The sequence below is a fragment of the Bartonella sp. CL266QHHD genome, from assembly GCF_042195355.1.
Classification (GTDB): Bacteria; Pseudomonadota; Alphaproteobacteria; order Rhizobiales; family Rhizobiaceae; genus Bartonella.
Genome location: NZ_JBHIOD010000033.1, coordinates 230685 through 282942, shown reverse-complemented (window position 1 = coordinate 282942; position 52258 = coordinate 230685). Strand labels below are relative to the sequence as shown.

At 36.7% G+C, this 52258-nt stretch carries 27 protein-coding genes, 3 tRNA genes and 3 pseudogenes (1 of these 33 running past the window's edge); 15 read left to right on the top strand and 18 right to left on the bottom strand.

The features are described 5' to 3' along the window. The 6 genes and pseudogenes from ACFIK7_RS03740 to ACFIK7_RS03715 form a co-directional block, all read right to left on the bottom strand. Positions 1 to 3849: pseudogene (locus ACFIK7_RS03740) on the bottom strand (hypothetical protein); the annotation flags it as partial. A 171-nt stretch (positions 3850 to 4020) separates the two neighbouring features. Next, positions 4021 to 5043 (bottom strand): annotated as a pseudogene (locus tag ACFIK7_RS09830) (hypothetical protein); the annotation flags it as partial. Positions 5044 to 6576: 1533 nt separating this feature from the next. Next, positions 6577 to 6834, bottom strand: a pseudogene (locus tag ACFIK7_RS03730) (hypothetical protein); the annotation flags it as partial. 401 nt (positions 6835 to 7235) lie between these two features. After that, on the bottom strand, positions 7236 to 13118 hold the full coding sequence (locus ACFIK7_RS03725) for a YadA-like family protein (protein WP_375662954.1): 5883 nt from the start codon (positions 13116 to 13118) through the stop codon (positions 7236 to 7238). A gap of 620 nt (positions 13119 to 13738) precedes the next feature. Further along, on the bottom strand, positions 13739 to 19486 hold the full coding sequence (locus tag ACFIK7_RS03720) for a Vomp family autotransporter (protein WP_375662953.1): 5748 nt from the start codon (positions 19484 to 19486) through the stop codon (positions 13739 to 13741). A gap of 995 nt (positions 19487 to 20481) precedes the next feature. Continuing rightward, positions 20482 to 20988, bottom strand: coding sequence for a helix-turn-helix domain-containing protein (locus ACFIK7_RS03715; RefSeq protein ID WP_273790298.1), 507 nt, complete (start codon positions 20986 to 20988; stop codon positions 20482 to 20484). A gap of 147 nt (positions 20989 to 21135) precedes the next feature. Between ACFIK7_RS03715 and ACFIK7_RS03710 the strand changes: the two genes are divergently transcribed. The 3 genes from ACFIK7_RS03710 (at position 21136) to ACFIK7_RS03700 (ending at position 22201) form a co-directional block, all read left to right on the top strand. After that, entirely contained in the window at positions 21136 to 21378 is a 243-nt protein-coding gene (locus ACFIK7_RS03710) for a hypothetical protein (RefSeq protein WP_375662952.1), read from the top strand. Between the two features lie 104 nt (positions 21379 to 21482). Beyond that, a complete protein-coding gene (locus tag ACFIK7_RS03705) occupies positions 21483 to 21929 on the top strand; it encodes a hypothetical protein (RefSeq protein WP_375630477.1) in 447 nt (148 codons plus the stop codon). A 2-nt stretch (positions 21930 to 21931) separates the two neighbouring features. Then, positions 21932 to 22201, top strand: coding sequence for a hypothetical protein (locus tag ACFIK7_RS03700; protein WP_012754562.1), 270 nt, complete (start codon positions 21932 to 21934; stop codon positions 22199 to 22201). Positions 22202 to 22520: 319 nt separating this feature from the next. Here ACFIK7_RS03700 and ACFIK7_RS03695 read toward each other — a convergent pair whose 3' ends face one another. The 3 genes from ACFIK7_RS03695 to ACFIK7_RS03685 all read right to left on the bottom strand — a co-directional run bounded on the left by ACFIK7_RS03695 (position 22521) and on the right by ACFIK7_RS03685 (position 24982). Next, the gene (locus ACFIK7_RS03695) at positions 22521 to 23732 is read right to left on the bottom strand and encodes an MFS transporter (RefSeq protein ID WP_273790295.1); all 1212 of its coding nucleotides are present in this window, start codon (positions 23730 to 23732) and stop codon (positions 22521 to 22523) included. A 594-nt stretch (positions 23733 to 24326) separates the two neighbouring features. After that, entirely contained in the window at positions 24327 to 24560 is a 234-nt protein-coding gene (locus ACFIK7_RS03690; RefSeq protein ID WP_375662957.1) for a hypothetical protein, read from the bottom strand. Positions 24561 to 24592: 32 nt separating this feature from the next. Further along, a complete protein-coding gene (locus tag ACFIK7_RS03685; RefSeq protein WP_375662951.1) occupies positions 24593 to 24982 on the bottom strand; it encodes a dTMP kinase in 390 nt (129 codons plus the stop codon). Positions 24983 to 26073: 1091 nt separating this feature from the next. Here ACFIK7_RS03685 and ACFIK7_RS03680 point away from each other — a divergent pair. The 5 genes from ACFIK7_RS03680 (at position 26074) to ACFIK7_RS03660 (ending at position 31619) form a co-directional block, all read left to right on the top strand. Beyond that, positions 26074 to 27264 carry a hypothetical protein gene (locus ACFIK7_RS03680; RefSeq protein WP_375637347.1) on the top strand — a complete coding sequence of 397 codons (1191 nt, stop codon included), beginning with the start codon at positions 26074 to 26076 and terminating at the stop codon, positions 27262 to 27264. Further along, positions 27261 to 28466 carry an ATP-grasp domain-containing protein gene (locus ACFIK7_RS03675; protein ID WP_375642972.1) on the top strand — a complete coding sequence of 402 codons (1206 nt, stop codon included), beginning with the start codon at positions 27261 to 27263 and terminating at the stop codon, positions 28464 to 28466. The genes ACFIK7_RS03680 and ACFIK7_RS03675 overlap by 4 nt, the downstream gene beginning before the upstream one ends. A 165-nt stretch (positions 28467 to 28631) precedes the next feature. Next, positions 28632 to 28838, top strand: a complete 207-nt coding sequence (locus tag ACFIK7_RS03670) for a YqcI/YcgG family protein (RefSeq protein WP_375630481.1) — start codon at positions 28632 to 28634, stop codon at positions 28836 to 28838. A 1298-nt stretch (positions 28839 to 30136) separates the two neighbouring features. Further along, a complete protein-coding gene (locus tag ACFIK7_RS03665) occupies positions 30137 to 30406 on the top strand; it encodes a hypothetical protein (RefSeq protein ID WP_375637178.1) in 270 nt (89 codons plus the stop codon). After that, the gene (locus ACFIK7_RS03660) at positions 30399 to 31619 is read left to right on the top strand and encodes an MFS transporter (protein WP_375637179.1); all 1221 of its coding nucleotides are present in this window, start codon (positions 30399 to 30401) and stop codon (positions 31617 to 31619) included. Before ACFIK7_RS03665 ends, ACFIK7_RS03660 begins: the two co-directional genes overlap by 8 nt. 473 nt (positions 31620 to 32092) lie before the next feature. On the opposite strand, the gene ACFIK7_RS03655 is transcribed toward ACFIK7_RS03660, so the two are convergent. From ACFIK7_RS03655 to rplU, 4 genes are all read right to left on the bottom strand, one after another. Further along, positions 32093 to 32182, bottom strand: a tRNA-Ser gene (locus ACFIK7_RS03655). Between the two features lie 1543 nt (positions 32183 to 33725). Continuing rightward, positions 33726 to 36257, bottom strand: a complete 2532-nt coding sequence (gene ptsP / locus ACFIK7_RS03650) for a phosphoenolpyruvate--protein phosphotransferase (RefSeq protein WP_375637182.1) — start codon at positions 36255 to 36257, stop codon at positions 33726 to 33728. A gap of 1406 nt (positions 36258 to 37663) precedes the next feature. After that, positions 37664 to 37933 (bottom strand): 50S ribosomal protein L27, encoded by a 270-nt coding sequence (gene rpmA / locus ACFIK7_RS03645; RefSeq protein WP_100130483.1) that lies wholly within the window; start codon positions 37931 to 37933, stop codon positions 37664 to 37666. A 12-nt stretch (positions 37934 to 37945) separates the two neighbouring features. After that, entirely contained in the window at positions 37946 to 38425 is a 480-nt protein-coding gene (rplU, locus tag ACFIK7_RS03640; protein WP_375662950.1) for a 50S ribosomal protein L21, read from the bottom strand. Positions 38426 to 38711: 286 nt separating this feature from the next. Between rplU and ACFIK7_RS03635 the strand changes: the two genes are divergently transcribed. Then, a tRNA-Ser gene (locus tag ACFIK7_RS03635) sits at positions 38712 to 38801 on the top strand. A gap of 340 nt (positions 38802 to 39141) precedes the next feature. Here ACFIK7_RS03635 and pgi read toward each other — a convergent pair. The 3 genes from pgi to ACFIK7_RS03620 all read right to left on the bottom strand — a co-directional run bounded on the left by pgi (position 39142) and on the right by ACFIK7_RS03620 (position 45267). Continuing rightward, entirely contained in the window at positions 39142 to 40806 is a 1665-nt protein-coding gene (gene pgi / locus ACFIK7_RS03630) for a glucose-6-phosphate isomerase (RefSeq protein ID WP_273790288.1), read from the bottom strand. Between the two features lie 190 nt (positions 40807 to 40996). Then, positions 40997 to 44131 carry an efflux RND transporter permease subunit gene (locus ACFIK7_RS03625; RefSeq protein WP_375662949.1) on the bottom strand — a complete coding sequence of 1045 codons (3135 nt, stop codon included), beginning with the start codon at positions 44129 to 44131 and terminating at the stop codon, positions 40997 to 40999. Beyond that, positions 44128 to 45267: an efflux RND transporter periplasmic adaptor subunit gene (locus ACFIK7_RS03620; protein ID WP_375630490.1), complete on the bottom strand. Its 1140-nt coding sequence runs from the start codon at positions 45265 to 45267 to the stop codon at positions 44128 to 44130. Before ACFIK7_RS03620 ends, ACFIK7_RS03625 begins: the two co-directional genes overlap by 4 nt. A gap of 355 nt (positions 45268 to 45622) precedes the next feature. On the opposite strand from ACFIK7_RS03620, the gene ACFIK7_RS03615 reads away from it, so the two are divergent. Next, positions 45623 to 45699, top strand: a tRNA-Arg gene (locus ACFIK7_RS03615). Between the two features lie 364 nt (positions 45700 to 46063). Here the strand turns inward: ACFIK7_RS03615 and ACFIK7_RS03610 are convergent. After that, complete coding sequence (locus ACFIK7_RS03610) at positions 46064 to 46345, bottom strand: hypothetical protein (protein ID WP_375662948.1); 282 nt, start codon at positions 46343 to 46345, stop codon at positions 46064 to 46066. Positions 46346 to 46453: 108 nt separating this feature from the next. Between ACFIK7_RS03610 and ACFIK7_RS03605 the strand changes: the two genes are divergently transcribed. From ACFIK7_RS03605 to ACFIK7_RS03595, 3 genes are all read left to right on the top strand, one after another. Next, complete coding sequence (locus ACFIK7_RS03605) at positions 46454 to 48127, top strand: formate--tetrahydrofolate ligase (RefSeq protein ID WP_375642979.1); 1674 nt, start codon at positions 46454 to 46456, stop codon at positions 48125 to 48127. A gap of 187 nt (positions 48128 to 48314) precedes the next feature. Continuing rightward, positions 48315 to 48548 (top strand): 30S ribosomal protein S21, encoded by a 234-nt coding sequence (gene rpsU, locus ACFIK7_RS03600; RefSeq protein ID WP_012754552.1) that lies wholly within the window; start codon positions 48315 to 48317, stop codon positions 48546 to 48548. A gap of 1606 nt (positions 48549 to 50154) precedes the next feature. Next, positions 50155 to 50715 (top strand): SH3 domain-containing protein, encoded by a 561-nt coding sequence (locus ACFIK7_RS03595; RefSeq protein WP_375612838.1) that lies wholly within the window; start codon positions 50155 to 50157, stop codon positions 50713 to 50715. A gap of 46 nt (positions 50716 to 50761) precedes the next feature. Here ACFIK7_RS03595 and irrA read toward each other — a convergent pair whose 3' ends face one another. Then, positions 50762 to 51274, bottom strand: a complete 513-nt coding sequence (gene irrA, locus ACFIK7_RS03590) for an iron response transcriptional regulator IrrA (RefSeq protein ID WP_375662947.1) — start codon at positions 51272 to 51274, stop codon at positions 50762 to 50764. A 232-nt stretch (positions 51275 to 51506) separates the two neighbouring features. Between irrA and fabA the strand changes: the two genes are divergently transcribed. Next, the gene (fabA, locus tag ACFIK7_RS03585) at positions 51507 to 52016 is read left to right on the top strand and encodes a 3-hydroxyacyl-[acyl-carrier-protein] dehydratase FabA (protein WP_273722474.1); all 510 of its coding nucleotides are present in this window, start codon (positions 51507 to 51509) and stop codon (positions 52014 to 52016) included. 57 nt (positions 52017 to 52073) lie between these two features. Further along, positions 52074 to 52258 carry the beginning of a beta-ketoacyl-ACP synthase I gene (fabB, locus tag ACFIK7_RS03580; protein WP_375630494.1) on the top strand. The gene runs 1036 nt beyond the window's last position, so 185 of the gene's 1221 nt are visible here — the first part of the coding sequence; it begins with the start codon at positions 52074 to 52076; the stop codon falls past the right edge of the window.

Sequence of the window (52258 nt, the reverse complement as noted above, 5' to 3'; positions counted from 1 at the left end):
GAAGTAACGTAGGTTGGATACTGCTAAACCAACGGCGGCTGCTTGCCTTGCCTCTTTCCGTACGCTCTTAATATCATAACTTAAAATATTAAACTTCATATCTGTATATCGGTCAGACCGATCAACAGCATCATCAATGGCATTAATAACAATATTATCCACCCGACTATCCGTATATTTTTTTGCATCATCGAGAACAATTTTCATCTGTTGCTGAGTGTAATCATGCAGTTGACCACCATTCACAGCTTCTTTCGAGTCCTTCTCAATACGGCCATCCGCAACATTATCAATTAAAACAGGTTCACTGGAATCTCCACCCTCTAAAGTGATCCTATTGGTTTTGTTTCCTTCTCCATCTTTATCATAGTTAACTGCGCCATCAGAAAGATTATTAACCGTGTTCTCAATATTATCAACTCTGTCTTCAATATTGAAAACCGTTTCACCAATATTCGTAACCGTAGTGGAAATATTGTCGACTCTGTTTTCAATATGCTTAATATCTTTTTCAACGCCAGTGATACGTTCGTTGGTCTCCCAAAGCTGTCCGCCATTGACTGCATCTTTTGACCCTTCTACAATTTTACCATCTGCTACATTGATAATCTTACTTGGTTGACCATCATGGCTAGCGTCATAAGCTTTTTTCTGCTCATTCCAATTTAAACCATTGGACGAGACATTGTTTTCAACATTTTGAATGCGGTCGTTTATCTTAGACATACTCTCACTCACGCCGTCAAAAGCACTGGCAACGTTATGATAATTCTTCTTTTCACCAGAGCTACCGTCAGCCTTGAATTGTGCTATCTTGAAAGTAGGAGCAGTCCATTCTCCATTATTATAGCCAGCGCCACCACCAAAATACGCAGCCAATTGGTTGCTCATAAGATAAAGTTGCGAACCATTTATAGCATCGGTTGAATTTTCAGTAATATCTCCATTGGCAAGAAACTTAATTTTGCTATTGGTTCTTCCCTCTCCATGCTGTGCTACAAATGCCTGCTCATCACCGTTCCACAACAAGGCGTCCCCTTTAACTTCTTGAGTAATATTCGTGATTTTTTCATTGACATCGTTTACCACATTCGTCAGATGCGTATTCACACTCTTCACATTTGCATCAAGACCTGTCAAAGCTGAGCCAACATCATGATAATTGGCTTTTGCCACCTGACCATCTTCAACAATAACAGATAAACTATATTTTGGTCCTTTAAAGGCACCATTTTCGAATGAGGCATCACCACCAAAATAATTTGCTATATCTCCAGATATTTTATTAATTTGATTCCCATTGATTGCATCATGCGATCCTTGCGCAATTATGCCATCTTTAACATTATGGAGAGCAACAGGGTCTTGGTTATCTACCCCACCTAAAGTTACGCTACCATAATTAATGGCACCATTTTCTTTATCGTAGAGAACTGCAGCAGCTCTTGTGAGATTAATATCATTAGAAATCATCTCTATACTTTTATCAAGCTGGGCTTTGTTAACAGCTTCATCACTCCACTCTGCAGCTTTTACACCGGAAATTGTACGAGCATCACCAGATTCGTTTGCAACATTGATTTCTATACCACCTGTTGACTCACCAATGGTGATAGCACCTTCATTCTCTTCCTGCTTAACGAGGCTATTTTTTGTCGCATTCGTAATCTGATTTTGAATATTCGTGATAGAAGCATCAACAGCATTAAAAGTAGATTCAAAACCATTATGTGGCTTACCCTGAATAGTGTAAGTGGGAGACTTACCGTTAGATACATCTGCACCACCACCAAAATATTGAGATGTATTTTGAGAAATTTTTTCTAGATTATTCGTAACAGTGGTAACATTCTGATTAGTAACAAAAAGTTGTGAACCATTTACCGCATCGGTTGAATTAGCAGAAATGTCTCCATTGGCAAGAAACTTAATTTTGCTATTGGTTCTTCCCTCTCAAAGCTGTGCTACAATTGCCTGCTCATCACCGTTCCACAACAAGGCGTCCCCTTTAACTTCTTGAGTAATATTCGTGATTTTTTCATTAACATCGTTTACCACATTCGTCAGATGCGTATTCACACTCTTCACATTTGCATCAAGACCTGTCAAAGCTGACCCAACGTCATAATAGTTGGCTTTTGCCATCTGACCATCTGTATCAATAACAGATAAACTATATTTTGGTCCTTTAAAGGTACCATTCTTGAATGACGCACCACCACCAAAATAATTTGCTATATCTCCAGATATTTTATTAATTTGGTTCCCATTGATTGCATCATGCGATCCTTGCGCAATTATGCCATCTTTAACATTATGAAGAGCAACAGGGTCTTGGTTATCTACCCCACCTAAAGTTACGCTACCATAATTAATGGCACCGTTTTCTTTATCGTAGAGAACTGCAGCAGCACTTGTGAGATTAATATCATTAGAAATCATCTCTATACTTTTATCAAGCTGGGCTTTGTTAACAGCTTCATTAGCATTTACAGCTGCCTTCACACCAGAAATCGTCCTATCGTTGCCTGCATTATTTGCAACATTGATTTCTATACCACCTGTTGCCTTACCTATGGTGATAGTACCTTCATTCTCTTCTTGTTTAACGAGGCTGTTTTTTGTCGCATTTGTAATCTGATTTTGAATATTCGTGATAGAAGCATCAACAGCATTAAAAGTAGATTCAAAACCATTGTGTGGCTTACCCTGAATAGTGTAAGTGGGAGCCTTACCGTTAGATACATCTGCACCACCACCAAAATATTGAGATGTATTTTGAGAAATTTTTGCTAGATTATTCGTAACAGTGGTAACATTCTGATTAGTAACAAAAAGTTGTGAACCATTTACCGCATCGGTTGAATTAGCAGAAATGTCTCCATTGGCAAGAAATTTAATTTTGCTATTTTCTTTGTCTGCTCCATGCTGTGCTACAAATGCCTGCTCATTATTACTCCACAACAGAGAATCTTTAGAGACACCATCAATTTTCTGAGTAAACTCATTGGCTACATGTGTTAAGCGGCTATTCACATTGTTGATATTGTCATCAAGCCCTGTCAAAGCATCACCAACATTATTATGGTCCTTAGTTATTGCTACACCATCTTCAGAAATTTGCGATAAATGATAGTGCGGACCAAACAAAATACCTTCGCTAAATTCCGCATCACCACCAAAAATGACTGCTACATCTCGGGATATTTTTTCAATCTGGCTACCATTAATTGCATCATGCGATCCTTGCGCAATCATGCCATCTTTAACATTATGGAGAGCAACCGGTGCCGTAGTCTTATCACCACCTAAAGACACACTATTATAATTAACGGCTCCATCTGCTTTTTTATCGTAGAGAACTGCAAAAGCACCCACTTTCTGAATATTGAACACCTCTTCACCAAGATCAGTAACCGTAGCTGATATGTTAGTAACCTTATCGTTAATATGGATAATATCCTTTTCAGCACCTGCAACACGATCATTCGTCTTCCAAAGCTGACTACCATTGATTGCATCATGCGAATTTTCAATAATTTTCCCATCTTTAACATTACGGAGAGCAACCGGTGCTGTAGTCTTATCACCACCTAAAGACACACTATTATAATTAACGGCTCCATCTGCTTTTTTATCGTAGAGAACTGCAAAAGCACCCACTTTCTGAATATTGAACACCTCTTCACCAAGATCAGTAACCGTAGCTGATATGTTAGTAACCTTATCGTTAATATGGATAATATCCTTTTCAGCACCTGCAACACGATCATTCGTCTTCCAAAGCTGACTACCATTGATTGCATCATGCGAATTTTCAATAATTTTCCCATCTTTAACATTACGGAGAGCAACCGGTGCTGTAGTCTTATCACCACCTAAAGACACACTATTATAATTAACGGCTCCATCTGCTTTTTTATCGTAGAGAACTGCAAAAGCACCCACTTTCTGAATATTGAACACCTCTTCACCAAGATCAGTAACCGTAGCTGATATGTTAGTAACCTTATCGTTAATATGGATAATATCCTTTTCAGCACCTGCAACACGATCATTCGTCTTCCAAAGCTGACTACCATTGATTGCATCATGCGAATTTTCAATAATTTTCCCATCTTTAACATTACGGAGAGCAACCGGTGCTGTAGTCTTATCACCACCTAAAGACACACTATTATAATTAACGGCTCCATCTGCTTTTTTATCGTAGAGAACTGCAAAAGCACTTCCCTCTTCAATGTTATTAATACTGTTACTAATATCTGCTATACGCCCATCCAGTTGTTCTTTATTAACAGCGTCATTAGCATTTACAGCTGCCTTCACACCGGAAATTATCCTATTTTCACCAGATTTGTTTGCAACATTGATTTCAGTGCCACCTGTTGACTCACCAATGGTGATAGCACTTTCATTTTCCTCCTGCTTAACGAGGCTGTTTTTTGCCACATTCGCAATCTGATTTTGTATATTCGTGATAGAAGTATCAACAGCATTAAAAGTAGATTCAAAACCATTATGTGGTTTGCCCTGAATAGTGTAACTGGGCGCCTTACCGTTAAATACATCCGCTCCACCACCAAAATATTGTGATATATTATGAGTTACACCTTCAACTGTATTCTCAATCTTCCCTAACTGCGCAAAATTCACTGCATCCTCAGGTTCTTCCCCAGCTGCCACTCCTGTAATCTTTTTATTACCAGCATCAATACCATCCACAGTTATACCAGCCCCATTAGCAAACAGAATGCCATCATCACTTATAGAGCTTCTTCCAGCGGTAACTCGTTCCACTTTAATATTCTCAGCTAGATCAAATTTTACATTATTGTCTTCCTCACCTTTTATAATCGTAAGGTTGCCACTTGCCGCTGACAAATCTACAGTATCTTTTATACCAACGGCTTTAGCATTTTCACCCCCAACAGACAAACTCCAACCTTGATCTACGTATTTTTGTAATGATTTTAACTGCGCAACATTCACAGCATCAGTATTATAAGTACCAGCTGCCACCCCCTCAAGCTGGCGCGCCATCTTCTCTTTATCATTACCAATAGTCGCTATACCTGCATTACCTACCCATACATGACTATCATCACCTGATAAACCTTTAGTGAAAGGATCATAACCGGCCATGCCAAAACCTGAGACAGTCCCAGAACCGTCCCCAAGAATAACCTTTCCATACGCCCGCGTTTCAGGCCCAGACCCTATAGCAACAGTTTCATCACCATCAGCCCTCACTCGTAAAGAATAAGCATTTACGAATGCATCTCTATTATCATCTTGGTTATTATATCCGGCATCTATCGCGATATTACCTAGTCCTAAAGCGTGCGCTGTAGAGTCTATAGCTACACTTTTCCCCTTTTCCGTATATTCCTCTGGATCTAAAATAACAGCGCCACCCACTGTAAAGATATTTTGCGCATCTTTCCATACAGACCTTCCGTCGACTGTTAAAACATTTATGGTAGAATTATCCCCCCCCATACCACTTGTATAATCATTATAAGCAGAAAGAGTACTTTGCGGATAAACCACGGCAGCATTCTTCACATTTTCAAGAGATGCTTTTGTTAAATCGAGATTTGCTGAAAAAACAGGAGAAGCATTCGATAAAAACAATGCCACCGCAGTTCCTAACGAAGCTACTTTAAACAATGATGATCGATGATGTGAACGAGAAAAACTCAAATCACGCAGATTTTGTGTAGTATATAATTTTTTCATAATACCCCCTTCATAATAATAGATTAAAAACACAAAAAAGGTATGCTCTAGAACTCTAAAGCTTTCTTATTTCCTTTGCGTGTTCCTGCTTTTACAGCGTGTTTTAGGTCATAAATAAAATTAAGACATAAGCTGTTGTTTCTACAGCGTCTTTAGAAGGGTAATTAGGGGAAGGTTCGTGAAAATCAATTTGAGGAAGGTAAAAAAATACTTAATATTAGAATAGATTTCATTTTTCTACCAAAGGTTGTGTGTCGTTTTTAGCTTTGATCTCTTTGAAAGAGGTATAATTTTTGTTGTGCCTATTGATCATCCGCTAGGCATCAGTTTATTTTTCGTAAATAAGATTTTTTATTTCATTAGAGGATTTATGAAAGCTTTTTACTAAAATGCCCCATCTATATCCTTACTAATGGTAATGTGTCTCGTTGCTGTATCCTGTTTTACAAAAATACTCACTGCTACTTGTTCTTTTATTCCCTTCAGTTGTGAAAAATTCATTGCACTATCTAGCACCCATATCTTTAGCTGCCTCACCAGAAATAGACAGTTTCCACCCTTTTTTTCTTACGACTTCTTCTAAATCTTGCAACTGTCTCAGGTTCACTGCATCGGCAGATTTGCTATCAGCTGCTACGCCTATAATTTGTCGCGTTATGTTCTTACTAGGAACACCAATACTTACTGAAACTTTCGTACTTTTCCATTGAGATTAGGTGTTTTTAGCCAGTCCTTGCAGAACAGACGTATCCCCAAAACGCCAGCAGCTCTACCAGACACAGAGTTGTTCCCGATAGCTCTCCCATCAACCATCACTTTCTTTAGAATAGGAACCTAAAGCGATACTTCCACCCCCTTTTGCTTTTGAATAGAAGCCCATAGAAATAGCTTATTGAGCAAATGCATATGCACGGAGTGACCAAGAGCAATCGAACCATATTCTAAAGCTTTAGAAACAGCTCCTACTACTGTTGAATAATCACTCTTCGAAAGAGTATAATCATTTTCCCCGTGTTCGCTCTTCTTATTATATTCACCACCTACTGCGACACTGCTTTTCTCTAAAGCATGAGCCATATTGCCTACAGCAACGCTCCATTCTTTTTCCGTTTGCGCTCCACTACCCTAAAGCAATACTTGTGTTTGGAGTACATTGCATATCCTGTAGATCGTTGCATTATAAAGCATACGTTTAAAACTATACGAAAATAAAAGCTAAAACTGTCTTCTTTTAATAAAGGGTATATTCGTATTTACATTGCTTGAAGCATTTTAATAAATCAAAATAATAGCAATCAATTTTTTGAATCTTTACCACTAAGCTCTTTTATTCTCAACAAAAGTTGTAATAAGCTTTTTATATTCGGATTTTATATAATTACGGGAGTTTTATACATTTAGAATAGCTTTAGAGAGTTCTGGAAGAAAGTAAAAAATTTGCCCTTTTCTTAAATAAGAAAAAGGCAAATCAATTTTATGGATTTAGTCGTTTATTAGTTGAGTATCACATTAACCCCTGTACTTATACCCCAGTGACCTCCAGAAGTGGTAATTGACAAGTTGGAACCAATATCACCGTTCTCTGAAGTATAACCTGCACCAAAAGCAAAAGCAGATTGACTACGCCATAAACCACTACCAAATGCGATTGTTAATTTTCCAGGAATATCACTATAGCGTAAACCAGCTACTGCTAAACCAACAGCTGCTGCTTGTCTTGCCTCTTTTCGAACATCCTCAACAGCATAACTTAATGTCGAAAACTTCATATCCGTATACGAATTAGCCTCACTAACTCCATCTTTTACAAGATGAGAAACTTTCTCATCCGTATACTTATTGGCACTTTCAAGCACAAAATCCATCTTATCTTTTAATTGACCGCCATTAACCGCTTCTTTCGAATCCTTTTCAATCTTTCCATCGGCTACATTGGCTATTAATACTGGAGAACTGTCATCTCCACCAACTAAGCTAACTTTATTGGCCTTTTTGCCCGTTTTTTCATCTTTATCGTATTGTACAGATCCCTCCGTAACTTTATTTTCAATATCCTTGACCTGATCTGTAATCATCTGCTGAGTTTCCCAAAGCTGTCCTCCATTCACAGCTTCTTTTGAATCTCTGTCTACCTTGCCATCCTCTACATTGATAATCTTACTTGGACTCTTAACACCCTGAGCATCAACATGAGATGCATCATAGCTTCCTTTTTCTTCATTCCAATTCAGACTATTCGAAGAGGTACCCTTTTCAACTTCTTTTATACGATCATTGATAGTGCTCATGCTGTCATTAACAACATCAAATGCTTCAGAGACATTATTACGCTCCTCTTTATCACCTTTCGTACCATCCTTATTAAAGACCTGAACAGTGAATTTTGGTCCTTGCCAGTTTCCTTCCTTATCATAACCAGCTCCTCCACCAAAATATGAGGCAAATGTCTGTTGAAGTGTATAAATCTGACCACCATTAATCGCATCCGTCGAATCTTCTGATATCTTTCCTTTCGCAAGGAACGTGATCTTGCTGTTTTCCTTGTTACCTTCTTTCTCATGCTGTGCTACAAACGCACCTGCATCATCACTCCACAACAACGCATTTTGCTCAATGTTGTCTGAAATCTCATTATGAAGATTCTTGAAAACCTTATTTACACCGGCAAACGCGGCTGCAATGCTATCATAATTCTCCTCTTCAAAGCTTCCATCTTCTTGGAAAGTCATTATCTTGAAACCTGGAAGCGCCCAGCCATCACCATCATACTTAGCATCACCACCAAAATACTTTGCTAGCGACTGATTCAGATCATAAATCTGTCCGCCATTAACCGCATCACTCGAGCCTGATACTATAGAGCCAGCCGCAAGTGATGTGATCTTGCTTGCTTTTCTGTCATCACCTTTCCCATGCAGAGCGACAAAAGCTTTGTCACCATCGCTCCAAGATAAAGAATCTTGTGCAACTCCCTCTGAGACCTCCTTAATGCGAGCGTTCACATTCTTGATATTGTCATCAAGTCCTTTAAAGGCAGAACCAACATCGGTATGCGGTTTATCTGTTACTTCGCCACCTTTATCAATACTGGATAAATTATAAGTTGGCCCTTTAAAAGCACCACCCTTAAATTCAGCATCTCCACCCAACAATTTTGCTATATCCATTGAAAGAATGTGAACCTGTCCTCCATTGATAACATCCGTTGAGTTTTCCGCAATCGATCCGGCGGCTACATTATGGAGCGCAACAGGTGTAGCATCCTTCCCTTTCCCAAAAGTTACATTTGTATAATCAGTTTGATTATCTGTTGTTTTATCGTAAAGAACAACAGAAGAACTATCAGACAGAAGGGTATCAGAAAGATCCTTCAAACCTTTATCAAATTGTTCTTTGTTCACAGCTTCATTGGCTTTTTCTGCTGCCTTCACACCAGAAAGGGTTCGATCCTTACCACTCTTGTTTGCGATATTGATTTCACTACCTTCTACTCCTTTACCAATGTTGATAACATCTTCATTTTTCGTAACAAGCAAATTACTGATTACATCGCTGATCGCAGTTTGAACCTTTGTGAAAAGTTTACCCACACCTGAAAATGCATCTGATACATTCTTATAGCTTGATTCAGCTTCAGTGCCATCATCATTGATAATTTTGAGCTTAAAATCAGGAACTTTCAATTCCCCATCCTTATATTCAGCGTCATCAGAAAAATATTTTGCAACCTTATCGCCCAGTGAATAAAGTTGAGAACCATTTACGGCATCCATCGATTCTTTCGTAATATCTCCTACAGCAAGCGATGTGATTTTACTTGCCTTTCTGTCATCACCTTCCCCATGCAGGGCAACAAAAGCTTTGTCAGCATCGCTCCAAGATAAAGAATCTTGTGCAACTCCTTCTGAGACTTCCTTAATGCGAGCATTCACATTCTTGATATTGTCATCAAGTCCTTTAAAGGCAGAACCAACATCGGTATGCGGTTTATCTGTTACAACACCTTTTTCATCAATATTCGATAATTTATACTCTGGTACTTTAAAGTTTTTGCCATCAAAGGATACATCTCCACCTAAAATTTTTGATAAATCCTCAGTGATTGCATGAAGCTGATCGCCATTAATCGCATCACTCGAAGCTGATATTATAGAACCAGCGGCAAGTGATGTGATCTTGCTGTTTTCCTTTTCTCCATCTTTTTCCCCATGCTTGGCTACAAAGGATTGTTCTTTACCATCCCACAACAGAGCATCGCCTTGGACAGATTCTTTGATATTCGTGACTTTGTCATTAAAATCATTAACGATGTTCTGCACATTCTTATTCACACTCTGGAAATTCTTATCAATTCCGTCAAAGGCTTCCGCTACATTATTGTAGGTTTTTTCTTCAACTTCAATTTCATTGCTCTCTAAGTTGAAAACTTTGAGTTTGAAGGTTGGTTTGTTCAATACGCCATTCTCATACGTAGCATCGCCGCCAAAATATTCTGCAACTTTGTTGCCCAGTGCATAAAGCTGGGAACCTGTTATAGTTTCGTGCGAATCTTTCTCTACCTTACCATCAGCGACATTAACAATCTTGCTCGCATCCTTCTCACCATGAGCAGCATTGTAGGCACCATCATCACCTACACTGCCATCCCAATTTAAACTATTCGAAGAGAGGTCATTTTCAAATTCCTTTATACGAGCATTCACATTCTTGATATTATCATCAAGTCCTTTAAAGGCAGAACCAACATCGGTATGAGATTTATCTGTTACTTCACCTTTTTTATCAATACTCGATAATTTATACCCTGGTACTTTAAAGTTTTTTCCATCAAAGGATACATCTCCTCCTAAAATTTTTGATAAATCCCCAGTAATTGTATGAAGCTGACCACCATTAACGGCATCTGTCGAATTTGTGCTAAGATCTCCACCCGCAAGACCTGTTATTTTTTTACCTGCAGCATCAATACCATCCGCTATTACTTTGGGGCCATTTTCAATAGTTAAGCCCGTTTTATCTAAAGTGACGTCTTTTAATTTTACACTGTTCAATGTGACATCTTGTGCCAAATCAAATGTTATTTTTTTGTCTTTACTGTCTGTTGTATCACTATTTTTAATCTCAAAGTTTTTGCTTCCAGAAACCAAATTTAATATATCACCCGGCTGAAAGCTTGAAACAACCTTATCATTAAGAGAAAGTGTCCACCCTTGTGCTACAAATTCCCTTAATTTTTTCAGCTGCGCAATGTTGACGGCATCAGTGTCTGCATAACCCGCTGCCACACCTGTAAGCTGTCGTGTTATCTTATTCGGAGTATCACCAATACTAAAAGCTCCTTGAGTGCTCTTCCATATCACACCATCATCCGTTGACTGGCTCCCTATGGAAGGATCATAGCCAACTGTGGACACCGAGTTACGAGAAACAGATTTATAACCCACAGCAACACCACCCTCAGGAAGTACTTGTACATTTGATCCTAATGCCATACTATTTTTAGCTGTTGCAGCTGAAAGTCCACCTAATGCAATACTATTTTCACCAGATGCATTTGCAAAACCACCTAATGCGATACTATTTTCACCAGATACATTTGCAGAACCACCTAATGCAATACCATTATCGGCAGTTGCACTTGAAAGCTTACCTATAGCAATACTTTCTTGCCCACCTTTTCCCTCACTGGCAGCAATTGTAATGCTCTCCGTTTCGGCATGCCATTTAAAAACACTATCATCGGCAGCTTTTTTAATCTCATTGTGAAGATTTACATAAGACTTACCCACACCTTCAAAGGCTTTTGCTACATTTGGAAAACTTTCTTCTTCAATCTCATTCGTCTCAGGATTTAAAGTTTTAATTTTGAACTCTGGATTATCCCATTGACCATTCGTAAATTTAACACCACCGCCTAAATATCCAGCTATATGGGTAGCTACAACATTCAACTGACTACCATTTACCGCCTCTTGTGAATCTGCACTAAGATCACCAGATGTAACACCCGTTACCTTTTTATTTCCAGCATCAATACCACCGGTGGTTATTTTCGGACCATCAGTAACTACTAAGCCCGTGGCATCGAAGGTATTTGTACCTGCCTTTACGCTCTCCAGTGTGATGTCCTTTGCTAAATCAAATTTTACTTTATTGTCATCTTCGCCCTTTGTAATATTTAGGTTGCTACTTCCAGCGGAAAAATCTACCGCGCTATCCATAAGAACAGTTGTAGCATTTTTATCTCCAACAGAGAATTTCCAACCATTTTGTCTTACAACTTGTTCTAAGTCCTGCAACTGTCTAAGGTTCACTGCATCGGTAACATTAGAACCAGCTGCTACGCCTGTAATTTGTCTGGTTATACCCTTACTATAATCACCAACACTAACTGAGCCCCGCGTACTTTTCCATTGTGTCTCGTTCTTTGTTGCGGGACCCTGCAACAAAGGAGTGTAGCCAAACTCACCAGCAGCCCTATCGGATATAGAATCGCTTCCTAGAGCAACCCCCCCTGCCACCTTCACCTGCGTTTTAAAGCCTAAAGCTGTACCGGACTCCTCCTCTACCCGTACAAAACGACCAACAGCAACCGCATCATTCTTTAGTGCCACTATATCTGCACCAACAGCAACGGATCCACCTCTATGGATCTCCGATTTAGAACCTATGACAACAGATGCCGCTAGCTTTTGGTCTCCTTCAGCTAATACCGCCTTCGCTTTATAACCAATAACAACACTGTCCGTGGTCTTCGCATCAACGCCTTCACCAAAAATGACATTACTTTCCGATACATCACTCTGTACTTCTCCACTACGTGTCATGCTTGCAATGGGATCTTTTCGCGAGAAATCAGATGCATCAATAGTCACTGTATCCTGTCCACTTTGAGTGAAAGATCGAGTTACAGAGCTACTGTCCATAAAAAACTGTGGATCGACGATAAAGTTCTTATATTGGTCTTCTGAAATTAATGTGTTTTTTGATAACTTATTGCCATCGATTTTTAAAGTATTCGCAATAGAATTATCATCACCTACCCCAGTAAGGGTTAAATTTTTGTAGCCGCTTAAAGCATTAACTTGTGATGTCAGTGCTGTATTCAACGTTCTTATATAATTATTTTTTGATCCATTGAAAGAACCTAAATTACTTCTAGATTCATCGTAAACAGAGATAACACTTTGTGGATATATCCCAGTAGTGTTCCTTATGTTTGCAGAAATTTCTTCTCCTGAATCAAGATCATTCGAAAAAACAGGGGAAATACTGGCTAAAAGTGCCGCTATTGAAGTCAAGGATAGGACTTTAATAAAAGGAAAACGAGAAAATTTTAAATTGCTCCCTGCTAATTTTGTATATAATTTTTTCATAATGAACTCCCCAATGAAAGAAATAACTATAAACACAAAAAAGACACATTTAAACGCTATGAAGTTCCCTAAAATTGGTTTTTCTAAACGTATTCAAAAATTTAGTACCTGACTGAAAAGATAGAGAAGTTGTGTTTTTAGGTTTTATGGTTAATGTGTTTTGCTCTTTTACATTTCCTAAGAAAGTAAAATTTTTTTTGTGGTGATTGGTTTTTTTAACTTCTAAGCTTATTGGTTGTTTTTTGCAAGGGGTAGAATTAATTTAGTGTATTGTTTTATAACTTCTTCCAGTAAAGTTGAAATACATTTGAATGTGTACTTTTATCTTAGTAGAAAGCTTTTTAATAGATTTGTAGAGAGCAAAAGGTTTTTTTCTATCTGTAGAGTGCTACAGATTTTTCAGATTTAAAAATTAAAGAAGAAAATAATGAACTTATAATTTATGAAAAACTTATTATCTTATTGTTGAAAGTGTATAGGTTTTTTCTGTTTTTTAAACCTGTATTTGTCGTTATAGCGCTTATCAATTTATATATTATGATTTTTACATACGTAACAACAATTCACCCCTGCCTCATGAGACAGGGGTGAAAAGGAATTTTCATGTATTTTGTTTATTATCAGTTCAATGTCATATTGAATCCCGCACCTACACCCCAGTGACCTCCAGAAGTTGTTGCGGATATGTTAGAGCGGTATTTTCCATTTTCTGAGGTGTAACCTGCACCAAAGGCAAATGCAGATTGACTACGCCATAAACCAGTACCAAATCCAACGCTTAATTTTCCAGGTGTATCATTGTAGCGTAAGTTAGACACCGCAAGACCAATAGCCGCTGCTTGTCTTGCCTCTTTTTTCACACTCTCAATACTGTAGTTTAAAACGTTAAACTTCATATCTGTATATTGTTTAGACTGATCAACAGCATCATCAATCGCATCAATCACAATATTATTAACCCGTTGATCTGTGTAGTGCTTGGATTCATCAAGAATAATCTTCATCTGTTCTTTAGTATAGTCATGGAGTTGACCACCATTTACAGCTTCTTTTGATCCCTTCTCAATTTTACCATCAGCTACATTATCAATCAAAACAGGTTCACTGGCATCACCACCCGCTAATGTGATTTTATTGGTCTTTTTGCCGTTTTCATCTCTGTCATAACGAACAGCGTCCTCTTCAATACCGTCAACTCTATTATTGATGTTATCAACTTTGGTATCAATATTGAGAACTACATCACCAATATCAGCAATCGTATTTGAAATATTATCAACTCTGTTGGTAAGATGCTTCACATCTTTTTCAACACCAGTGACACGTTCATTAGTTTCCCAAAGTTGTCCACCATTAACCGCATCTTTCGAACCTTTTACAATTTTACCATCAGCTACATTGATAATTTTATTCGGCTTACCATCACGATTAGCATCATAGGCTTTTTCTTTATCATTCCACTTTAAAGCATCTGTATCGACCTTGTTGATGACATCATCAATACGGTTGTTAATATTTGACATCCCATTATTAATATCACCAAAAGCATCAGCGACATTATGGTGCTCTTTCTCAACAGTCGTACCATCAGCATTGACTTGAACAATCTTAAAAGTAGGATTTGTCCATTTGCCATTCTCATATTTAGCACCGCCACCGAAATAATTAGCAAGCTGGTTATTCATGGAATAAAGTTGGTTGCCCGTAATGGCATCTGTTGAACCTTGAGCAATCTCACCATCCAAAAGATACTTCAATTTGCTCTTTGTTTTCTGCCCATCTTTTTCATGACGTGCCACAAATGCTTCTTCTTCATCATCCCACAGTAAAGCATCTTTAGAGAAATCTTCAATTTTCTGATTAAACTCATTGGATACATTCGTTAAGCGTTGATTCACATCTTGAACATTTTTATCAAGACCTGTTAAAGCTGAACCAACGTCATAAAAGTTAGCCTTCCCTACCTCACCACCTACAATAGCCGATAAAGTATATTTCAGCCCTTCAAAAGCACCGTTAACAAACTTTGCACCACCGCCAAAAAACTTTGCAATATCTGCTGATATTTTATTAATCTGACTACCATTGATTGCATCGTGGGAATTTTCAGAAAGGCTACCTTTTTTGACGTTATGAAGAGCAACTGGCTCGTTATTCTTATTGCCACCCAAAGTTACACTACCGTAATTAACACTATCATCGCCATTCTTATCGTAGAGAACCGCAGCTGCAGTTGCTGTCTCAATATCTTTCGTAATATCCTTTATGCTTTTATCAAGTTGGTCTTTGTTAACAGCTTCATCGCCATTTTCTGCCTCCCGCACGCCAGAAATTTTACGTCCTGAACCACCAACACCTGCAATATTGATCTCAGTACCAGCGGTATCCTTACCAATAGTAATAACACCTGATGCACCTCCATCTTGCTTAACAAGACTATTTTTTATCACATCAGAAATCTTATCATCAATTTTATGGATAGAAATATTTACACCCGTAAACGCATCTGTAACATTATCATATGCCGTTCCATCAATAAGGAAAGTTGGTTCTATACCGGAAAGTACATCTGTACTGCCACCAAAATATTTCGATGTATTTTCAGCAACCTTGAAGAGCTGTGAACCATTTACTGCTTCTTTTGATGCTTGAGAGATTTCTCCATCTTTTATACCGAAAAGTGTTCTCTCTTGATTATCTTTATTTGCAATACTTATTTTTGTACCACCGGTTTCTTTACCAACAGTAATAAGACCGTCTTCTCCCTCCTGCTTCACAAGGCTATTTTTTGTTATATCAGAGATTTGATTGTGAATATTTGTGAAAGTATTGTTCACACCTTCAAAAGCATCAGCAACGTTTTGATAAGGCTTCTTAGAGACGGCACCATTATCGCCGATATGATAAACTTGGAAAGTAGGAGCATGCCATTCTCCATTTTCATCATATCCAGCGCCACCACCAAAATATTTAGCAACATCATTAAACCCACTGATCAAATTTGCATTAACAATCCTGATATTTGTATCAAGCCCTGACAAAGCCGATCCAACATCATTATGTTCTTTCTGTTTTACTGTACCATCTGCTTCAATAGTAGTTAAATTATATCTCGGTTTAACAAAAGCACCGTTAATAAATTTTGCATTACCACCAAAATAATTTGCAATATCTCCAGCTATTGTATTAATCTGACTACCATTTACGGCTTCCATGGAGTCTTTGGAAATTTCACCATTTTTCACACCCGTAATGGTTCGACCTCCATCAGTACCTGTGATATTAATTCTCGTACCGCCTTTTTCTTTACCAATGGTAATAAGCTTTTCGCCCTCATCCCATTTAACAAGATTATTACTTGTTACATTGTTAATCTGACTATAAATATCTGTGATAGAGCTATCGATATCTTTAAAAGCATCAGTTACATTACTATGTTTTGTATTCTGAACCATAAAAGTTGGTTTTATACCATCAATCACATTTGTCTCACCACCAAAATATTCTGATATATTCGCAGCATAATTGAAAAGCTGATGGCCATTTATTGCTTCTGTTGAATCGGAACTGACCTTTCCAACTGCAACACCAGAAATAATTCGATCCTTGCCTTCAGAGTTCGCAACTTTGATTTCAATACCTTCTTTTTCGGCACCAATGGTAATTAAATTTTTACTTTTACTCCATTTAACAAGACTATTGTCTTCTATCTCAAACTTCATTTTATATAATTGTGAAAGATTAACAGCATCATGCTCATCGCTACCATCTGCGACTCCTTTAATTTGTGTCTTTGCAGCATTAATGCCACCCTTGGTCATGTTTGGACCATCCTTGATCATGAAACCGGCATTACTCATTCTGCTATCCCCTGTTTCTACACGACCAACTTTAATATATTCGCTTAAATCAAAGGATACTTGATTGTCTTCACTTTTGACAATTTTTATATTTGTGTTCTCACTCTCATTATTATCATCGTCTTTCTGCTTAACTGCAACAAAATTCACCGTACTACCAGCTTTAACATCTGTAGCTCCCTCACCATTGACAGAAAGCTTCCAGCCTGTTGCCATCCCTGCTGTAAAGTCTTTTAACTGCTTATAACTTACTGCATCGGCATCATCTTCCCCTGCCGCTACTCCTGTAATCTTTTTATCACCAGCATCAATACCATTCGTAGTTATGCTTGGTCCCCCATCAACAAACCCAAAGCCATTATCGCTCATAATGCTGTTGCCTGTCGTGACACTCGTGAGATTAAGAGTATCATTCAAAGTAAATGTAACTCTATTATTATTGTCTTTTGCAATTTTGATATTTTTGCTTCCATCCTCACTCGCACCCGCAACAAGATCTACTTTACTCCCAGCTTTAACATCTGTAGCATTGTTCCCATCAACAGAAAGTTTCCAGCCATTTTCTGCAAGTATTTTTACTTCTTTCAACTGTTCATAATTTACAGCATCAGTATCGTCTTCTGCCTTAGCTACTTTTGTAATCTTTTTATTGCCAGCATCAATACCATTAACAGTTATGCTCGGCCCCTCATCACCGTCAAATCTAAAGCCAGCAGCATCCATAATGCTTTTTCCTGTTTTGACAGTCATTACATTAATATCATCAGCTAAATCAAAAGAGACGTTTTTCCCATTTGTATTTGCAATTTTTATATTTTTGTGACCAGTATCTTCAGCCTCAACAGCAAAAAAATGAACTGTGTTGCCTGGATTAATATCTAAAGCCTGGTTCTCTTCAACAGCAAGCTTCCAGCCGCCCCCGTTCTTTTTTACATATTCTTTCAACTGCCCAAAATTCACTGCCTCACCATCTTCAGTCGCATCTAACAGATTTCTAATGTTTGTATAGCCAGCATCAATACCATCCACAGACATACTTGGGCCTTTTCCATCATTAACATAAAAGCCATCAACAGTCATACGTGAACTGTTTTCACCGCCATCCACAAAAAAACCATCATCACTCATAGAACTTTGACCGGTAGTGACTTGCATCAACTTAAGATGATCGTTCAAAGTAAACTCAATTTTATGCTTATTCGCTTCAGTGTTTTTTGCAACCGTTAAATTGTCTTTTCCTTCATCGTTTTTACTTTTCACTGAAAAATCTACGGTATTGCCTGTATGCACATCTGTCGGATCTTTATCGTTAGCAGAAAGTTTCCAGCCTCCCCCCCCTGCTATGACATCTTTCATAGCTTTTAGCTGTGCTACGTTTACCGCATCGGTATCTCTACTTCCAGCAGCGACCCCAGTAATTTGTCGTGTTAGGTTACCATTACCAGTACCACCAACTTCACCAACACTAAAAGCCCCTGTTGTACTTACCCATGCCATACCGGTTTCTGTCGTATCACCATTAAGGTAAGGGTCATACCCCTTAACACCTTTGTTTCTATCAGAGACAGAACCACCACCGATAGCAACACCATCATTAACAAGTACCTGTGCATTTGCTCCAATCGCAACGGAATCTTCTGTTTTAGCGTATGTATGCGACCCTATAGCAATCGCATTTTCACCCTCCGCTATTACTTTTCTTTTAGGAGCAGATTCTTCAGTTCTGTCAGAGCGCCTGCCCCCTATTGCAATAGAACCTGAACCTTTAGCTTCAGCATCTGTTCCTAAAGCAATCGCAAAATTCTTTTCTGCTCTTGCCTTCGTCCCCACAGCAATGCTATTTTCACCTAATGCGGTTGCAAGTCCACCGATAGCAACCGTAGATTCCCCCGATGCTTCTGATCCCACACCCATAGCAACACTTGCTATACCACTTGCAAGTGCGGAAACACCAAAGGCTTGCGCACCCCCTGCCTTTGCTGTCGCACCTGCACCAAAAACGGTTGAATAATTACCCGTTGCAGCAGAACCACAGCCAGTAGCAAAAGAATAAACACCATAAGCCTCAGGCATAGCACTTGAAACCCCTCCAGTAGCTATTCCCATATAAGTAGCATTGTTGGTCAGAGTCCCATCACTCTGCCAAGTAACCTGTTGAGTGGTCGTACCATAAGCATTACGCCCGTTTGTCCCAGTGTAACCATTGATAAATCTATTATATTGATCTTCTGCAGTTATTCGTTGATTATCAGCAATTCCCTGCTGTTGCTTACCGCCACGACCAATAACGTTGTCTGCACCACAGAAATCATCATCACCAGCCAACACAACACTCCCATGACTACCATGTGCATATGAAACGCCGGCAAGACTTGTGCTATTATTATTTCCTCCTACGAATGCAAAGTTGGCAGCAAAAACAGGCGAAACACTCGATAAGAGTGTCGCCATTACCGTACTAAGAGAGACAACTTTAATTAAATTTGGTGTGGAATATTTTTTTTTCATAAGAACCTCCTCCAACAGAGTTCAACATCATTACAATGTGCGAAAACACACACGGCAAAACCCTTGTTTGCGCACTTCAAAAACCAATAAATCAAGACAAAACTCCCCCCTACGATACCGCTATCTTTACGACATCGCCCTAAATCTCTGCAACAACATCAAATCTAGAAAAGTCCCCAACCCTTTTAGCTAGAGGGATTCAAGCTAAAAAATCAATAAAAACACAAGACTTTGAAAATATACCGTAATCTCCATTTAAAAATACTGCGGTTTATCTCTTAACAAAATAGTTTCACTAAAGAGCAATTCTACTTTTCAAATAAAGCGCATCAGCAAAATGGCAAGAGTGTAAAAAATAATTTTTTATAAATTTGTAAAAATACTTCTCAATAAAATAGCTGTTCTTATAAACACAAATTTATGATTTTTTTAACTTATAGCACAATGTAATAGATAACGATTATCATGATAATCTCACGCTTTGTTGCTAGATAATCTGTTTCAATATATAATGCATATCTTTATATAATGCATATCTTTGAAAGAAATCTTTCTTAATATAATGATGCACGCTCTGTAAAAAGTTCCAACGTGCTCATCTTGTCCTCTTCATAAAAAGACAAAAGTGCTATAAATGATCTTTCGTTCTTCTCGCGTATATGTCTGTTACCCTTCTATAGGAACAAAACATCGTCATTGTATTTTCACTGTTGTCAGTATCTTTTCCCTCAACCAACAAATATTTCAGGAATGACACTATATTAGCTTCTTTTTGAATCAATTTTGTTTGTATTGCTACCCGTCGTTCTTTTTATGAACTGCTTTATTTTTAATCAGAACAATATATTGATTTATAATGATAGTTTCTCGTTTTTCAGGTTGAATAAAAGACTCGAAGATCGTGAGGTTTTCACATTCCAAACTTGGTTATACAGCAGAAAATCAAAAAAGTTTTATTTTTTTAAAAGGCTGTTCATTCGTATCTTATGAAATTTCTAGATATGCTTTTCAGTTTCGATTTTACGCTTTAAATGTAATTTTAAAAGTGGCAAAGTGGCTTCGACTTCTTCCATATCATTGAGGTTTTGAATAAGCTCTTGCAATCTTCCATAAAGCTCTGCTGCTAATTCCGCAACATCTTCAGGAGAAAGATCTATTTTTGCATCATGATAGGTCGTATAAACTAAATGTCCCAGCTTTTTCATCAGCCCAGCAGGTATCGCTTGCGGTTTAAAACCAGCTGCTTTCGCCTTTGCCATATCTGAAAACATCTCGCCATTGCCCGTCACAAGCCAATCTAAGGAAATACCACAAATTTCTTGATATTTGGAGAGCGCAGAGGCTGTAGGCTCACTTATACCAGTTTCATAAGTTCCTACAGAGCCAGCAGTGATACCAAGATGTGCAGCAAACTGCTTACGCTCTGTAAAACCAAGAGCGTGACGCACTTCACGAAAACGTTTTGCCAACTCAGTTTTAGGTTTTGCTTCCGGACGAGCCAAAAAACACTCCAAAATCAATATAATTGTTGACTAAATAATTATATTGATTTATATCTATTATTACTGCTCCTTAAAAAGAGCAGTTATCACATACATAACCCCACAAAAACAGATGTTGCAGCATCCGTTTAAGCAGGAGCGAAAATTATGACAATTACACAAAAAATGCAATTGCCGTGGTATTTTACTGAACTGCGCTCCTGTAATATAACCTTGGAAAAACTCAAGCCTATCCGAGGCTATTTTCCAGAGTCAAAAACATTTGGACACAGGCCAATGAAAAAACTAAATGCGCCACTGCCAACTCTATCAGAGTGCATGCCAAGCCAATTCTTGCCAACTGCTTTCTCACAAGTCGCAGTCATATTCTTCCAAAAGCAAAAAGCCTAATACGATTCTCTTCATTCCATGCTGTGCAATATACCACTGAAATCTTATTACAAAAATATGCAAATTCATTTCCCATAGGTTTTTATAAGGTAAAAAGTTTATCAATGTCTAAAAATCAATATAAAATAGGCAAAATAATTGGTATTCTGCAAAAAATGAGATTATCACTCGTTATTAAAAAGTTAGACGTTTACAAACCCTGTTTGCTTATTTTATATATTAATGACACTGAGTTAGCTGTAATTGGCAATAGAGATTTCAGGGTGTTTGGTTTATCGTCAGAATACTCTTCCTCTACGCACATTAAAAGCCTTTTGGCAGTGTATTTTAAATGCTATAAGTTCTATAGTAAACACATTGCCATCCATATTTACAATTGGGCGCTTCAAAAACTTGGAGTAATAAAATCTTTAATAGGCATTGATTTAAAAGCGCGTATTTTGCAGAAAATTGACAAAACCATGAGGTTCGTATACATGGCAATTTTAAGTGATGATAGTGGAGTGATACTTAAAAAAGCTGCATGGAAACCCGCAACGTTGAGGAATTAAGCATGACCTCTTTATGCGATAAAGAATTATCTGATACACTGGTTGGTCTTTATGACGACTATCAACGCGGTTTCGACATTGGAGAAGAGCTTAAATTGTGCGTGGATTTGGCGTTATCTCTTGAATTGGAACTCAGTATTCATCGTTTAAGTGAAACAGATGCTGTTTTAAAAAAAGAGATTGTGCAAACCTTGCATCGTCGTAGAAATACCCATTCCAATGAAGATGAAATTGATACAATTTTTCATATGGATTTTGAAAAACAAAAATAATACAATACTCTCCCCATATGATACGATATTACCTCATTGCTTTACTTTCTACTACGCTTAAACAAAAAACTTTCAAGAAGATTTAAAGTGTTACGTTTTCGTCTTCTTAACAACAGTGAGATGAATTAAAGAAACGCATCAATTCTTTTAGATCATTATCAAAAAATAGAGAGTATTCTCTAGTATACATCAATTTATGCTTTGTTCATTAAGCACCAACTTTTACATTTTCTCAACTCTCCTTTAAAAGCAAAATATGAAATGTGCTGCAGCGTAAATGTTTATAAAATAGCGTATATTGACCACTCTTAAACGTAATTTATTGTTTTTCATGTCTATAAAACAGCACTATGAGTATTCCAACAAACGCAACAATGCTTTGAAAAAAATATATCGATTGAGGTGATATGCTACTGTTATCGCTTGCCATAATGAGGTAGACTCCGAGGATCAAGCATCCAGAGATACCATTAAAACTTGCCTGCAATCTTCCTTGGTACTCAGGATCACAAGAGAGTTGTGATAAAGAAATCGAAAGAGCCCAACTCGAAAGTCCAAATCCAATCATAAAGTAAACAGGAAAAACAACAAAATTGTGTGTATTAACAGATAGAATAGCGAGGCCAATAGCCATAAAAGCTAATAAAATGGCTAATGTTTTCCTGATAGATAAAACTTTACAAAGAAGTGGTGAAAAAAACGCACCTGTCAATACGCCCATAGAATAAAGCACCTCAAATATTGCAAAGATACTGCTATCTGCATGTAAAACCTCTTGTATATAAGGAACGAGAATAACAGGAATGGTCATCAAAAGAGTCATAATAATCATCTGGCTTATATAAGGTACAAAAAGAGCCGGATTCTGTTTAAAATAATGAAGGGATGCTGTATAATTTTCCCACCAATTTTGCTGGTTTTGATTTTTAGATCTTCGGTTTTTAGGTACCTTCATTGCAAAATTAAATAAACCAGCAATGATAAAGAATATACCACCTATTAGAAGAGTTCCTTTTGTTCCTGCATAGGACAGTATAAATCCACTTAAGCCCATACCTACGATAGTGCCAAGTTCATAAACCATATCGATGGTCGCATTTGCATTGATGAGCTGTTCCTTCAGCACAATACTTTGAATTAAAGAAATAGCTGATGGCATATAAAAAGGGATAAAAATACCCAAAAGAGCAGATAAGACCATTAATTCAATTTCTATACCAAAATGCCAAAGCATTACCCAGCTTACAATTACCAAACCTCTCACAAGATTTGAAATAATAATCTGCGTTTTACGATTATATTTATCTGCCAATATGCCAAAAATAGGCGCAAAAATAATGCCAGGCGTCCAAAGAAAAAGCATCATCAACGCTACACCACGGATTGAGCCCGTCTGATTGTAAGCGAGCCATGACAATGTAATATAATTTAGTCCACTTCCAAATGTAGCAAATAAGCCGCTCAAAGTAAAATAGAGAAAAGTTCTATTTTCAAATAAAGCAATGCGTTCCTTCAAATTTGAAGTGAACATAAATTATCCTCTAAAATGAATACCAGTCGATATGCATGATACATCCTGTTTAAAAACAGGCATTCTTACAATTTTCATTTTAGATCATTAAATTTAAGAAAGCAAAATTTCTTTTTTGAGGCTTTTACAATCTTTGTGCTGTTTTATGATTAATTCTTCTATGAAAACGGAACATTTATGGACAAAAACAAAATTAATATTTTATGTGCGTTTTATTCAGAAGCTACACCTTTATACATATGTGAAACAATTTTACGGTATGGAAGCTTCACTCACATTATTGTCCTTATTATTCCGTGCACTAAAATATGCTCGAGTATATTCCTCCATGTCGTTCTTCTATCACCACACTTCGTCTCTAAAAGAATAAACATACTATTATCCTCACAATAAATATTGCTAACTTTTCTACTCCCCTTCTCTAAATCTTTTAAAACAAGCTCATTACAGTTAGTTTTTTAATTAAAATATATAACGTGATATTTTTCCTGAACAGTTAAATTATTGCAATCATATCTCTAAAGTTTCAGATTTAGAGTACGAATACATAAAGGAGGATCTATCGTGGATAAATTGATTAATAAATGATTTTATTCATAATAAAAAACAAACTTCATCTATATGATGTCGTATTTGATGATGAATTAAAGAAACAGAAGCAGTTCCATCAATTGTTATAAACCGCTCATCTATTTCTGATAAAACTTTGTATACTTTGTAAACTTTTTCAATAAAAGAGAGTTTTTCTTCGTATTTTAAGTTTAAACCATCCCTTTTCTGCAACCGCTCTAGTATAGTAGTGGGCGATAAATGAAGATAAAATGTAATATGAGGTCTTGGAATAGATTGATTTAATTTAACTACACTTTCAACAGAAAGTCTCGAGCATAAAAATAAGCAAGACTAGAATAAACATATCGATCGCTAATTAATAAATTTTGCGATGACGTGAAGTAAGGTTCAATAATTTCAAGCGTATGTTTGCGTCTATCTGTCGCTGATAAGAGTGCTAAAAGCAACGGATCAATTGCTTTTCCATTATCTAAGTAATCTCTAATTTCTGGATTATTTCTATACCAATAACTGGGTTGAAAAGTTTTTATTATATGTTTTTCTGTTGAGTAATGGCGAGCAATTTCTTTTGTTTGTGTTGTCTTTCCACTCCCTTCAAACCCGCATAAGACAATCAAAGAACCAGAAAATTTCTTTGGAGACCCCATGGAATTATAAACTTTTTTATCAAGATACATTTTGTCTATATACTTTCCATAAGTTAAATTGTTTTATGTCTGAAATCTCTTAATGTTTAATAAGGTGTTTTTTAACTCGTCTCTAAATAAAAAAACACAATACTCCCGCATTTTGTATAACTTTATGATAAATGGCGGTATATAGACTTAGTTTTAAGATAAGGTTATATTTTAGACAACTTAAAATGAGATTAAGTATTTGTAAAAAATATATTTTTTTGTTCACACTCCATAACCTGCCATTTTTTAACGAATTCTAGTAGAGTTTCTGAGGATTACTCCTATAGCGTCGTGTAAGTGTATAGAAATGAGTTCGATCTCAGTATATTATTGTCCCTTAAGAGCTGCTACTAGATTGCGCTCCATAGGAAGCTAATAAAATCAACTCTATCTTTTCTCAAACCACTGCCCTCGCAAGCATTTGATATCCGATCCCGTCAAAAAGCAGCAGAGCAATTCTTGGAAAACATCGCTGAGATATTGAAATATGCCTTGCAAAAGCGTTTGAATCAAATGTTTCACTATATTTTTCGGTATATTCATAAACTGAAATTAAGAATATTATAATAAGCCTTCAAATAACGACAATGTCCAAATCAGCCGTAACAAAGCCTCCTAAAACTGAACCAATAATACCTCTCTATCAGACAGACTACTATGTAAAGGCTTTAATACAATACCTTAGCGCTAATGCCATAAATGTTTCTGATAGATAACGAAGTTTATTGTCACAACAACATCTAACAACGGTCAATAGAAAAACCTCAACCTTGAGTATAAATAAAATCAACTTGAAAGCGCAAAATATATCTCTAGGACATAGTTATATTCGTTATCTGGCTTTCTCCCCTTATTGGCAAGCCTCCCGCAACAGACGCAGTAAAAATACCAGCCTCTATCGCTATTCATTCTCCTGAATAATAAGCTATCACTACCATAAACATCAGCGTTCAAATTTTCCCTACCAAAAAACTTGACATGCCCAGTAATATGTGTGTGTATTTATTATTTGTAAACATGTGTGCTGATTTATAATACTGTGTGTTTTTAAGAGATTCTGAAATGGGGGGGATAATGTGCACAAACAACGGATGTTTCGGTTTTATGGGCTTGTTGTCCTGCTGTATCTTTCTGATATGGTTTTATTTTTAAGTAATCTTTGGAATGCTTATCGCATAACATCCTCATCGGTTTTCCTAGGCGTAACCATGGCTTTGGGCACCCTTATGCCCTATCTTTTGAAAAAAAGCGGTCTTGTGCGCATTAAAGCCTCACTGCGGTTGGTCGATTTATACAAAAGGCGAATCATTATCTATAGCCTTCTTTTATTGATTGCACTTTTCCATTACGCTGATTCCCCCTTTGGTTTTATCGTTGTCTCTATCTCTATCGGCTATCTCTCTTTGATTACCTTAAGCACTCTCGAGACTTATAATACTAAACTAGCACTTAGTGGTTATATTAGCGCCCAAAAGGCTTCCCGCATTATGCAAACAGTGGTGCAAATTGGCGCATTTTTGGGAGCAGCACTGAGTGGTTATCTCTTAGAAGCGACCAGCCCTCGAGGGGCAGCGGCTGAAATCGGTTATAATGGTTTGATTGTGACACTTTGTGTGTTTGACATCATTATAAGCCTTATAGCCGGATATATTATCTTTTGCGATGAATATAACGCCACAGATACCACAACACTTGCAACTGGTAAGAAGACAGCGCCTACACCGCAAGCGGATGAGCTCTCCCGTGAACTTAAACTTTTATGCGTCTGCATAGGACTTATTGGCTTTCATATTTGCGCTTATAATACGCTGGCAACTATTCTTTTTCAGAGTGTGAAAAATTTTGGCTCTGAATATTATGGGCTTTGCAGTGCGGTTGCGGGCGTGGGCGCTTTTTTGGCTGCTTTTATCAAAATCCCTCGTTTTGAATTTATTCTCCCAGCCCTTATGTTGAGCATGGCTGATCTTATTTTTAGCACCACACAATCGCCCTATTTGGCTGTGGTCTTTTGCTTTTTTATTGGCTTTTCAATGAATACCATGCGAATTAATGCCCGCAAACATACGATTGAAGCAACCAAAACAGAGGCTCAAGCAGAGCTGGTGGGAAGCTATAGCGGTATGCTTTATACTCTCTCCCAATCGGCAGGTTATGTCATTCTTGGTCTTCTTACAAGCTCTGCCCTTATGGGTCCTCAAGCAGCTGTTTATCTTCTGCCCCTTATAGGGCTAATAATCTTTATTTATGTTCTTTTCCTTTTATCACAGCGGAACAAAGTATGAGAAAACCTATTCTTATTGTCGACCCTTTCTCCACGGGTGCCCTCTATGGCCCTGCTTTGCAAAAATTAGGCTATGCTTGTTATGGTGTTGTCTCTCAAGCAGCTCCTTTTTCACACTTTATGCTTTCTTATCAGGGAAAGGGCATGGCAGAAGCGAAGCTTCATAGTGTAGATGAGATAAAGAAATGCTTTCCTATTGGCACGATAGAGGCTGTAATAGCGGGTGCCGAAAGAGGTATCTATTGTGCAGAGCAATTGGCGGCTTATTATGGTTGTCTTGGGAATAACCCCTTGACTACCGATTGGCGACGGAAAAAAGCAGCGATGCAAAAACGCCTTTGTGAAAATGGTTTATCTTACATCCGATCAAAGATTCTTACAAAAAACGATTGTACTCTCGATGGTTTTGAAAGCCACAGCGGCTATGTGGTAAAGCCAAATGATTCTGCAGGGAGTGATGGTGTTTTGTTTTTCTCTAATCTTGAGGAAGTAGTAACGTGGACCTCTGAAATCGACTGGAAGAAAAAAAATATTTTTGGCGCACCTAACGAGGCCTATTTGCTCCAAGAAAGATTGGAGGGAGAGGAATACATCGTCGACGCCGTTGTAAATGGAGAGGCTATAAAGATATGTGCTTTATCGCGGTATAAAAAAGGTATTCATAATGGAAGTGCTTTTGTTTATGAATCACTTGATGTGCTTGATGCTCAAGATCCCTCTTATGCCCCTCTTATCTCTTATGCAAAACAATGCATTCGCGCACTGGGGATTGAATATGGACCTGCGCATATGGAAATCATGCAAACAGCTCGTGGTCCAGTGATGATCGAAGTAGGAGCCCGCCTCCACGGAGGAATTGCACCCACCTTGTTCGCGCATTGCTATGAAGATGGTTTACTTGAAAGCTCCGTTAACCTTATTGCAGGCGTGTTTTCGCAAACCCCAAGTCGCTTTAAGAAAAAAGGGCGTATTATCTTCCTTATCAACGAGATCGACGGTCATATTATAAAAGATGTTAACGTATGGCGGCAAAAGCTTCATTCTTGGGAAAATGTGGTTCATTTTACGCTCTTTTTTAAAGAAAACGAGCCCCTCCCCCTAACCATCGATTTAAATACCTGCCCAGCTATTATAGCAATTTGTGGACACAGTGATGATGAATTATCAGCTTTGGAGAGGATCATTCGTAGCAATTTCTTATAAAATATAGCAATTGGGAAGAAAAAATGGATTCAGAAGCGCAAATAATTGAAAATATAGACAAATATTAAAAATGGGAGCAAGTCATTTTTAAAGAATTCAATGCAACCATGAATAACACAATTAGGCCTTTTCTGCCTATTCAGTGTAAATGGATACTCAAAAAATATGCTTAGATTTGGGTTCTACAACAAGCTGACTTCAAAAAATATAATGGAAGACCTGATAACTTATTGCGATAATTATAAAAGTTTTGGAAAGAACACATCTTTTGTTGCATTCGAGGAGCCTGCCCCCATAAAAAGTATCGAATTTTATAGAGAAAAATTCTGGTCTACACTTAAAAATTTGCGAGCTTTTGACAACCGAGAGTGACCTAAGCATATACAAAAAAAATATGTACAATCATCTATGAGAGTTCTGCTTTCATGGCGAACCTACGTTTATAGCTTGCAATACCCCATCCCATATAAACAGAATTAAGTAAGTTCTATATTTATGTTAACTTTCCAGCCTAGGTGGGTTTTTTCTGATCTGCTCGATACAGAACAAAATGTATTCTCGTTGTAGGAAAAAGGCCTGAACCTTTTGATATTATCACAAAATCTCCTTTTTTAAGAAAATATAGCAAACTCCAAAATAGAGAATGGACGCAATATTTTCTGCAAGACAACACTATTGAATCCCTACCTTGCTCATATCATCTAATGAAACACGATAATGACTAAGTTTTCTAAAATTAAATTAAATAAAAATATTTATGATATATTAAAAATGATACTGCCAAAACAAGGCTCGATAGAGATTCAAAGGGATTTTCCAAAAAATACATAGAATGCAGTGTGTATGTATAAAACTTCTCAGGATGATCGTGTTAATAGCAATGTTGAAGGAGTGCCTTTTGGGGAAAGATTGTACAGCAATTACGAGTATCTCTAGGAGAAAAAACGCTGATTTTTAGAACAGAGAGAAACATTGATTATAACAGTTTATTAGGCTAAACGCAGAATATTCTCCTAATAATGGATGGTTAAATTATAACGGGATAGTTTTTTGATAATCATAAAGAAAAAGGTAGAGAGCGTGTTTCTTTTAGTTAAGAAAGAGTGTTGCTCATTTTTTTTCTAAAAGTAAGCAAATTCAAAGATAATTTTTTGTTCTTGTAGTGGTGAGAAAATAATTGTCGAAGTCAGTGAAGGGGAGATTCCAATAGATTGTTACAAAGTTTAATAAAAGTTGGAATACTTAAAAATTCTTAGTTCCTATGATGATTTAAGAATACCAGATTAGGATACGGAGAATTCAAGAGCTCAAAACTTTGTGATAATATTGGTTTAGAATTACATCTTGTTCATTCAGACGAGATGAGCCAATTATTATATGTCACAGAGACATATGGGTGGAAAATTTTAAAAAAGCTTATCCAGAATCTGACTTAAAGGTTATTGGAACTTTAGTAGTAAGATTGGCTTGGTCTCATGTCTCTCAAAAATTAGCAACCAATCTTGTTGTGACTAGACTAAATTTGGAAGATCTTCTCACTGAGCGTTTTTGTAATATTATGAAATGATAAAAATATTAATATTTCTTCTTGTCCCGGACACGAAGCCGGTGCTATTTGTATTTATTATCCGTTGCACCATTGTCCGAAATATATTTTAAGTGGTTGTCACTTGAAATATGCCTTGGAAAATTATTTGGCAAGAGAGCGTACCTATATGTATTGGAAAGTAATTTCCTATTATTTATCTCAATCTATGGGTACAACGTTGCCAAGTATAGAATTCATGCTGACAGATGACTTTCAAAAAATAAGTGCCTATAACGCATTTGAACTAAACTTTTATGAAAAACTGGAATTTAGTACCGAACCATATTCGACAATGGAGAAAATCATAAAATGGCTTGAGTCTCTGTTTAAAAGGAAAGAGGCTATTGCGTAATTCTGTTTTTCTTATGATTGTGATTGGTTGTTTGACGAGTTTTTGTGCTAGTGGTGTATTATCTATTGGCCTTTCTTTGTTACAATTCCAAGATACAACAGGAGAAGCGTCTGCTACTTTAAATGTCGTTAATTTAATCGCAATTGGAATTGCTGGCTTATGTTTGGGAAACGTGTTGGCGCACTATCAAGGCTTTATAATTGGGTTTTATAGTCAAATTATTTGCGCTTGTTTATTGTCTTTCTTATTATTTATGAACAATCCAGTACTTATTTTATTTGTATTTTTTTTACTTGCTCTCTTGATGGGGGCTGATAACCCAAATAACAATAGTGCCTTGAATCAGCTGGTTCCAGCTCCCAAACAAAAAGCTGGAATTTTTGCATTTTACACTAGTTGCTGTCAGTTTTTTGTTATTATATCCCCATTGCTTATATATTTTATAATTGCGCATTTGGGGCACAAAATAGCCATAGCCTTTATTGTATTTATCTATCTTTTGAATGCCTGCTTATGGTTTCGTATAAAGTCTATACAACAACTAAACAGAGCAAAAGAGCTATTAAAAAAGCCATCTCAAAAAGCTTATGGAGTTGGGTTCAGGTGCCTTTGGCGGATTTCTGCGTTGCGTTTTTTAACGATTAATCGTATTTTGAATAATTCTCTCTATACGGGGCCTATTGTTTTATTGCCACTTGTGCTTGCTTCTATAACATCAGATAATATAAAATTTACAGCTATTCAAAATTCTATTTTTGCTTTGTCAGCACTGGGTTTTGTGATCAATGGTCTTATCTCATCTTATTATTTACAGAAATTTCCATCTTTAATTCGTTTTTTTGTATGGGGGGCACCGGCTTTTGCCGTGATCGCAATCTCTTTTGTTTTATATTTAAATTTTACTCAATATTCCCTTTATATTATGGGGTTTTTATTAGGTATTGGGCAATTTTATTTTAGGATATCGGGAATAACAATTGGACAAGCTATCACACCTAGTGAAAATTTAGCCGAGGTGATTTTGGCAGGCGATGCCAGTGTACGCATCATAACAGCTTTATTCTCTATTGTGCTTTTATATGCAGGAAAATTTTTTTCATTTTCTATATTATACGTCCTATGTGTATTTATAGGCTTTTGCGCCCCTTTATTTATTTTGCACGGACTATCTATTTACATACAAAGCTTAAAGATAAAAGAAAGCGCCGCATGAATGATATTCAATTATTATATTATGTTAGCCTTTTTTTGATTATCGTATAGATAAAAATGTTGTACAAATATTCATGACATTAATTTTAAATAAGCACATTGCGTGAGAAAAGCTGAGGTGTTTGTTACCTCTCATGTGGATAAAACGCATTTAGCCCGTTAAGCAACGAAATTGCAAATAGCACTATGATCACCATTAATTCTAAAAGCTCTACCAGAAGTTAGTGATAATGGCAAAAATCCTTTAATGATATTTGAAGAGATCGTTTATGCTAGATCAGGTTATCTTAAGATCGAGAGGAGAGGAGCTTAAAAAGTGTAAAATTCATGGAAATTCAACAGCAATTTCCAGGTGTACATAATGACAGGTATAGATTGGCGCGAACTGGTCAATTGCAACAGCAAAAAATCTTGCAAATGCTGAGCTTTTTAAACTATGTCATATCAAGCATATGAAAGTTCGTTTTAAATTCATGGCGGAGAGAGAGGGATTCGAACCCTCGATATGGTTTCCCATATACACGCGTTCCAGGCGTGCGCCTTCAACCACTCGGCCACCTCTCCAGAAGTTTGCACTATACCCAGAAAGAAATAACGTGCAAGTCTAAACTATACATTCAAAACCCAAAAAATAAATTCATTTATTAAAGTAAGAGCTTATATCTGTTGAATAACAAGCACATCCCTTCTTTTTAAGAAAAAACTTTTTTCGTGGATAGGTTTGTAGAATACAATAATGGGAATAAAAAGATTGTCACCAGTTATAAATTTTCATACTCATTTACGCACTTTCTGCTTCACAAAAAAATACTTCTCTTAAAATTGGCATACAGTCCATGGTTTTGCATAACCAAATAATTAATATCTCTCACTTAACACCATTGATTACCCTAATAATAAATAGAATAATAACGATATGAACTTCTTATATGTATATAATATTAAAATTGTTTATTCAGATAATAAATTTCATTTCAATAAAAATCGTTTTCAACCTTCTTCTTGCCTCCAAGGATGAAAATACTTAATCACTGTAACTTTGATTACAAACAACTCTCTCTTGAAATGAGATCTACCTGCTAATCACTTTTATGTTTCAGATAATATATAAATATTGATTTATAATAATAAATTATCGTTTATACGTCATAAGCGGGGATGGTATGTGGAGGAAGAACATTTTAAGAGAGGATAAGTGCCTCTTATGTATTTTTTCAAATAGCACGAATTCTTGCAACATTGAGGGCTGTAAAATAGTGTGATGGTGTCAGTTTTCTCTTTCATAGGATTACAGAATAAGCCCTACTCTAAATCCTCTATTCAATTTCACACTTCTATATTTAGTTGATACTAAAGAAAATAAAATTCAGACAAAAAAAACCTTTGCATTTTTAATTTAATATGTATGAATATATCTTATTTTCTGAAATGAAAAAATAGTCATTTTGGTCAAATACAAAATCATAAAAATGCAAACCTGTTTTCATTTTTACCATATGCTTTTAAATTCAGCTTTACAGTTTTCAAAATATCTAAAGTAATCTCTATTATTTAAAAGAGATTACGTATTACTTCATACTTTTGATTATCGCATTCTTTAAGTGGGATATGGTCTCATAACAAAACAGAATACTCTAAAAATACTATTTTCTTTCTCATCCACACGTTTGTTAAAAAACATCTCTTAAAGCTTGTCACATCTACCTCATACGGTGTCTATGAATGGTATAAAATCTATTGGATAGCATCATCTTTCCTTAAATAAAAAGTAAAAGCCAAGTACCATCACGCTATTTATCACCTAATATTACAACATCCATTGCGATTTGAGAGAATGCATAAAAGGCATTTATTCTTTCTTAGAGTGTTTTTATCCATACATTACTCCTCTTTGTAATGTATAAAAGAATAATTTTTATTAATTTAATATAGAGAAATTTAAAACGAGAAAACCCTACAATATTTAAGGCTCTCATTATGTAACACGATAAATTACCATTACAAATTAATATGCTGCTTATAATTGTCCTAAAGGATAATGTTTTACAACACTAAAGATCTGATTAGTCTGAAAAATGAGCTCGTTTTTTCCCCTTAATGTTCTTTATCACCTTATATCCTTGCTTAGAGCACGTACAGCTCGTGCAGTTTCACATTGTAATGCTTTTTGTGCTAAAATTTTCATATCTTCAAAACTATGAGTCTGTAAACACGCCTTTACTGGAGAAATATCGCAAGATATCATAGAAAGCTCATTAATTCCCAATCCAGTCAAAATCATTGCACCAAAAGGATCTCCAGCCATACCACCACATACACTAACCCAACACTTATTTTGTGCAGCTCCCTGAATAGTCTGATAAATCATACGCAAAACTGCTGGATCAAGGCTATCAGCTTCAGACACAAGGTACGGATTTTGCCGATCAACAGCCATTGTATACTGTGTTAGGTCATTGGTTCCAATTGAAAAAAAATCAACATGGGCGCTCAATACATCTGCCATAATGGCCGCTGCTGGAACTTCGATCATAATACCAAGTTTTAATTTTGGTGCATCAATATCGTTGCGGATTTCCTCTGCAATCTTTTTTATAGCGACAATCTCTGAAACAGACATGACCATCGGAAACACAATCCATAGATCTCCGCCCTCTTTTGCTGCTCGATATAAAGCACGTAATTGAGGCACCAAAAGATCACGTCGACGTAACAAAAGCCGCGTTCCTCGAACACCTAAAAAAGGATTGTCCTCTTTAGATAAATGTAAATGCGTAACCTGTTTATCCCCACCAATATCAAGTGCACGAATAATTAATGGCTTATCTCCTACAGCTGTAATCATCGTCCGATATATATTAAATTGTAGCTCTTCATCCGGAATATGTGGATTCTCTAAAAACAAAAATTCCGTGCGCATGAGTCCAACACCTTCAGCCCCCAAATCAAGCGCAACAGGAACCTGATTTGCGTAGTTGACATTGGCCATGATACGAATTCTTTGACCATCTATCGTTTGCGCTGGTAATCTACACGCACTTATTTCACTGACACGTTTTTGCGCAACAGTATCAATATGCCTTTGAGCATCTTCAACGTCTTCAAGCGTAGGATCAAGGTAAATAAACCCGTTATCGCCATCAATAATAGCCTGAATATCAGACTGAATCGCTAAAATATCATCACCTGTAGCAACAACCATTGGAATACCAAGAGTACGCGCCAAAATAGCTGTATGAGATAATGGACCTCCCCATGCTGTTGCTAATCCTTTTACCCTTGTACAATCAAGTTGTGCTACATCAGAAGGAGAAAGGTCATTTGTAACCAGAATTACACCATGTGGAATATCATTTAAAAAGAACGATCTATAGGATGGATTGATTTCACCTAAAACACGTCGACCAACATCAACTAAATTAACAGCACGTGCTGCTAACAAAGGATTATCTACCTTAAAAAACATATCTGAAAATTGACGAACCGCTCTATCCCAAGACCAAGCGACACCATGACCTTCCGCTATAAAACGACAAGCTTGAGCTATTAAATTTTCATCGTCAAGCAAAACCATTTGCGCAGAAAAAATTGCAGCAGAATCTGCTCCCATACGCACTGTAATATCAGAAATTACAGATGCCATTTTATGTTTTGTTTTTGTAAGAGCATTTTCAAGACATGCTGCACCAGCTGCAAAATCAATTGGCTGGTCTATTATGGAAATATCATTTTGCCTTAAAACAAAAATCTTACCAAATGCTAATCCTGAACTCGCTCCAACACCAGAAATGCCTTTTTGCATAGAGCGTGGATACCAACCATGAAAAGCCTTTGTTTGAGATTCCATTGCTCTCATCAGGCATTTTTCACTAATACTCACTTTTTTTGCAATAGCAATGGCATCATTGAGAAGTTGTGCTCCTTCTGAAGCATCTGTAGAAAAAATCAGAACATCACCGTTTTTTGCTCCTAATTGCAATAAACCAACCAAATTTTTCATTTCAACGGTATATTGACCATGGCGAACTCTGATGGAACTTTGAGCCTTTTTCGCAAAATCAACCCAAAGAGAAGCTGGTCGTGCATGAAGACCACTTGGATAATCCAAAGTCCATTCCTGACACACAGAAAGGTCACCAATAAAAGTTTTTTCTATCTTCATATTTTGGTCAAACAAAGTTGTAACAATTTGCTGTTTGTCCATAGTTGTTGCAAGTACTTCAAGCTGTTTTTTATCAAATAAAAGAGACGTCAATTTTTTACAAATTTCTCTATAGCGATCTGGACACGCTGCAATGGCAATAACCAAATATGCTTTCTTGCCATCCTGCCACTCAACACCAGCAGGAACCTGTATAACAGCAACAGCATCCTTGATAATTAAATCACGATTTTCAGCCATACCATGAGGAATGGCTATACCATTTCCAAGCCAAGTATTGGTTGTTTCTTCACGTGCAAGCATGCTTGCCAGATAACACTTATCAACTGCACCAACCTGCACAAGCAATTCAGCAGCAGCATAAATTGCATCATTTTTATGATCAAAAGCAGCTGCAAGTTGTACAGATCTTATAGACAAGATTTCACCATCAGCAAAATCTACATTCATTGCTTCTGCTTTCTCATATCTCATCATGAATTCAAATTGCCTCACATTTGAACACCAATATCTCTGACACATTCCTTTTCAAAGCTGCATTTCCCAAAATACAAGCTATAAATACCACCACAGCTCTCTTTATATTTTACGGAATATAGCTAAGTGAGGTGCTTAAATACCTCAATATAACCGATAAAACAATTGGATATTATTATCTAGCGAAGTGCTTAAAACCATTATAAGCAAATCTGCCTCTTACTCTTTTACTTTACAAAGACAAAACCCCATTTTCTACAGAACCAATCACCTGAAAAACTATGTTTTCGAAACGCTCTCATTATCCTAAGTTATTCAACATAACTTTTCATTATTTTTCCTACAAGAAAGCATCCTTCCCAATCATCCGTAACTTCAGCTAATATTTTGATTGATTCCTCAAAGTTTATTTAACCTATTATCCCTCTTTATAAATTCATTACATAATTACAAATTGCTCCATGCAACTTATCATCTTTAAAATTCCGTGCTGCCCATCTTATGATATCAAACCCTCGATATATAATATTTATATATTTTAAGCTACACCTTTACTTCAATCAATATCGCAAATACACAATACCCTCTGTCGCACATTTGCAAAGTACGAACATCCCCCCAAGCACCATCATCAATTACTAAAATAAAGAAAAACTCTACAAATAAGATAAATAAAGTAAAAAATGAAACGCAATGATTGCCTTAACCCTAGCTCTTATGCTTATTTACTTTCAACAATAAACAATAATAGTGAAATCAGAAAAAATATTCTTGAAGGGCGCTGATTGCACGTTGGTTATTTTTATATCTTTAAACACCGTCCTCCTTAAAAATATAATTTCACTCTTGATTTACCGAAAATTCCTTAATGCACGTCACTTTCAAAGTAGTTTTGGCTGCCTTCTTATGGATTTTTTATCCCTATGTCTTTTTAAATGAATAGCCACACCTATCCACACTACCACCTAAAAACAGTATGACAACTCATCAATACCACAATGCCGATAAAAAGACCCATCTTTATCAAAATGATTACATAAAGAATGCTCTCATTAAATTTCTCATAATTTTCTGAAAACAAACTGCTTCTCTTATAAGAAATCACTAGACACTTCTTCATGCATAAAAAGAAAGTCTCTCTCACTATTATTATACAGAAATTTATCAACAAATTCTATCATAATATCAATATGTTCAGTACTAAATACTAACATAACATCGCACAAACTTTTTCCCTCATTGAGAAAAGCCATTTCCTCAATTCTACCTTTTTCGTATATCTTCTACATTTATTATAGTACCAACGCAAAAAGGGAAAGATAAGACTCTATCTTTCCCTTTTAATACTTATAAAACCACAACTATAATTCAATGAAATCCTGTTGATTGCTAGAGAGTGTTACAGATTACTCTGCTGCCTCCAGCATAGGAATGACTGAAACATAGGAACGATTACCCGCTTTGCGTTGAAAAGAAACCTTTCCATTTGATAATGCAAAAAGCGTATGATCTTTTCCAATACCAACATTGTTACCAGGATGCCAACGTGTACCACGCTGGCGAATAATAATATTTCCGGCAATAACGGTTTCACCACCAAATTTTTTAACGCCTAGACGTTTCGATTCTGAATCACGACCATTACGCGAGGAACCACCAGCTTTTTTATGTGCCATAGACGCTCTCCTTTAATCTTTCTTACTCTTTGATGCTACAGACGCTTTCTTCTGCGGCGCAGTCTTTTTTTCAACCGTTTTTTTAGCCGTCTTCTCAATAGAAGCAGCAGCTTTTGTTTCTTGTGGTGTAGTTGCTTCTTCTTTTATCGGTTTCGCAGCAACTTTTTTAGGTTTTGAACCACCCATTAAAATTTCTAAAACACGAAGCCTCGTAAATTCTTGACGATGGCCACGCGTGCGTTTAGAATTTTGACGACGGCGCTTCTTAAATGCGATAACCTTGCGCCCACGTGCCTGTTCTAAAATCTCAGCTGTCACCAATGCATCAGCAACGACAGGGGTACCAATAACCGCATTACCTTCTTGCCCAACCATTAATATGTCATTGAATTCAACAACATCACCCGCATTTCCACTAACTTTTTCAACTTTTACCACTTGATTAGCAACAATGCGGTATTGCTTACCACCAGTTTTAATGACTGCGAACATTTTTTATCCTTCCGTTCACTCCAGCTCTTATTTAATTTCTGCCTTGAAATAAGGGAAAATAGGCTGCTTTTTATCAGTCGTAATAAATCTCAAAGAAGGATAAAACCTTCTTCAACACAAATATGCGCAGATTTCCCCACGCTTATATTTTGTATATATGAAGGAATTTCTATTCTCTGTCAATAAAGTCCCATAAAAAAGAAAAAAAGGTTGTACCAAAAACAATTGAAGGTTATCTACCCCTTATACACTCAAATAGTGCCGATTTTTGTTTCACTTTTATTATGGAGAGATGGCTGAGTGGTTGAAAGCACCGCACTCGAAATGCGGCATAGGGGCAACTCTATCGGGGGTTCAAATCCCTCTCTCTCCGCCATTAATTTATAAAACGATATTATTAAAATGTCTTCAATCGTAGCTTGCCGGTTGTAGCTTGCCAGCGGGTTTTGTATAATTTGACACTAGATTTTGTACCAATTTATTTTTTTCGAAGGATTTTAAGGGGGGCTCAAAGGGTCTTCAAAGACCTCTCAAAGGTCTTTATCGTTTTTGCGAATAAATTCTCCTTTTTACAATTTTTGCACTTTTTTGATTTTCTGTTACATAAATCTAGTTCAGATAATAAGAGAACGCATAGTAAAATTAAAGAATTATCTCATATTTCTCTCTCATTCTACTTTTGCTTAGTTAGTGCAAAACCTACTGTCAAATTATATTTATTTTGCACGTCTTGCTTGAATATGTGCTAGCAACCCTAATGTTGAACTATCGCGATTATCCGCTTTACTTTCTCCACGAAGAATTGGTAGTAACTCGTTTGCTAATTCTTTACCAAGTTCAACCCCCCATTGATCAAATGAATTAATATTCATTAAAATCCCTTCAACAAAAGTACGATGTTCATAAAGTGCAATAAGACGACCGAGTGCAAAAGGTGTTAATAAATCTTGAACCAACGTAATGCTGGGACGGTTTCCTTTAAAACTTCTATGAAGTGCTAAATGATCTGCCTCACCCTCACCAACTCCATTTTTTATCAAGATATGCCGAGCATCTTCAATACTACGCCCCTTCATCAATGCTTTTGATTGTGCTAAACCGTTTGCTAGCAACATCTCATACATAGAATGTAAATTTTTCTCATGCCCTTTTATAAATAAAATAAATTCTACAGGAATAATATCTGTTCCTTGATGCAGAAGCTGAAAAAAAGCATGTTGACTATTTGTTCCTGAATCCCCCCAAACAATTGGACCACTTGAAAAACTTAATGGTTTTCCATCCAGCGAAACTTGCTTACCATTTGATTCCATATCAAGCTGTTGTAAATAAGCTGGAAAATGTATTAAACGCTGTGCATAAGGAATGATCGAACGTGATGAATAACCACAAATAACACGATGCCAAAATCCTAAAAGAGCAAAACGAATAGGAATATTTTTATGCAAAGGCATAGTTTTAAAATGTTGGTCCATTTGCAAAGCACCGTTGAGAAATTTGCGAAAATTTCCACCACCTATTGCAAACATAACAACAAGTCCAATGGCTGACCAAATTGAATAACGTCCTCCAACCCAATTCCAAAATTTAAAAACGCTTGTGGAATCTATGCCAAATTCTGCCACTTTATCAAGCGCACTTGAAACAGCAACAAAATGCGTACAAACGGCTTTTTCTCCTAAATGTGAACAAATCCACTGACGTGCAACTTGAGCATTTACCATTGTTTCAGCCGTTGTAAAAGTTTTAGAAGCAATGACAAACAGCGTTGTTGCTGGATTCAAAATAGAGAGAGTATCAGAAATATGGGCACTGTCAGCATTCGAAACAAAATGACACTGTGGACCATCATGATAAGGTTTTAAAGCGTATGTGACCATTGCAGGACCAAGATCAGAACCACCAATACCAATATTGACAATATCACTTATTCTCTCGCCACTGCTTCCCTTATAGCTTCCATCACGCACCTTTTCAGAAAATCTTTCCATATCTTCAAGGACGTCTTGAATATCGCGAATAAGATTATGACCATCCAACATGAAAATTTCATCAGCAGGTAAACGTAATGCAATATGAAGAACTGAGCGTTTTTCAGTTGTATTAATCGCCTTACCAGAAAACATTGCATCACGCCGGCCTAACACATCTGCTGCGACCGCTAAATCATCTAGAAGTTGCAATGTTTTAAATGTCACACCACATTTTGAAAAATCGAAAAGAAGATCATCAAGTCTGAGGGAAAAATGGGAAAAACGCTGTTCATCTTCTACAAAATGCCGACGAATATCATAGACCCCATCCTTTGCGGCATGGTTTCTTAAAGCTTTTAATGTGGCTTCAAAAGCCATTTCATTTCGAATCGAAAAGCTATCTCCCATAAGCTTATCCTATACGGTTATTGATAATGAAATCTATGCCCAAACAATAACAAAGCAGAAAGCATCTCTTTTATTGCTCGCTATTTTCACTGCTCACATAAAAATGAAGGAATATACAAAATATAAAGGATAAGATCCGAAAATGATATTTTTACAAGAATAAACTTTCAAATCTTTTCTATCATATACATCATTTAACTTGATTGAGTTCTTTTGTTAAACGTAAATCTTCTTCTGCTTTTGGTCTTATAAAACGCCCTAAAAAAAGATAAACAACCGGTGTAACATAAAGCGTAAAAATAGTTGCTAAACCTAAGCCACCAACGATAACCCAACCTAAAGCTATACGAGCTTCTGCGCCAGCACCTTTGGCTAAAACCAAAGGAATACCTCCTAAAATGGCACAAATCATTGTCATACAAACTGGACGAAGGCGAATGTTTGCTGCTTCTTCTACGGCTTCACGCACGCTTCTTCCCTGATCACGTAATTGATCTGCAAATTCAACAATGAGAATACCATTTTTTGCCATAACACCAATTAACAAAATTAATCCAATTTGGCTGTAAATATTAAGACTCACACCACTTAATAGCATAGCAATTACAGCACAACCAATCCCTAATGGGACAGTGGCCATGATAATGAATCCTGAAATAAAGCTTTCAAACTGAGCAGCCAAAATCAATAAAATAATCAAAAAGGCAATGCCAAAAACAATCATAAAATTGGAAGATGTTTCATTAAGCGTTTCGGCTTCCCCTAAGGGAACCAAATAGGTTCCTTTTGATAACAAAGGAGAAGCAATTTTCTGTACAGTTTGGTAAGCTTCCCCTAAAGCGATATCTGGAGCAAGATTTGCGCTTAAAACAACAGCATTCATGCGTTTTTCCCGTTTTAATTGAGGAGCAATAGCTTTTTCATGTAAACGCGCAATAACCGATAAAGGAACATATCGATTGTCTTTGGTTTTTAAAAAAATATTTTCTAAATCGCTAGGACTCTTCATAGAATTTGTACGCGATATCAATTTAACATCGTAAGAATGATCATCCACGTTAATGGAACCAATCTTTTTACCATCCAACATTGTTTGTAATGTATCGCCCAAATTGGCGATATCAATCCCTAAATCGGAGGCTTTTTTTCGATTGATTTCAATAAAAAATTGCGGTTGTGTTGCATCAACAGTAAGGCGTGGGCGAATAAAACGCGGATCATCTTGTAAAGCACTCACCAGCTTATCAGCAATGGGTTGTAATGTTGCATAATCATTGCCAAGAATTGCAAATTGCAACCCTTGCCCAGTTCCTCTCACACCCAAAGAATTTCCCTGCGCAGCAAATACAAAAACTGCGGGAAACTGTTTAACCTTTGCATTAATATCTTTCACGATTTCTTGCTGACTACGTAAACGTTTATCCCAAGATGAAAGCAATAAAATCAAAAAAGCAGTATTGGGTGAACCGCCAGCACCCGCGATAGAGTAACTGTTAGCAATCTCCCCTGCATCACGTAATGGCTGTAGACTTGCTTCAATTTGCTCTATTTGCTCGTTCAAATATTGTGTTGAAATACCTTGCGGTCCATTAATAACCAAAAAGATCACAGCTCTGTCTTCTGCTGGCGTTAATTCCTGTTGTAGCTTCGTATAGCCTCCAACACAAAGACCCCCAAAAATAAGTGAAGCAAAAACAACAGCCCAAGGCTTTTCTAAACACTTATGCAAACTGTAAGTATATGCCTTATGAAAAAAAGTACCTAATTTATATAAAAAAGCAAAATGATGGGACTCTTCCTCTTTATCCTCAATATGTTCTTTGAGAAAACGTGAAGCCAACATGGGACAAAGCGTTAAGGCAACAACTGAAGAAAGCAAAATAGAAATTGCCAAAACAAAACCGAATTCTCTAAAAAGCCCTCCAACTTGCCCAGGAAGAAAGGAAATAGGAACAAACACAGCCACTAATGTCAGTGTTGTTGCTAAAACAGCAAAAAATACTTCACGTGTTCCTATCACCGCTGCTGCTCTGGAACCTAATCCCATGTTGCGCCACCGAACAATATTCTCAAGAACAACAATGGCATCATCCACAACAAGCCCTGTTGCTAAAACAAGTCCTAAAAATGTGAGAATATTCAATGAAAACCCTACAAGATAAATAGCCGCAATGGTACCAATCAAAGCGACAGGAAGAGATACAGCAGGTATCAGCGTTACACGAATGTCTCTGAGAAAAAGAAAAATGACCAAGATAACGCTCAAAATAGCAATGACCAATGCAACTTCAACCTCATGAAGAGCGCTTTTAATAAAAATTGCATCGTCATTAATAACGTCTATATGTACAGAAGAAGGAACAATACTTTTGAGATTATCAACAACGGCTCTCACACCTTCAGAAATATTAAGAGTGTTGGATTGTGCTTTACGCACGATACCTAATCCAATACCTGTCTTTCCATTGATACGAAGAATAACTGTTTCTATATCCGGCGATAAAGTAACATGCGCAACATCACCAAGATGCACATGAGGCTTTAAAACAACTTGTTCAAAAGATTCTGGTGTTGTTAAACGTGCAGTAGCACGTACAACTAAAGTTTGCTTAGAATTGCGTAATGACCCTACTGGCACATCTGTTGTCATATCAGCAAGAACACGTGAAATATCTGCTACAGTTAATCCATAACTTGCAAGTTTTGCTTGATCTATATCAATCTGAAAAATCTTTGTGCGAGCACTATCGACCTGTACATCACCAACACCATCAACAGCAGAAATTGCATCAACAATCTGATCGTTTACAATCGTGGTTAAATCATCAACACTCATTGTTGGTGACGTCACAACCAAATACATCATGGCAGCAGCATTCGAATCTGCTTTAATAATCAAAGGCGAATCCGCATCTTTCGGTAAAGAATAGGTAATACGGGAGAGAGCATCACGAATATCAGATGCCGCAACATTCAAATCAACACCAACATTAAAATTAATCTGTACACGGGAGCGCCCAAAAGAAGACGTTGAAGAAATCGTCTTAACACCTGAAACACGAGAAACGGCATCTTCTATAACTTTTGTAACTTCACGATCAATTGTTTCTGCCGACGCACCAGAAAACACCGTCACAACCGTCGTTACGGGAGTATCAACATCGGGTAATTCTCTTACATCAACATTTAACCATGCTGCAAATCCTGCAATGATGATCATAGCATTCAAAACAAGAGTAAAAACCGGTCTGCGAATAAATAAGGTAATGAGACCACCTTGCTCCACCTTTGACATAGGCTGTTTTGTGCTCAATTCTTGGCTCATTGTATATCCGTTCCGTAAACTGCTGGTAATTGCTGTTGATGAGACTTTGGATCATCAATCGTTACTTTACTTCCTGGATAAAGCATTTGCACCCCTTGAATGACAACTTGATCACCATTTTCTAGGGGTGCTTTTACGAAAACTTGATCTGCTTTATGCTGAATAATTGATACGGGTATAGCCTCTACTTTCCCTTCTCTCACACGCCAAACGAATGACCCTTTACTATTCCATTGAACTGCAAGAGGATTAACGACAGGAAAAGAACCACCATGAAATTGCAAGGCAACAGAAAAGGACATACCAGACATGAGCGTATCTTTTTCATTATTGATTTCAACCTGAACATGAAGTGTGCGACTTTCTGGATCAACGATATTATCAATCGCATAAATATGACCAACAAAAGACATATCTGGCTGCGCGACTAACGTTGCCGTTACCTCATCTCCTTTATGGATGCGCGACACATATCGTTCAGGGGCCCATATATCGACCAAAATACGTTCTCTATTCTCAATACGGCCTATTACAGTATTAAGGGTCACGTTATTCCCCGCATCAACGGGCAAAATACCAACAACTCCAGGAATCGGTGCTCGAATTGTTCGCCGATCGAGATCTAATTCAGCATTACGCAAAACTAAATTTGCGTTATCCAACTCTAAGCGTGCCATAATTTCTTGAACTTCCGTTGCTGTATTGCTGGCGCGTAATTTAAGAATGCGCGAAAGCGTTAACGCATTGTTATCACGTTGCACTTTTGCTTTTGCAGCCGCTATTTCTTCTTTTTTAGAATCAAGCTTTGCAATCACATCATCGGCTTGTACTTTTGTACCTGCTGATACAAAAAGCTTATCAATAACACCTGAGGATAAAGGGGTAAGCTCAACTTCTGCAAGAGCTTTTCCACTCCCTAAAACGTTAAGTTGTTCATAAAAATCTTGAATTTTTACAAGATCAACGACAACATTTACCGGTGGCCTTCCCATTTTTCCATTTGAAGTTTTATCTGATACTTTTGTTTTATCCACCATAGAAATGGGTTGTTCTGCACTCTTTTTTCCAGCCCAATAAGTAACCGTTAAAACAACGATTAAAAACACTAATGGAAAGCTCTTTTTTAATAACGCCATACATCCGCCCTTGCTGTGTCATGTTTATCTGAAATAGTTTTCAACAGTAATATCGGCGTTTTACACAAAAACCCAACAGCGGGTGTGTGTGTCTTACCCCCACCGCAAAAAACAGATCTCATCTCTGCTTGATTATCTTTCATCTATAAAAACGTCAAGTTAACTATCGTTCATATTGCTTTGTATGGTCACAACAAAAAAATGTTCATATCAAAACCAACTGAAGCCATAATATTTTTAAAATATCTCATAAAAAAGAGAGATTTTTTTATTACTATCCAAGTTTCACTTGCATTTCTTTAATGAAACGATTAGGAACCCTTTGTCTTAGACAATGTAAAAAATTGAAATATATGCACCCGTAGCTCAGCTGGATAGAGCACCAGACTACGAATCTGGGGGTCAGGAGTTCGAATCTCTTCGGGTGCGCCATCTATCAATATCTTACTTATAAAGCAGACTTTTTAAATTCTTTATTTTGTGATTTGTTTTTATCTATCTTTGTATTTTGTTATTTCATTCTGTTGTGAGTCGTTTCTTTAGCCATTTTGCTAGAATAAGATGTTATGAGTCCTTCAATTCAGCCCTAAGGGCTTTTATTAGCTAATAATCGTAGCGATTGCATGAGTAGCGTGTATTGTTGTTTTCTTTTTTCAATCTATGCGCTTGTTTTTGGTCTCTTCCGGATTATACTCTCTAATCAGTTAGGTAATTTTTTACGTTCTTATTTCTAACTGTTCCATAACTGGATGTTGCTGGATATTTTATTCCTAGCAGTCCCATCTTAAGAGGGACTTCAAATGTGCCGCCATAAATTCCGGGTTACCACCATGTAAAACTTTTTCAGTGTGTTATTGGAAAGAATAAATAAACTACTTCTCAAACGTACCACTATAAAACACTTATGGTATCCATTAATATCATCAGCATTTTGTTGCAAACCACAGCTTCTTTCTGCAATATTTTTAATTGAATTAAACGTATTTTTACTGCTTAAAAGCAAAGTGATTCTTTTTTCTAAAAAACAATAAAACTCTTCTTGTGCTTCTTTAGCATTATCTCTTGCATGGCATATCATCGACTTCTATGATATCTTAATATTTTCTGTTCTCTATGAATTTTTCTAATTAACCCATGGGGTACAGATCTCGAATATTAATAAAAGATAAGTTTAAAGAATTTTTCCATGCCTAAAACTGATATTGAAATTGCTCGCACTGCTAAAAAGCAACATATTGTTGAAATTGCACAAAAAATTGGTATCTCACATGAAAATCTCATTCCCTATGGCCATGATAAAGCTAAAATTTCTTCTGAATACATAAAATCGCTTAATAAAAATCCAGACGGTAAACTTATCCTTGTCACAGCTATCAATCCCACACCTGCCGGAGAAGGCAAAACAACAACAACAGTTGGACTAAGTGATGCTCTTAATCTTATTGGTAAAAAAACAATAGCTACCTTGAGAGAACCGTCTTTAGGTCCCTGTTTTGGTGTAAAAGGTGGTGCTGCTGGTGGTGGTTATGCGCAAGTCATTCCAATGGATGACCTTAATTTACATTTTACCGGTGATTTTCATGCTATTACAGCTGCTCATAATCTTCTTGCCGCAATGATAGATAATCATCTTTATTGGGGAAATACTCTAAACATTGATCCACGTCGCATTGTTTGGAAACGCGTTCTTGATATGAATGACCGTGCATTGCGCGATATTGTCATTTCATTGGGGGGCATAACAAATGGTTTTCCACGTCAAGCAGGTTTTGATATTACTGTTGCATCAGAAATTATGGCGCTTCTTTGTCTCTCTGAAAATTTAGAAAACCTTACACAAAGACTCAAAAAAATTATTGTTGCTTATCGTTATGATAAAACGCCCATCACCGTTGCTGATCTCAATGCGGAAGGTGCAATGGCAGTTCTTCTCAAAGATGCTATACAACCCAATCTCGTACAGACAATTGAAAATAATCCTGTTCTCGTTCATGGAGGACCTTTTGCCAACATTGCTCATGGTTGCAATTCAGTTATAGCAACAAAAACTGCTTTAAAACTTGCGGATTATGTTGTCACAGAAGCAGGGTTTGGAGCAGATCTTGGAGCAGAAAAGTTCTTCAATATCAAATGTAGGCAAGCAGGTATTGTACCAAATGCTACAGTGATCGTCGCAACTATTCGTGCATTAAAAATGAACGGTGGTCTGGATAAAAATAACCTGACAGAAGAAAATATTACCGCTTTAGAAAAAGGAGCTGCCAATCTTTTACGACACATAAAAAATATGAAGCACTACGGTATTCCTTGTGTTGTGGCTATCAATCATTTTGACAGCGATAGCGATGCTGAAATAAAAACATTACAAAAAATAGTTGCAACAACTGGACACAAAGCTATTATCTGTAAGCATTGGGAACAAGGTGGAAAAGGCGCTATAGAACTTGCACAAGAACTCGTTACCTTGATTGAAAAGCACGATTCTGATTTTAAAGTTCTCTATCAAGATGATATTCCACTCGTTCAAAAAATTAATTGTATTATAACAAAGCTATACGGTGGACGTGGCGCCATCATCTCAGCCCCTATTCTCAAACAACTTGAATCTTGGGAAAAAGAGGGGTTTGGCGTCTACCCTATTTGTATGGCAAAAACACCTTATTCTTTTTCTTCTGATCCCAAGCAATACGGCGCTCCTGTTGATTTTGAAATTCCCATACGAGAAGTTCGTCTCTGTGCGGGAGCCGGTTTTATTGTTGTCATTTGTGGAGATGTTATGACCATGCCGGGACTACCCCATTATCCCGCGGCTGAAAAAATTCATCTTGACGAAAATGATCAAATACAAGGACTTTCATAAATTTATAACCGTAAATTCTATCATTCATTATAAAAAGCGTTTTATTGTAAAAAAAATAGAATTTTAAAAAGCGATATAGACAAATGTCTTATTTATATGATACAAGTGCTTGTCCTTTTGGATATGCCTTTAAAAGGACGTAGGTTTTTTCCTATCATTTATGACACTGAAAAAAGCAGGATAGATAGTGCAAGTACTCGTTCGTGATAATAATGTTGATCAAGCGCTCCGCGCGTTGAAAAAAAAGATGCAGCGTGAAGGTATCTTCCGTGAAATGAAAATGCGTAGTTATTATGAGAAGCCATCTGAGAAGCGTGCTCGTGAAAAAGCTGAAGCTATTCGTCGTACACGCAAGCTTGCTCGTAAGCGTGCACAAAGAGAAGGTTTTGTTAGTAACGGACGAACTGTTGCGGTAAAGTAATATACTTTATGATATTATATAATTGCATAAGCAATAGATAGTAAGCTACTAGAAAATTTTATCTTCATAGGCAATTGCGATGAATTGCTTGGGTAGGTTTTTATGTACAATGTTATCTAATATGTTAGTTATTTGAAAATAATAAGGTTTCTATCATAGAGGTGGTTTTTATTTCACTCTTATATTTTAAAAATAGATAACAAACTACACTTGAGATATTTAAGCGACTTTTTCCTATGTAAATTGAGTGCGGGGTGTTTTATTATCACTTTTCGCTATAATTTTCTCCTTCTGGATATCTCTTACATCACTGCTTCTTATGTACAAATTTCATGATGAACTTCTTTTTTGTCATTAAATATTCTACATCTTTCGATCATCCTAGGTCTGATTACAAAACAAAAATAACTATCGCAATATGCGATTGTGTGTAAAATATAATATCAAATTCATAATCCTCTTTCCCTTCAGTTATGTAACGAAACGATATAATTCCATAACTTTTTATATCTCTCTAAAGGATGACGAATTTCAACCACTGCACTATAGATTCTTTTTTCTTGATAAATTTCTTCTATTCATCACTTATGTAATTACCCTCATCAGTGTATCGAATAAGCCTTTCTATTTCATTCAACTTTCTTCTATACTGAGTTAGAGAAAAAGAAAATTGACAATAAACAGAGAAAACACTGTATTTTAATATGGATGAATGTGCCTTTTATTACCATTTTTGATGGAAATGTTTTTAAAATTTAAATAACGAGTTAAAGTTTTTAACGCGGAGATTTATTATTATAAGTAATCGTTTTTCATATTAAGTAATAATTCTGAATAACGTAAAGTTTCTCAACACTTTCTCATATTGAATCAATCAAGATTATTTTCTTGTACATCATAAGCGGGATTCGTATGCAAATAGAATAAAAGCTATTTAAGAAAAAACAAAAATGCTTCTTATAAACACTATAAATAATAGGAACTGCATAACATTGAAAGCTGGTAAATAGAACGATGGAGCCAGCTTATCTACCATACGGATAAGCATTATCATGGCATAAGATTAGAGTGTAGAAAATTTTATAAATGAATTATCACGAAAAAGTGTCCTGTTAAAATTAGCCCTTCATATATCAATCTACTCTATAATGTTGCTCATATTTTTACGCTTAAATGTTTTATTTATCGTATTATTTTGTTCATTCAAAACTTCTTTTCAAGCCACACAATAATCCCTTTCTGAACAGCTCTTTGTTCATAGTATGCATACATGCACTTTTACTTTGAGAAACAAACTCAAAAAAGAGATGCAATACTTTAGCCCTAATTTCCTGTACAAAAACTGCCTATGGCTCCAATATACTTTACTGTTTTATCACGCTTACAGCTACATAAAAATCTAATGTTTATTTATATCTACCCCCTCATAAACAAGATAAGCACTAAGAAATACAAACCTTTTGTTTTCCTTATTTTGATATTTTTGTAGCAATTTTTTCATCGTTTAGATCTCTTTAACGAGCAATGTGTCATACTTTTTATCAGTTTCCAGTCTTATCTTTCAGATTTTAAATTTCCAATATATGACGAAATAAAGGAGTTCGGTGTGCAAAATTCTCGTTGGTTTCGCGTTTCAATACTCATATCATGTATCTTAATAGCAATAGTCATTGTATTGGGTTCATCTCATTTGTTGCATGCACAAACATTTAATCAAAATTTAGGGCCCAGTGGTTTACCACTTCCGCGATTTGCTTCGATTAAACCCACCAGCGTTAATGTACGCGTCGGACCAGGAAGCAACTATTCAATCATTTTCACCTACAAAAAGAAGGGCTTACCTATTGAAATCATTCAAGAATATGATCAATGGCGCAAAATTCGTGATGCAGAAGGCGATGAGGGATGGGTGTATCAATCGCTTTTATCGGGAAAGCGAACTGCTATAACTATTCCATGGCAAAAAGATAAAACAAAAAGGCTGATGCTACGAAAAAACCCCACCGACAACGCAGAACTTGTGGCGGAAGTAGAACCTAACGTCATTGGTAACATCCGCCAATGTGATGGACAATGGTGCGAACTAAACATTAATAATACGCGCGGATGGCTTCAGCAACCCCAGTTATGGGGAATCTATCCTGATGAAAAAGTAAAAGGTTGGTGAATACTCAAACTCAACAAGTTTAATTTTTATTCCTCATTGAATATCCTCACTGCCTATCACAAGATTGATTTTTTGGTTTCAATCGCACGATTAAATCAACATGTGAAATTTCCATACCTTCTGGTGGCTTAGGCAAATTTCTAATAATGGGAGCTTCTTCCAAATTATAAGGAATATCAAGAATACGATTTTCGCCTTCTATATAAAAATGGTAGTGATCAGAGGTATTGGTATCAAACCAAGTTTTTGAGCCCTCTACGGCAATAATCCGTAATAATCCCGCTTCCGTAAATTGATGAAGCGTATTATAAACCGTTGCTAAAGATACAGGTACACCTGCCCTCACCGCTTCCTCATAGAGCTCTTCAGCAGTAATATGACGATTTCCTTGAGAAAAAATCATATGTGCAAGTTCCAACCGCTGACGTGTTGGACGCAGACCATTTTGACGCAAACGTTTTTCTAACATAGAAATGGAATAATATTGCACCATTTTTCCACACTCTTTTGTGCACTGTTGCTCTTCATTCATATCTAAATTGTCTGCACTCACTGACATATTACAAACCCAAATACATTCCTGCTAAATAAGATCAAAATACAAAAAAATGGGAATAGTATGGTGTAATCTTGTATTCCATTTTTAAATAATTACCTATGTAGAATACATAAAAAAAGGCTTTTGTCATTAAAAATGATATAAAATCATTTCCCTCTCTTTAAAATTTGCTCTAAAAGTAGGTTGGGAAAAGCGCAGAAATTAAAGATATATGCAAATAAATGGAGTAACAATGGCTGAACAAAAGTCTCGCTACACATATGAAGAGCTTCTAAGCTGCGCTCGCGGCGAAATGTTTGGTAGAGGTAATGCGCAATTGCCAGCACCGCCAATGTTGATGATTCATCGAATCACTCAAATTAGTGAAACTGATGGTAAATACGATAAAGGAATGGTTCGCGCCGAATTTGACATTACACCAGACATGTGGTTCTTTAATTGTCACTTTATAGGCGATCCCGTCATGCCAGGATGTCTCGGACTGGATGGTATGTGGCAATTAACAGGTTTTTTTCTTGGTTGGCTAGGCGAACCAGGAAAAGGAAGAGCAATATCAACAGGTGAAGTAAAGTTATCAGGGATGGTAACTCCACAAACCAAAATTCTTGAATATGAAATAGATTTTAAGCGTATTCGACGTGGAAATTTAGTCTTAGGAATAGCTGATGGGTGGCTAAAAGCAGATGGAGAGACTATTTATAAGGCGAATGATTTACGCGTTGCTTTATTCAAAGAAGATTGAACGTTATTTCCGTCAGAAAGAACTTTTCACTATTCTGTATGGAACGAGGAGGTATGAATGCGTCGAGTTGTTGTAACCGGAATGGGAATTGTCTCCGCGATTGGAAATAACCCTAGAGATGTTTTAACCAGTTTACGTGAAGCAAAATCCGGAATTTCTTACGCACCTCAATATGCTGAATTAGGCTTTCGTAGCAGAGTTTATGGCAAGCCCGATATTAATATAGAAGAACTCGTAGATCG

Bases quoted from the DNA above. Each gene is read 5' to 3' on its own strand.
- ACFIK7_RS03680 (WP_375637347.1), top strand. From the start codon at position 26,074: ATGTTTCGGTTTTATGGGCTTGTTGTCCTGCTGTATCTTTCTGATATG.
- ACFIK7_RS03695 (WP_273790295.1), bottom strand. From the start codon at position 23,732: ATGTTCACTTCAAATTTGAAGGAACGCATTGCTTTATTTGAAAATAGA.
- ACFIK7_RS03670 (WP_375630481.1), top strand. From the start codon at position 28,632: ATGCTTAGATTTGGGTTCTACAACAAGCTGACTTCAAAAAATATAATG.
- rplU (WP_375662950.1), bottom strand. From the start codon at position 38,425: ATGTTCGCAGTCATTAAAACTGGTGGTAAGCAATACCGCATTGTTGCT.
- ACFIK7_RS03710 (WP_375662952.1), top strand. From the start codon at position 21,136: ATGACAATTACACAAAAAATGCAATTGCCGTGGTATTTTACTGAACTG.
- ACFIK7_RS03725 (WP_375662954.1), bottom strand. From the start codon at position 13,118: ATGAAAAAATTATATACAAAATTAGCAGGGAGCAATTTAAAATTTTCT.
- ptsP (WP_375637182.1), bottom strand. From the start codon at position 36,257: ATGATGAGATATGAGAAAGCAGAAGCAATGAATGTAGATTTTGCTGAT.
- ACFIK7_RS03625 (WP_375662949.1), bottom strand. From the start codon at position 44,131: ATGAGCCAAGAATTGAGCACAAAACAGCCTATGTCAAAGGTGGAGCAA.
- irrA (WP_375662947.1), bottom strand. From the start codon at position 51,274: ATGTCAGTGAGTGCAGACAATTTAGATATGAATGAAGAGCAACAGTGC.
- ACFIK7_RS03620 (WP_375630490.1), bottom strand. From the start codon at position 45,267: ATGGCGTTATTAAAAAAGAGCTTTCCATTAGTGTTTTTAATCGTTGTT.
- ACFIK7_RS03705 (WP_375630477.1), top strand. From the start codon at position 21,483: ATGTCTAAAAATCAATATAAAATAGGCAAAATAATTGGTATTCTGCAA.
- ACFIK7_RS03700 (WP_012754562.1), top strand. From the start codon at position 21,932: ATGACCTCTTTATGCGATAAAGAATTATCTGATACACTGGTTGGTCTT.
- ACFIK7_RS03605 (WP_375642979.1), top strand. From the start codon at position 46,454: ATGCCTAAAACTGATATTGAAATTGCTCGCACTGCTAAAAAGCAACAT.
- pgi (WP_273790288.1), bottom strand. From the start codon at position 40,806: ATGGGAGATAGCTTTTCGATTCGAAATGAAATGGCTTTTGAAGCCACA.
- ACFIK7_RS03685 (WP_375662951.1), bottom strand. From the start codon at position 24,982: ATGTATCTTGATAAAAAAGTTTATAATTCCATGGGGTCTCCAAAGAAA.
- ACFIK7_RS03675 (WP_375642972.1), top strand. From the start codon at position 27,261: ATGAGAAAACCTATTCTTATTGTCGACCCTTTCTCCACGGGTGCCCTC.
- fabA (WP_273722474.1), top strand. From the start codon at position 51,507: ATGGCTGAACAAAAGTCTCGCTACACATATGAAGAGCTTCTAAGCTGC.
- rpmA (WP_100130483.1), bottom strand. From the start codon at position 37,933: ATGGCACATAAAAAAGCTGGTGGTTCCTCGCGTAATGGTCGTGATTCA.
- ACFIK7_RS03720 (WP_375662953.1), bottom strand. From the start codon at position 19,486: ATGAAAAAAAAATATTCCACACCAAATTTAATTAAAGTTGTCTCTCTT.
- ACFIK7_RS03610 (WP_375662948.1), bottom strand. From the start codon at position 46,345: ATGATATGCCATGCAAGAGATAATGCTAAAGAAGCACAAGAAGAGTTT.